Origin of the sequence: Nocardia vaccinii NBRC 15922, assembly GCF_001613305.1 — a bacterium.
In the GTDB taxonomy this organism is placed as follows: domain Bacteria; phylum Actinomycetota; class Actinomycetes; order Mycobacteriales; family Mycobacteriaceae; genus Nocardia; species Nocardia vaccinii.
Genome location: NZ_BDCC01000084.1, coordinates 1 through 42,639, shown reverse-complemented (window position 1 = coordinate 42,639; position 42,639 = coordinate 1). Strand labels below are relative to the sequence as shown.

Here is a 42,639-nt window from a genome sequence, read left to right as displayed (position 1 = left end):
CCGCGGCCGCGGCTCGGGCAATTCGGCGATCTTTCGCGGATCCAATTTGAACGACAACTGCGGCCGCGGCCGGCCGTCCGCATCCCGGCGGAAGTAGTTGGTGCGCAAGGTCGACGTGATCAGGCCGAGGATCGCTCGCAGAATGCGGTCGGTGTCCAGGCTGACGACGGCATCGATGGCATCGCGCAGATGCGCCGACACCGCCTCCGCGCGGGCCGAGGTCGTCTCGGGCACGCCGTCGGGATCGAAACGGGCGTAGAACAATTCGGTGAACCATCCGGCCGCGGCCGGATGACTCAGCAGCACGCGGGTGATGTTCGCGAAGGTGTATGCGAATCCGGCCTGCTGCAGATATTTCGCGTAGGCCCGCAGAACGGCGACCCGACGCCAGTCCAGCCCCGCGCGCAGGACGAGTTCGTTGAGCCGATCGACCTCCGCACGACCGAGCCACATAGCCGCGACGGCATCGCAGAAACGTTGGCGCACAGTGCCTTCGGCAGATTCCTCGGAGAGGCCCGACCGGGTGAGCTCGAGTTCGAGATCCGGATCGGTGGCCGCGCGCAGCAGCGTCGCCGGAGCCCGGAGCCCGAAATCGTAGATCCACCGGCTCGTGTGGCCGGGCAGTTCGATCCGGTACGGGCGTTCGTCGAGAACCTCCATGCCGAGACTGTGCAGCAGCGGCAGGACCCGGCTCAGCGATACCTCCGAACCCGCGACGTACAGCGTGAAACGCCAATCGCCCGAGGGGGATTCGGGGTCGCGATACAGATGCGACGCGACGGAGCCGTCCGCGAGCGAGGTCAGCCTCCGCAGATCTCGCAACGCCCGGGCCGGTTCGTATTCCTGCTGATAGCTCGGCGGAAAGGCATCCGCACAGCGCTGCGCCACGGCCACGTCCAGCTCCGGCGAACTCGCCGCCTCGGCGGCCAGCCGGTCGGCCCAGGTTCGGGTGGTCGCGACCAGCAGCTCCTGGATCCGATCGCGGTTGGTCTCGGACAGATCGACCGCCGGGGCTGGATGATCCCGATGCACCGTGAAATAGATTGCGGCGACGTCCGATTCGGTGACGCGCGCGGAATGGGCGAGGTGCTCGCCGCCGAATTCGGCCGCCAGCACCTCCTGCATGCGCAGCCGAACATCGGTGGAGTACCGGTCGCGCGGCAGATAGACCAGGCAGTGCACGGCACTGCTGCGGTCGTCGCGGCGCAGGAACAAGCGCACCTGACGCCGCAACCCGACATTCATGACGGCCGAGACAGTTTCGAACAACCGGCGGGCATCGGTGGCGAACAGTTCGACGCGCGGAAAGGTCTGCAACATCTCGAGCATCGCCCGGCCGGAGAACGAGGTCAGGTCCAGCCCCGCCCATTCGATGACCTGATGTACCCGCCGCGAGATCACCGGGATGTCGAGGATGTCCTCGTGTGATCCGGTGACGGTGAACGTTCCGGCGAATACATGGGTACCCGCAACGCTCGAACCCGGTTCCGCACCCGAATCTTCCACACTGACGAAACACAGATCCGAGGCGCCGGGCACCGCCGAGGCGACCGAACCAGCGGTCAGCTGCAGCGCCGGACCAGCTGCCCGCACACCGGGAACCCCGACCCCGTCTCGCAGCACACCGAGACCGGTGCCGGTGAGCTGGACCGGTTCGGCATCGGACCCGGTCCGCGTGAGCGGGTAGTAGCCGTATCCGAGGACACTGAAGTGGCCGTCGGCGAGCCAGCGCAGCAGCCGAGTGTACTCGCCGGGCACGGCGTCCCCAACCGAGCGCGCCGCCCGGTCGAGGCGATCGGCCACCGTGGTCATGCGGTCCAGCATCGCCGACGAGTCCTCGTTCACCCGGCGCAGTTCGTCGAGTTGCGGGAGCAGTACCCGTTCGAGGCCGTCCAGCGACCGGTTGTCCGTCGCCGGACTCAACTGCACGTGGATCCAGGACTCGGCGGTGGTTCGGCCGCGCACATCCGGCCATCCTTCCGCCTCGCGCGGCCACACTCCCTGCAACCGGCCCGCGCTGTCGCGAGCGACGTCGAATACCGGATGTACGATTTCGGCGATGACGACACCCAGACGACGCAGCGCCGAGGTGACCGTATCGACCAGCATCGGCATATCGTCATTGACGATCTGGATCGCCGGACCGAGCTCACTACCATCCGCGAATCGATAGAGGCGGGCCAGCGCGACACCGGGCCGGCGCAGTGCGGCGAGTTCGAGGTGGTGGCGGAAAATCCGTTCGGCGCGGTCGGTGATCGCGGGTGCGGCGGCGCCCGGCTGGATCCACCTGAAGTACACCGCCTCGAGATCGGTCGGGTCGTCCCGGAATCGGCTCACACGGACCGTCCGCTGGGTGGTTGCCATCATCACTCCGCGCCTCCTGGAGATGGAACGTGCCGCCGGTAGTTATGTACCACTGTTTAACGGCACATTATTTATTGTGCCATCAGAACAGAAGTTGGCTATTCCCACGTGCTGGAAGACATCACCCGGACGACGTCAGAGAATCAGGCCCGCGCGCACCAGGAAGCTGCGCGCTGCGGCCCGATCGGTGAATCCGCCTGTCTCTATACGCAATCCGGTGCGGGTATCGGCGTACCACGCGGCGTACGAGGGTCCGATCGCCACGAAGACGTTCCCGTCGGCCAGGACCGCCGGACCGGCGGCACGCCACTCGGCGATGGTCTGCGCGATCTGCCCCGGCTGCTGGATCCGCACCGAGAACTTCAGCGGCGCACCGCCGGTGATACTGCCCATCAACAGCGGATTGCTCGCCTGAACCACACAGTCGTCACCCGGCTGCGGACCCCCGGCCTGCTGACAGCTCGCGGCCGACCGCAGCAGGGCGGGCAACGCGTCGATCGCGTCGAGCTGGCCCAACGCCGGCACGCTGCTCGCACACGAGCGAATGATCAACGTGCCCAATACGATCAGCAGTACGATGCCGACCAGGGCCACGCGCCACGACGTCCGGGAAAGCCACTGCTGGACCAGCACCATCAGCTCGGCCACGAAGCCCTTCTCCGCCGCGGCGACCGCGGGGCCGGCCGCGGCCACCATATGCTCGGCGTCCACCGCCATCCGCGCGGTACCGGCCATCGCCTTCGCGGCGTCGCCCACGATCGAATGCGGGCCGGGCGCGGGCGCGGCCGGCGCGGGCAGCGGCGCACCGCAGTGCCCGCAGCGGGGATCCGCACCGGTGTTGTGGTGCGCGCAGTACTCGCAGATCAGACTCGGCGTGGTCAATGTCCCGTGATCACAATCGATGAGATGGCAACGGTGTTCGTCGACGCGTCGCCCTTGGAGGCCAGCACGGTCAGCGTGATCTTCGACGCGCTCACCGGCGGGTCGATCTTCGTGACCACCAGACTGCGCTGATCCATGGTCTGCTGGGTGTAGGTCGTGGTGTTGCTGTCGTTGAACTGGTACGAGAGCCGGCTGACCGTGCGGTATTTACTCCACTGGTCCGCGCCGTCCGCGCCCGCCGAATCCCAGCCCGGGACGATGCCGATCGAATCGACCTGATAGGTCTTGCCCAGATCGATGGTCAGCACCTGCCCGTCCACCTTGTACGCCCGCACACACGACCACGCCTTGCCCGGTTGGCCGGAGAAGGCGTCCATCCCCTCGGTGCTACCCGAGGGACAGTGCGCCACAGCCGATTTCACCTGGATGGTGGCGGAGGTTCCGGCGGCGTCGGTCTTGGCCGGGGAGGCCGGTCCGGCGGCGACCGGGGTCGCCACCACGACCTGGTTCGGCGAGGAATTGCGCCCACCCGTGGTCACCAGGATCAGCACCAGCACGATGGCGAGCACGCCCACGACCGCCAGCGCCACCTTGGGGCGGCGCAGCAGCTCGACCACCTTCGTCGCCGATGCCGCGGCACCGGTGGCCGGAGGGGCGGCGGAAGCCGAGGCCGATTCGGGTTCCGGATCCGGCGGCGGCGCGGCAGACGTCGCGGAGGTGTTCCGCAACCGGCCCGCGGCCATCTCGCTGAATTCGGAGGAGAACTCCATACCCGGCGACTCGTCGGGCGACTCGCCGTTGAGCAGGGCCATGATCCGGTCGCTGGCCTTCGGCGTGCCGTTGGCGCGACGCCGGTCGCCGGTCGGCATCGAATCCGGCTCGATCAGCGGTTCGCCGGGCACCGGGTCCGGCGCGCTGATCACACCCGCCCTGGTCGAGAACTCCCCGGCGATCGGTTCGGCGAACGGTTCGGCGATCGGCGCGGCGGCCGTGGCCTGCGCGGATTGCCCGAACGACGGATGCGCGAGCAGGGCGTCGAGCACCGCGCCGCGATGGCGGACGAAGACGTCTCCCGGATCCTCGGCGGACATATCCCGGATCGTATCGGCATTTGCCGAATTACCGTCCCGGCACTGTTCCCGGCACCGGGAATACCCGGATCAGCGCTCGCTCTCCGCGGTGACGAAATATTCCGGCGGCACGTCGAATACCCGCGCGAGCGCGATGATCAAATCGAGCCGGGGAATCGCCTCACCATGAATGAGGCGATAAAGCCCCGACTGCGAAACCGGCACATCCGGATATGCCAGTTCCAGATGCTGTGCCAGCGAGTACAGCGTTAGCGACCGGGTCGATCCGTCCTCGGTCGAGACCACTGATTCGGCGATCAGATCGGACAATCGCCGGGAGAATATCGCGGCCGCCGACTGTCGCGGAGTGAGCGCCTCCTTGTTTTCCGATTCCTGAAACACGCCGCCATCCGACTGCGATTCCGTTACCACACCCGCCAACATCAGCGTCCCACCTCAGATTCCATCGAACGACTTTCGAATATTGCGCTTGTTCCCCCTGATTCATTGCCCGCCGCGGCGAGCGCTCCGTGTTCGGCGACCGGATCAGGGTAATCGAGATATCGCATCTCCCCTCGGGGTTCGATCAGCTCCACCCGCACCGTGCGCATCGGAATGCTCACGTCCAGTGCCGTCGCACCGACCTGATCGATGGCCAGATCCGCTGCCGACCGACGCGGCTCGCCGCGCTCGTCGATCGTCACCGTGGTGTGCGCGGACGAGGCGCGCAGCGGAACCCGATCGAACACCGCGACCGTCGCCACGGGACCGGGCGCGGCGTCCGGCTCGGCCGCACCGACCGGATCGTCGGGCACCAGCCGCAGCGACGTGGGATCACCGACCTCCGAAACCAGCTGCGACCAGCGTTGCGGGCGGGAGGAATGCACTTCGACGTCCGCGCCGACCACCATCGCCCGCAGGACGAGCTGCTGCGCTACCGGCAGATCCGCCCGAACGTCGATGGTCCGGCGCTGCGGGTTGTAGCGCGACGGGTCGAACAGCGGCAAGGCCAGGGTGTGCCGCGGCTGGCCACTGATCGCACCGAGGATCTGCCCGTTCGGGCCGATGGCCACGGTCAGCCCGGACAGCGCCGCGTCCTCCGCGATGTCGACGCCGGACTCCGTGGCCGCGATATCGCGCGTCGAGGTTCCCGTCGGCAATGAGGCGAGTAGCGCGGCGGACTGCCGTCCGCCCAGCGGAAGCAGGTAGTCCACCGGCGCGGACGGCACCGCCGAGCCGACGTAACGGACCAGACCGCGCGCGCCGACCGCGCCGCCGGCCAGGCTCACCACCACCGTGGTCCGGCCGCGATTCCAGGCCCAGCAGTCATCCAGGCCGACGCCGCCGAGCCGGGTCCAATCGATCAGGAAGCTGGTGACGCTGCGTCCGGGAACCGAGGATTCCAGATGACTCCACTTCTCCCGCAGATCGGACAGCTCCACCCCGGCGTGCAGCAGCCGGTTCGCCTCCCACAGTGCGTCGGCCGGGAGCGGATGCGCATTGACGCCGTGCTCCCGCAACCGCATCGCGATCCGGTGCGCCGCGCTGGCCAGCGCCCGCGGCGCGGCGACCGCACACGGTCCGCGACGCGCGAGCGCCGCCAGGTTCCGTTCCTGATCCAAGCGCACCACCAGCCACGACATCCGATTGCCGACCACCGGATGTGAGCCGATCAACTGGTCATACAGCATGCTGTAACTGCCGCCCGGACGCACCCGCTGGCCGGTGGTCACGAGATCGATGTCCACGGTGATGCCGTACTGATCACGCATCGGCAGCAGCGCGTCGACCGGGATCGTGTCCTCGGTGTAGATCGTCTGCTCGGCGATGACGGTGGGCAGATCCAGATTCGGCGCGAGCTGGATCATCGCGACCAGCGTCGTGCCCTGCTCGTGCACACCGCACACACCCGCGGCGACCTGGACATCCCAGGCGTCGAGCGGGCAGACCCGGTGCGCGGCGCGGGCCTGGTAGCCGATCCGGAAAGCGGCCCAGTCCAGCAACCAACGGACCGGGGTGCGGTGGTCGATCCGCACCGTCACCGAGATCAGCAGCACGACCACGACCACCGCGCCGACCCAGATCGGGGTCTGCGCGAACAACCCCACCAGCAGCGGCCCACCCGCGATGACCAGCACCGCGAACGGTCCACGCTCGACACCTCCGACCCCCATGCTCGGTACGCTCACCGACGCCTCCGCAGCATGCCGTCCACCCCGACCACGCCCACGCCCAGAACCACGACCCCGAGCATGACCACCGTGGCCACGATGATCGGTCGATGATCGACCGGACGCGGCGGCGGCACCCGCAGGGTGGCGGCCCGATAGAGCTGCGAAGGCGGTTTCGGCGCGGTCGAATAACCCAGTGCCGCAACCGGATCGATCATTCCGGCCCCGACCGAATCATCCACCCCGCGGGCGGGCTGGTGCGCGCCGGCCTCCAGCCGCGCGGAGATCTGCGCCGGAGATTCGGCCGGAAAACGAGATCGCAGCAGCGCCGCGGCACCGCTGACGTACGCGGCGGCGAACGACGCGCCGCCGACCGCCTCGAGTTTGCCGGGCGCACCTATCCCGTTCACCAGAGTGCTGCCGCCCGGACCGAGCGATTCGATCCCGGTACCGGGTCCGGCGACCGAGATCCACGGCCCCATCAGCGAACCCGACATCTGCGCACCGGCCGCCGTGGTGAATCCCACGGTCAGCACGTCGGGGCTGAACCAGCCCGGTGTGGAGATCGTCTTCACGCCGGTCCAGTCCATCAGATCGCGCGGATTGCCCGGGGTGATGCCGGGATTCTGTTCACAGTTCGGCGAACCGGTGCTGCCCGCGCCCGCCACGATCAGCGCGCCCCGCACATGTACCGCGTAGCCGATCGCCGCCGACAGCATCGACTGGTCGACACCGGCGTCGGCGGCCAGACAGACCGGCAGCGCCACCGTGATGACGCCCGCACCCAGATTCGCCGCATGCGTGATCGCCCGCGCGAGGTTGCGCACCTCGCGGTTGGTCTCCTCGTTCGGGTCGAACTGGGCGGGGTGTTCGGGACTGAACGCCGCCGAGTGGTATCGGATGGACAGGATCCGCGCCGCCGGTGCGACGCCGAGGAATTGATCGCCGGGATCGGCCGCGGCCGCGATGATGCCCGCGACCAGCGTGCCGTGCGCATCGCAATCGGACAAGCCGTTCCCGCCGGCCTGGACGTAATCGCCGCCGCCAACCAGATTCGGCAACCGGGCGTCCGGGGCGACACCGGTGTCGACGACCGCGACGGTGACGCCGTCGCCGCGGCTCAGGGCTCGCGCCCGCGGCAGATTCAGCGCCGTCTCGGGTGGCGGCGGCTGCGAGACGTCGCTGTGCGGCAGCAGACCGGCCGTGAGACAACCCTTGTCCTGCTTCATCGGCGTCTCCGGTCCGGGTGGACCGTCCGGCGGCGGTGCGCCGATCACCACCTGCGGCGGCTGCACCGCCGCGGCCGGGGACGCCGCGGCCAGCAGTACGGCCAGTGCGGCGACCACGAGGCCCGCACCCCTCATCAGATCCTCCGCGCGGCGGTGTAGATGCCCATGATCCAGAAGGCGAGCACCGGCACGACGAGGATGAGAGCGTACTCCACGATATCGATGATGCGGCGCGAGACCGGGGACAGCCGTCGACCCGGAAGTTGTGCCGCCGCAACACATCCCGCGACCATCGCCGCCGCGACGACGAGCGCCACCAGCAGCCGCGCCGGAGCCGTGCCGTACGCGTTCACCAGTACGAATCCGACACCGATCACGGTCACCGCCGCCGCGATGACGAGCGCGACCGCCTGCACCCGATCCGGATGCCAGCGCGACCGCATCACCAACATGCCGGTGACAGCGCAGCCGAGCACGATCTCACGCACCCCGCCCGGACTCGCCGCGGCCGAGACCACCGTGGCGACCGACAGCAGCCCGGCGCCCGCGACGACGAGTCCGCGCAATGTGGTCACCGCCAAGCGCGCCCGCGCCTCGATGCCGACGCGAGTCTGCGCGGGCTCGTCCGTCTCGGCCGATTCCTGTTCGGGCCCCTCGGCGCGTGCGGTCTCGGCGTCGAATATGTCGGTCAGGGTGGTCGGGGCGACCTCGTTACCGGGGTCCGGCAGATCGGGCGGCCGGATGCGCGCGGCCACGACCGCCAGTCGCGGCGCGCCGGTCAGCAGCAGCACACCGACGAAGGCGGCGCCCGCCGCGACCTGCCGCACCGAGACGTCCAGATAGGCGGCGGGCAGAATGCTCGCGGTCACCGCGACGCCGAGGATCAGCACCGCGGTCAACGTCGCCGCACCGATCCTGGTCAGCCGCAACATGACCGCCGCGGCGGCGACCACCACGACCGCACCCGCTGCCAGATTCGCCGCGGCGAACGGCCCGGGCCGCCCGAAGGCAGGCGGAACCAGCATCGCCCCGCCCGCGAACAGCAGCGGCAGCGAGGACATCGCCAGGCCGAACCCGATCCGCGGCGAGGACGCACGCCGCCGCACCGCCACCGCACCACACCAGCACAGCAGCCCGAGCAGGAGCGCCGGGACGCCGCACCACCCGATCGAACCGGTGCGCATCCACGACCAGGACAGCATCGCCGAGACGGCCACCGCGCCGACACCCAGCGCGACCAGGCCCACGACCGCGGCGACATCGGCGTCGAATTCGGCGAATTCGCGCTCGTTGATCAGGGCCAGCGCGTCGGTGATGTCCTCGACGACCGGGGTGAACACCTCGGCGGAGTCGACCGGTGCGAGCATCAGCACCGTGCCGTCGACCACATCGTGGTCGGCCAGGCTCCGCCAGCGGGGAATCGGATGGTCGCCCGGCCGGGCCAGACTCCACTGCCCGCTGGGCGGGGTGAAGTCGACCTCCGCGTCGTCGATCGCCGTGGCCAGCACGCCGAGCAGGTCGTCGATGAAGGTTTCGATGGTGAACTTCGTCGGCACGACCACGTCGACCTGATAGGTGGCCACCATCACCGCGATGCGGGCGCGGGCCACCTCGGCCGGAGCCGCGGCGGACGGTGCGGGTGCCGCGGCGACCGCCGAGCTCATCGCCATCCTCCGTGATCTCGCGACCCGCCGCCGACCTGGCTCGGGAATCCGTCCGCGAGCGCCGCCGCGAGCTCCTCGAACGACAGCGCGGTCTCACTCTCCAGCAGACGCAGATCGATCTCGCCGCCCTCGGCGAGATGCTCGTCGTAGGGCATGACGAAGGTGGGCCGCTGCGCGGTGGCGAAGAGTTTCTCGATATGCCCGACGTCCACCGTCGGCTTGGCCGGCTGGTGATGCACGATCGACACGATCGAACTCGCGATCAGGTGTTGCAGCCCGTGTGAGGCGAGCCAGTTCAACGTGGCGACCGCGCCCTTGACCCCGCCGACGGTGGCCGGGGTGACCACCAGGACCGCATCGCTGGTCTGCAGCACGCTCGTGGTCACCGAGTCCAGAACCCCTGTGCCGCAATCGACCAGGACCAGGTTGTAGTGCCGGCGCAGCACCTCGATGGCGGCGGTGTACTCCTGGCCCGACAGCGCCTCGGTGGCCTCGGTGTTCCACGGCGAGGCGAGTACGGACAGATCCGCGTTGTTGATGGAGGTGAACGAGTGCACGGCCGAGAAGGATTCCAGGCGCGATGTGCGGACCATATCGCGCAGGGTCAGGCCGTACGCGTGCCGGCTGGTGCGGGCGGGCAGATCACCGAAGTCGGGGTTGGCGTCGACGGCGATCACCCGGTCGGGCCGCAGACTCGCGAAGGTCGAGCCCAGCGCCGCGGTGACAGTGGTGCGGCCGACGCCACCCTTCACACTCAGCACCGCGATCTGATACGGCACGGTCAGCTGACGGCGGATCCGGCCGCGGCGATCCTCGGTGCGCTGTTCGGCGGGTGAGAGCCCGAGGTTGAAGCCGACCTTGTTCAGCGCGCCGCGCATACCGCTGCTCGAGCGCAGCTGCGCCCGCCGGGTCGCGGCGATCTCGGCCAGCAGATCCATCGAGGTCAGCGTCGGCCGCGGCACCTCCGGCAGGGCGTCGTAGTGCGCGCGATCGGCGTGCGAGCGGTCGATCCGGTCCGGAACGCGGCTCACGGCCGGAGATTGCGTGGTCGGAGATTGCGCCGCCGCGGGCGGCTGTGCGGGCGACGCCGCGGGCTGCGCCGACGGGGCGGACGAGGCGTTCGCCGCCGGACCGGCCTGAGCCGACGGCTGTGCCGCGGCGGCCGGACGCTCGTACGACGCCGGTCTGTCGTAGCCGGCCGAGGCGGCCGGTTCACCGATCACGGGGCCCTCGGCCTGCGGCCTGGGCGGCGTATTCGGTTCCGCGGCAATCGATTCGGGCTGGGACCAGGACACCGCCCCCGGCGCGCCGACGGTCGGCGCGGCCGCGTGTGGCGGAGGTCCGGGTGTGTACGTGGTATTCGAGCGATCATCCGACTGCGGCGTTTCGGCGACGGCCACCTCCCCGGTTCCGGGCGGCGGCGTGAAATAGGCGTCGTACCCACCCCGGGCGCGCACGGATCCAGCCGTGTGCCCGTTGTTGTTCGGTGCTCGGTCCATTTCCGTCATCCTTTCCAAAACTCGCGCGGGATCACTCGGTCCGGCTGGTGCCGAACCAGCTGTGGCCCGGCAGCAGTTCGGCCAGGGCCGCGACGCCCGCTCGCAGTGCCGCGTCGTCGCCCGGGGCGTATGTGGAGTAGATCCGGCCGTCCAGGGCGAGCCGGGGCGTCACCACGATCCGGCCGGAGAGGGTGTCCAGCACGCTCAGACAAACCTCGGGCCACTGGCGCTCACCGTCGTGATGTTCGATCATCAGCACCTCGGCCCGGCGGACCACCTCGTCGAGCACCCGGCTCAGCACGCCCGCGGTATGCGGCGCCGCACCCAGTTCGGCGAACGCCCGCCGCCGCTCGACCGAGTCGGCCGGCAGGTCGTCGACCTGCTCGCGGGTCGCGGTCACCGGCTCGAACCGCAACGCCGCGCCGGGACCGAGCGCCGCGGACAGCACCGCTGCCACGGTGTCCAGATGTTCTCCCTCCTGGAAGACCGACTGGATCACGATGTGGTCGTCGCTGCGGACCGCCAGGACGTGCGAATCACCCGAACGCACCAGCGACAGCCGCAGCATTCCGCGTGACTCGCCGTCCAGACCGGTGTCGATGATCCGGACGACGAGTTCCACATCCGGCCGGTACAGGCACTGCAACCAGTGCTCCACCACGGGGTGCACGACCCCGTCCACGAGCACGCCGACCTCGGTGAGCTCCGCGGAAACCACGGCGCGCACCCGGTCGCGATCCGCGATCCGGTAGATGTTCGGCAGCAGGGCCAGCACCGGCGGATAGTGTTCGATGCCGACCAGATCCTTCAGCAACAACGCGGCGTCGACGTTGAGGTCGACCGAGACCGGATCCGGCTCCTCGACCTCATCGTCATGCAAGACGTCGTCCACGACGTCCGTCGCGGGCCCCGGCACAGAGATCGGAGCGGACGGCGTATGCATCGGTCTCAGTGCTGGAACGAGTGTCCGATATTGATATCCAAATCGGTGATGTTGTTGTGGGCCATGCCGACGGCTGCGTTCAGTCTTGTCAGGCTGCTGCCGTACGCGTCCAGCTTGCTCTTCAGCTGCCCCGCGATTTCCTGGTAGCCGGTACCGCCGGCACCCTCGAATGCGTCCATGAGGCTCTGTGAGGTGTCGTGCAGGTTCTTGGTGTTATTGTCCATGTTGGCAATAATCTTCTTCACCTGAGCGACGGTGTCGGCCACCTGACCGTGGTTGATCGCTATCCGTGAAGCGCTCATTATCTTCCACCTTTTATCTATTGCGAGAAAAATTTTCGGGCGAGAACGGCGATTATTTCGTATCTCGGATCAAATGGAGCTGAGGTCGACCTTCGAGGCGGTGGGCAGGCCACCGCTCACTTCGCTGGAAAGCCCATCCTCGCCCGCGCCGGCGACCAAACCCTTCTGTTCCAGATCGTGCTCCGCGAATTTGACGTGCGCGGCCTTCAAGTTGTCCAAAAACCACTGAAGAAATCCGGCAAGATCCTTACCGGTGGCCAATGTGGATGTGTACTGTTGCTGAATCGCGATTCCGGTCTGGCCCTGGTAGGCGCTCTCGAAGGCCGACTGGCATCCGGCCAGGCCGTTGAGGTGGGCTTGGAGTTCACCGAGCCCGGAAGCAGTCTTGGTGGCGGCCGCCTCCATTGCCGGAGTATCCGCTACGGTAAATGCTGATCCTGCCATTTTCAAATCCTTTCAGGAGGTTCGAATCAGTCGGAACGAACGTAATGTTCCGGAGAGTTACCGGATGCCTGATTCCGGCATTCCGGTAATCGACATTCATGGGCGTCCATATCGCGACACCCACCCGAACCTCCTTCCTCGATCGAGTTCACGTTCATCTCGCCGGCGTCTGCACGGCCAGGTCTTCGGAGGCCGATTCGCGGTGAGCGAGCCCGAGTACGCCGAGGGTTGCCGAATCCTTACCACTGTGTTCCTCGGACCGTTCGTCGTCGGCCTCGATGACACCGATGACAGGCGGCAATTCGAGCACAGGGACGTCGAGCAGTTCGCCAGGCACGAAAACCTTTTCGGACTTGTTCTTCTCATCCTTCCTCCGGCGACGACGCATCTGCTCCCGGGGAGCGGACACGCCCCTGCGCGGGGCCGGCCGACGTCCCGCGGTGGCGGGCTCCGGTTCGGCCTGACTGGCGCCGAAGGCACGCGCGGCGCTCATCCGCCAGTTGGCGGGCATCTTGAATCCGGTGGCGGTGCCCGGCATATCGCCGATACCGCCGCGCATCATCGAGAACGCCACCACGCTGCCCGCGCCGCCATTGAGTCCCGCCAGCGTCGTGGAGTACGGCGAGGTGCCGTAGAAACCGTGCTGTTGCAGGTAGTCACCGGTGGACCCATCCGGGTTCAGCGCGTCGGTCATCGAACTCGCGGCCTGATTCACATCCGAGACCGCTTGATCCGCGCCAGTGCCCGCATCGGTCGGATTCACCGCCTGGGTCGGATCGGTCGGGGTGGTATTCCCGCCGCCACCGGAATCGCCCGGACCGTTACCGCCTCCGTTCGGCCCGCCCGAGGAACCTCCGCCGCCGCCGGACCCGCCCGATCCGCCGGTCGAGTATCCAGTGCCCAGGGGACCGCTGAACGGGTCCGGGCCGGATCCGGCTCCGGTGGTGATGGTGGGTGGCGGTAGCGGCGGCGGCAGGCTCGACAAGGTCGCGAGCACCTCGCCGTGATACGCGTACATCGTGACGGACGCGTCGATCCACATGCCGAGGTAGATCATTTCGTTGATCATGATGGCCGGGGTGTTGCCGCCGTGGGCGTTGGTGGCTATCAGCGTCGCGGTGGTCAGCCGATTGGCCAGGATCGCCGGTAGCGGTGGCATCGTGGCGTACGCCGCGGTATACGCACCCGCGACAGCGGCCGCATGTGCGGCCGCCTCCTCGGCGACCGCAGCCTGGCCGCGCAGCCAGTTCGCGTGATTGCGGAACGCGGCCTGCGCGCTGTCCGAACCGACCCCACGCCAGGACACCGACATCGCGGTGGTCGAGCCGTCGGAGGCGGCCGCCGCGGCATTGAGCGCTTCGGCCATACCGGTGTACGCACCCGCGGTGTCGATCATCGGCGCTGAACCGGGCCCGAAGGTCAGCCGAGCCGAATTCACCTCCGGCGGCCAAGCGCCGAAATCCCATGACTCGACGAAGTCGGCGAGTGCGGACAGTCCACCGGCGAATGCCTCTACGAGATCGACCGCCTGCCCTAAACTGACCAGGTCGGACGTTGGCGATGACATCGGAGCCTCGCCGGTCAGATACCGCCGGGTCGCTCGGCGGCGACCGCGGCGGACCCGCTGGTATCGGACATCGCATACTGCATGCTCACCGGTCCCAGGTGCTCACCACCCAGGCCCAGGTTGTTCGAACCCTGCTGAGTCGGGGCGAAGAACACGTTCTGATACAGCTTCATGACGGTGGACGCCAGCTTGCTCACCGGATCCGACGCGGCCGACGTGGGCCGAGCCGCGGCCGCGGCAGTTTTCATGACGCCGTTCAGTGTCGTGCTGGTAGCCACCTTCTGTGCGCTGAGGACAGGGAATTCCTCGAGAAATGCTTCGATTGATTCAACAGCCATGGACCCTCTCCTGACTACTGCTCCGGGCGGCTCGTAACAAGCCATCCAGCAAGAACGCTAAGCCATTCCCAACCTTGGGAATCGTCTGAATCGGCCCACTACCTGCGAATCAGCCCTGCGGCGCGGTCCAGGCCGCCTGCACCAGATCCCGGCGCGAGTGCATGGGTTCGACGAAGATGCCACGACCCACCGGCTGTTTGGCGGCCTTCACATCGCCGATGAGCGCACCGTCCATCTTCGAACCGTCCATGATGAAACCCGACGAATTCAGATTCTTCATCTGACCGAGCACATTGTCATAGAGCGCCATATCCGCCTGCGCGATATTTCGCGCGACCACCACGTGCAAACCGGTGTCCCGGCCGTCGATGATGATGTCCTTCAACGGCTCGAGCGGATTCATCGCACCGCGCTGCGCGACCATGTGATAGTCGTCGATCACCACGAAGATCTCCGGGCCGCTCCACCAGGAGCGATCCTTCAGCTGTTGCGAGGTCACATCGTCGGGTGCGCGACGCTGGCGCATCCGGGCGGCGAATGCGGGCAAGTTCTCCGTCAGATCGCGTTCGCTGGTCAGATAACCGAGCAGCTGCTCATCCGGAATCGCGTCCATGTGGATGCGACGGTAGTCGACGAGCAGCACCCGAGCCTGATCCTTGGTGAACCGGGTGCGGATGGATTCCAGCAGCGCGGCCAGCACTGTCGATTTCCCGCAGCCCGGCGATCCGAGCACGATCAGGTGGGTGGAGACGCCGAAGTCGGCGCTGGCCGGACTGAGATCGGATTCGCGAATTCCGAAGGGCAGCACCAGTTGCTGCGCCAGCGTGGTCGGCGGCGGCATCGCCGCAAGCAGCTCGTCCATGCCGATCCGCGAGGGCAGCAGCTTCACCGCCGGTGCCCGACGCCCGGCGTAGGTCTGCCCGAGTTGTTCTGCCGTGGCGGCCAATCCGGCGGCGGCGGACTCGGACTCGCCGACGCCATCGGTGCGCGGTAGCGCGGTGAGCATGTGCAGGGCGTCATTGGAGAGGCAGCGCCCCGGACGATCGGGCGGTATCGAGGCCACGACGGCGCGGTGCGCGGGGAACACCGTGTCGGTGAGGTCGCCCAGACGGAATTCCAGCCGGGTCTGCAGCTGATCTTTGATCGCGGACCGGATAGCCGCCCACCGCGAACTCGAGAGCACCAGGTGCACACCGTAATTCAGGCCCTGCACCGCGATGGATTCCATCAGCGGCATATATTCGTCGAAGTAGCCGCTGTTCACCGCGAACCCGATGTCCCAGCCGTCCACCACGACGAATACGTCTCCGTGGTCGTCACCGTGCGCGGACAGATTCGCCGATTCGGCCGGTGAGTCACGGCGGCGGCGGAATTCGCGCATGGAGTCGATACCGAGCTCGCTGAAGATCGTCTGGCGATGCGCGAGCAGATTGCTGATCAGCGCGAAGGTGCGGCGGATCCGGTCCGCGTCCCGCGCGCCCGCGACCGAGCCCACGTGCGGCACGTTCCGCATGCCCGACAGACCGCCGGAGAAGTCCAGGCAGTAGAACTGCACGCGCTCGGGAGTATGCGTCAGCGCGGCGGACAGGATGAGGGTCTGCAGAGCGGTCGACTTACCGGACTGCGGTCCGCCGACCACCGCGACGTGCCCGCCCGCACTGGACAGATCGATCGACCAGACGTCCTGTCGCTGCTGGCGCGGTTTGTCCACGATGGCGACCGGCAGCTGCAACTGCCCCGGCTGCACCGCCGAGATCAGGCGTTCCAGCGTGGGCGGCACGGCCAGCGGGGGCAGCCACATCTTGTGCGCGGCGCGACCGTGTCCGGCCAGCTGCTGCAAGACCGTCTCCATGACGGTCACCGGCTCGGCCTCGGGAACCTGCGGCGCCTCGACCGTCGCCTGCTCGACGAGCGGGGCCGGTCGAGCATCCGCGATGTGCCCGGCGGTGAACCGTTGCGGCGGACGGTATCCGCCACCGGCGCGGCGGGCGCGCTGCGCCGACGCGGCCGAGGTCTGCGCGGGCGCGACGTACGGCCCGCCCACGTAGGCGGCCTGGAAGCGCTGCAGATCGCCCGCCCCGACCCGTAGATAACCCGAACCCGGTTTCTTCGGCAGGTGGTAGGCATCGGCGGTACCGATCGCATCGCGTGAATCGCTGGTCTGGTTGGTGCGCAACGCGATTCGATAGGACAGATGCGCCTCGAGCTCGCCCATCCGGTTGGCGGGCACCTTCTGCGAGGCCAGCAGCAGGTGGATCCGCAGCGATCGGCCCAACCGGCCGATGGCCACGAACAGTTTCGCGAAATTCGCGTGCTGCTCCAGCAATTCGGCGAATTCGTCCAGAACGATGAGCAGCGTCGGCAGCGGCGCCAGGCGCGCCCCCTGTTCCCGGGCCCGCTCGTAGTCGGCGACACTGGCGAAATTGCCCGCGTCACGCAGGATTCGCTGCCGGCGGGCCATCTCGCCGTTGATGACGTCCTCCATGCGGGTGACCAGATCGGCCTCCTCCTCCATGTTGGTCACCACGGCCGTCACATGGGACAACCGGTCGAAACCGAGGAAGGTCGCACCACCCTTGAAGTCGACCAGCAGCAGGTTCAGCACATCGGAGGAATGTGTCGCGACCGCCGAAAGCACAAGTGTCCGAAGAAATTCCGACTTTCCCGAACCGGTGGCGCCGATGCACATGCCGTGCGGGCCCATCCCCTCCTCGGCAGATTCCTTGATATCCAGATGAACCACGCCGCCGGTGGGATCGTGCCCGAACGGGATGTTCAGCCGGGACCGATCGGCATCGCGCCGCCGGACCCATTGCTGGTCCACCCGGATCGCGCCCGGATCGGTGATGCCGATCATCTCCTCCCAGGAGGTGCCGCCGCTGGACTGTTCGGCGACCACCGCCTCGACCACCGAGGACAGCCGGAACGAGGAGATGCTGCGGGCCACCGCCGTCATCGCCGGAATCGACATGCCGTCCGCGCGCCCGACCCGCCGGGTTCCGCGCGAATTCACCTCGTACAGTGCGTGATCCGGCTGCACGGTGAATTTCAGCGCGCGCGGCAGAGCGGGTTCGGCCGAGCCCAGGCGCAACCAGGTGCAGCCGTCGATACCGGAGATGTCCCGCTCGTTCGCCGCCCCGCCCAGATCGACGATCAACAGGAACTGCTTGCGGTCCAGGCTCGGCTCGCTGCTGGCGGAGAACGGTCCTCGGTTCAGGCCGACCAGCACCTTGGCCCGCAGTTCGGCGACGCTGCGGTAAATCATCCGACCCGACCCGATCGCATCGGTATCGCTCTGATGCTGCGTATGCGGCAACCATTTGAGCCAGGACCACTTCGGCGAATCCGGATCGGTCACCACCGCGGCGATACCGACCTGATCCGGACCGTGCAGCACGACCACCTCCGCCAGCGCCGCCCGCACCAGACCGGCCACCGCATCCGGATCGCCGTCGAAGCTGACCAGCGGCGCGGACAGCAAATTGATAGCCACCGGCATACCGCCGACGGTCGAGTACGCCTTGGCGAACCGAGTCAGCTCGACCACGCCCACGGGATCCAGATCCGAGGTGGGCGCGGCCTCGGGCACGATCACCCGGACCTGATTGGCGATGCGCCCCTGGCCGACTCGCACGCGCAGGAAGTGCGGACTCGAGACCTGCACCTCCCACATCCGCTTACTGCCGATCAACCGGGCCAGTTCGGCCGGTCCGGGATGGGTGTAGCGCAGGAAGGCGTACAGATCGGTTTCGGCCGCATGCACGGACCTGCGATTGTCGGCGAGACTGCGCAGATAGTCCTTGCGCTCCTCGTTGAGACTGCCCGCGCCGCCGAAATTCCCGCCGAGCATGCCGAAGACCGAGACCAGCATCATCATCGGAAACATCATCGAGGTCGGCGACATCGTGCCGCCGCCGCGGAACATCATGACCATCATCCCGGCCATACCCGCCATCATGACCACCGGCATGAGCAGGCGCAGGCGCGAGGCGGGCACCGGTTTCGGCAGCTCGGTGGGCGGTTGCAGGCGCAGCTCGGTCACCGCGGGCGCCTTGGGACCGCGCACGATTCGGGCCGGACGGACGAATCGACGGGTACTGGTCACGAGGTGCCACCACTCATTCCGATCGCGGCCTTGTCGGGCGCGACCCCATCGTGCTGAATACGCGCGTCCTGTTGGGACAGCGTCGGCCCGACCGCGAACAGCGACACGATGTTCCACGGCGCCACTATCGGATCGTGCAGTGCGAGCGCGGCCAGGTTCGGGTCGGTCCTTCCGGGCGTGCTGTCGGTATCGGTCTGAATTCCGTAACGGATACCGCTGTCTGAGATCCAGAACAGCGATTCGCGGCGCGGTGATGCCGGATCCATACCGGTCACCTGGACGAACCGTCCGGTGTCGAGCGGCATATAGGCCAGATCGGCGGTGCGCCCCTGCGAGGTCGGTGCGGTCACCAGCGGCGTGGCCGATTTCTGTTCGTCGGTGCGCAGCGGAAGTCTGCGTCCCACAACGAGTTTCGTGACCGCGTTGGCATCGCTGCCGGTGCGGGACCAGCCGTAGCAGGTCACCCCGAACTGGCCGGTGTCCACCAGCCGCAACGGCCGGGCCGGATACCCCTGGGTGCCGGGCAACGAGCCCGGACGCAGATTGGCCGCGATGACGTCGGGCCCGACGGTGGTGGTCGTGACCGCGCCGTGCGAATCGGCGTTGCGCAGCATCGCGGCCAGTACCTGCGTGATCCGCACGACGCCCGCCGAGGTGACCACGTAGTACGACACCGTGCGATCCGGCGCGGTCATCGTGAGCACCGACCCGATCGGCACGGTGAGCCCGTTGGACAGCGTCGTGCTCGCGCCCGCCTGCGCCAGCTTCGGCACCCGCAGCGCGGGCACCTCCGGAATCGCGTTGATCAGGCCGTGCGAGGCGGGCAGCGGCTCCGCCGAGGCATCGATGCCGACCGCGAGCATCACCGCGGAATCGGCGAGATCGATCGAGGCGCGCACGATTCCCTGGTCGGGGCTGTCGTAGACGAGCCAGTTGGCATCGCCGTTGCGCAACAGCCGCGCCTCGCCGTCGGCCAGCGGACGCGTGGCGTCGCCGTCGATCGTCAGCGGCGTGCCGATCACGGTGGTCAGCACGTCGGAGGCGGCGAGAGTCGGCAGTCCGGTGCGCTGATCGACCGGCGCCGAAGCTCCGGTCTGCGCGGCATCGCATACCGCCCAGGTGGAATCGCGTTGACTGCCCTCGGCGATCGTCCCCGGCGCACCGACGATGCCGACGATCGGCCCGCGCGGATATTTGCCCAGCTCGTCCGCCGTGACCGGCACCGGCGCGTCCGGTACACCGGCGATCAGCCGGGCCGAGGTCAGGTTCAGCGCCGGATACAGCCGCCCGCCGAGGTGCACGTACACCGCGCCGGAATCCTTGTCCGACACGATCTTCGCGTTGCCGACGGCCTTGTCCGGTTTGAAGTAGGACAGTACCGCCGAGCCCGCGACCGCCACGCACGCCAGGGCGATGCCGATCGCCAATGCCGTGGAACGCCCGCGCTGGGGATCGTCGATCATCGACGCGTCACGTCGCACCAGGGCATGTTCGATCCGGCGAAACAGGAACCGCCATCCCGAGACCTGGTGCTTGGTCACCACCCGGAAGCGCGCCACAGGATCAGCCTGTCGCCGACGGCGCCAAACCAGCCAGGGCAGCGGCGATGTCGAAGGCGTCGATGGTCATCAACTCCTCGTTGGTCATCGCGGCGATATCGGCGTTCTCGCGGGTGAAGCGGTAGTCCCGTTCGGCCTCCGCGGCCTCGACCACATTGCGGATGAACCGGCCGTTGCCGGCCAGATCGATCAGCCGGCGGCCGTTGCGCGTCTCCTGGGCCAGCGATTCGCAGCGTTCTTTCAGGATCTCCCGGGCCTGTTCGGACAGCAGCGAATCCTTGCGCCGGGCAATGTGATCCGCGATCTGCACCAATTCGGCGGCGCCGTAACTGGAGAAGCGGATCCGTTTGGTGAACCGGGACGCCAGGCCCTCGTTGGAGGTCAGGAACCGGTCGATCTGATCCTCGTATCCGGCGATGATCACGACCAGTTTGTCCCGGTCGTTCTCCATCCGCGCCAACAGCGTGTCGACCGCCTCGGAGCCGAACGCGTCACCGCCGGCCAGACCCTCCTGGATCAGCGTGTACGCCTCGTCGATGAACAGCACGCCGCCCAGCGCCGAGTCGATCAGCGCGTTGGTCTTCGGCGCGGTGTGGCCCAGATGGGTGCCGACCATGTCGTTGCGTGAGACCTCGACCACCTCGGGGTTCTCCACCACTCCGAGACCGGCGAAGATCTTGGCGATGACGCGCGCGACGGTGGTCTTGCCGGTGCCCGGCGGACCCGAGAAGATCAGGTGCTGGGATCGCGAGTCGACCGCCAGGCCGCGGCGGGCGCGCACCTGGTCCATCAGCACACCGGATTTGAGGCGGTCGACCTGTTCCTTGACCGAATCCATCCCGATCTGCTGGGCGAGCAGATCCGACGCCTCGGTCAGCAGCGTCTCGCGTTCCGCGCGTGCGGCCGTCGCGGCGGCCTCGGCCGGATCGTCGCCGGTGGTGGGATCCCACTTGTCGCTGCGCGAGGCCAGCAACGTCGCGTTGGTGACCTCGAGACGATAGGTCTTCTCCTTGACCGCGCGCTGCCATTCCTCCCGGTCGCTCCACAGTGCCGAGCCCTGCAGACCTTTGAGGAGTTGGTCGGCCTTCTCGTGTTCGCCGGTGTGCCGCAGCACCATTCCGAGCAGGAAGTGCGCATCGGCCCAGATGTACGACAGGCTGCCCGAGGAGCTGTCGTCGACGATTCGCTGCGCGCGCGGCAGGGCCTCGCCGAACCGGCCCAGATGCGCGAGCGAGCGCGCGGTCATCAGTTCGGCCGCGATATCGAGCAGCCCGTCCTCGAGGATCGGCTTGGCCGATCGGGCATCGAGGACGTCGGTCCAGCGCTTCGTACGGAAATACAGCGACATCCGGACGAAATCGGCCACGTCGTCGCGCGGCACCTCGGACAGGATCGCCTCCGCCTCCTGCCACTCCCCGCCCTCGGCGTACGAGCACGCCTGGGCGATGGAGATCTGATCGCGGTCGGCCATGGCCACCCGCAACCCGTACATGCCGACCTCGACCTGGCACCACAGCGAGCGATCGACGAGACCGGCGCGCTGCTGATCGCGGTAGAGATTGTGCACCGAGCGGTAGGCGCCGTAGATCACCTCCGAGGTGACCTCGCCGGCCATGGCGCGGCCCAGCCAGGCGTCGCACATGTCCGGATCCAAGTCGGTGGCCGCACGGAACGCCGCCGATGCATGTGTTTCGTTTCGCACGCCCCCGGCGACCAACCCCAAAGATTGAACACCCGTGTAGAACGCGTCCTCGGCCGCTGACACCTGGACATCCCTTTCGCCGCTCTCGCCTGCAGGAACGATAAAGACTTCGGGGCCGGACGCGATGACGCACTCTTCCCGCGGATGGGAAGAGCGGACTTCAGCGGCGTTCCGCGGCGATCGTGGCGAGCTCGCGCCGACCGAAAAGCCGCCGACCTGCACCGACCAGGTGACTTCAAATTTTTGTCGGCTCGATATTGAATGAGCCGCTATTTAGCGGTACATTCTTCATGGGTCGACAGTCCCTCATCCTGAAGGCCCGCAACCGAGGCGGCGGCTTCGAGAGCCGAGATCCGGTCATCATGCCGCCGCGCAGGTTATTTCCCAACCCGTGGGGTCGCCAGTCCCCCTCATGCTGGCGACCCCACCACGGGCGCGGCCGGTGGTCCGGGCAACCACGGCCGCGATACAGCCCTCATCCGCCGAGGGGCCGCGGACCCCCTCTCCCCGCGACCCCTCGGCGTCGGCGTTCCACACGCCGCGCTCCAATTCGGGCTTCGGGCCGGGAACCTTTACTCCGACGCGTCCGGAATGACGTCCGTCTGCGGGGCGACGACGGTCGGCGGCGGCCGAGGCCGTTCCGCTGCCGGCGCCCTGTCCACCGGCTCCATCGTCCCGGACCTGCCCGGAATCTCCGAATCACCACGCCATGGCGAAGTCTGCGAGCCCGACCGGTCCTCCGACGGCCGGTGCGTCGCCGCATCGGGCTTCGGGGCGAATACTTTCGGCGGCTCGGCGCCGGCGTCAGCGCCGGTACCGGTACCGGTCCACGGCGTCTGCGGATGTTGCTCGGCGGTGGGCGGCGGGGCGACGCGGGCGCGAGTCGTCTTGCGCGGGGTCTTTTTCCACGGTGTGCCGCGGCCGGCGGAATTCTTGCGCGCCGCCCGGCCCCAGGGCGCACCCGCATCGCCCGATCGCCCGGATTTCGACGGCGATCGCCTTCGGGTCGGACGCTGCTGTGCCGCAGGAGATTCCGGGTTCCGGGGCGCGCCGTTGTCGCCGGAGTCGCCGGAGTCGGCGGATGTCTGCGCGGCGGCCCCGTGATCGGGGGCCGAGCCGTTATCCGGCCCTGTCGTCCCCGCCCCGGGAGCGTCCGGAGCGTCGAAGCGACCCGCATCATGACCCAGATCGCCCGGTCCGGCCGCCCCGGAAACATGCGAGCCCGCCCCGGGAACGTGCTGGTTCACACCCGAATCCGTGGCATCGGGCATCGACCGTTCGCCGCCGGGATGCCGCTGCGCTCCCCCGGGATCCTGTGCGGTGACCTGCGGACGGTCATCAGTAGCTTGTGGGCGATCGCCCGCCGCGGAAGGCCGGTCGCTGGTCGCCTGCGGCTGGGAGGAACTCGTGCGCGGCTGTTCCGTGGCACCGGACCGAGCGGCATCGTTCGGAGCCTTCGACTCGTGCTGAGCCTGGCCGGGGTGATGCCGCGCCGCGGGATCCTGACCCGCCGCATCGTTCGTCCCGTGTGCCGGCGTGCGTTCGGGCCCGGCACCGTGCGCGTACTGTTGTGTTGCCGGAAGCTCACTCGAACGACGCGACGCGTCCCACGGACCGACCTGCGTACGCGGCGAGGGCGGCGCCTGTGAGACATGCGAAGGGCTCGGCGTATCGGCCACGGGAGATCGGTGCGGCGCCGTGGACGCAGGCGGCGTGCTCACCTCGTCCGGGACCGCCGGACGCGAGCCACCCTCGGTCGTGAAGTCCAGCGCCGCAACCTTGTTCGCGAAATCGCGGGCATGCCGCAGGATATCGTCGGCATGCTGATCGAGGACGTCGGCGTAGTGCGTGATCTCGTCGGGCTCGAGATACAGCGTGTTCGGATTCGGCACACCCAGCAGATCGGCGGTCGTGTCGTACAGGAAGCCGTGCACCATCCGGTCGATCACCGGTTCGAGCGGCGCGATCGCCTTCTCCATCACCTCCGTGAGCAGATATCCGATCAGCATCTGCTCCATGGCCTGGCACAGTTTCCGGGCCGCCGCCGCGATCATCTGCTCGAGCACAGCCGCCGCCCCACCGGTGGCGAACGTCGCGGCCAAGGTCGCGGAGTAGGTCGCGGCCAATGCCGCCAATTCGGCCAGGACCGCGATCTTGACGCCCCTGATCACCTCGGCGGCGATATCCAGCGCCGTACCGATCACCTTGCAGGCCGCGTCCAGCTCGGACATGTGCGACTTGCTCGTCCGCGCCCAGGTGCGGACCAGGGTCTCGTAGGAGTACCCGGAATAAACCGAGCCCATATCGTTGATCGTGCCGGTCGCGGACTCGTGGGTGTCGGCCAGATTCTTCGCGAATGTCCGCACGTGCCCGGCCAATTGGTGCACATGGTCCTCGTTGATGTCCGGATACGGGACACCCACGAGGTTCAGGAACAGCGCGACATCGTGCGGAATCTCTATCGCCAGCGCGCATCACCCTCGCCGCGATTCACAGCACGCGCACGACCACGGCGTGACTGGGCATCCGCGACCACTGCACCGTCGAACCCGCATGCGGGGCCTCGATGACCATGCCGTTCCCGGCGGCGAGCTGAACATGTTCGGGCCCCCGCGAGGAGAACGAACTGGCGGGGAACACCAGATCACCCGGCCGCACATCGTGCGCCGGGATCCGGACTCCGCTATAGATCTGCTCATATGTGGTGCGCGGCAACACGACCCGTCCGTGCGTCGCCTGCGCGATGGCGTACTGGGTGAGCCCCGAACAGTCGAATCCGCCGCCGCTGGGACCGTTGGCGCCGCCGCCGCCCCATTGATAAGGCGCTCCGACCCAACTGTTGGCCGCGCCGACGGCCCGGCCGCCGGCACTCGCGTCCGAGGGCAGCCGGTGCCGGGTGACCCGGCCCGCCCGCGCGGACGGACGGGTGCGTCGACGGCGGCGACCGGATGAACTCGCGCGAGCGGCGACCGGCTGTACCGCCAGCGGCGGACTGATCCTCGCCGCCTGCCGCCGTGCGGCCGCGACGTCGGCGCCGACCTGCTGGGCCGCGCTGGTGATCGTCTGGTGTGCCGCGTCCAGCAGCGCCGGACCGCTGAATCGGGTGCTGCCGACCGCCGCGATCGCCTGCACCCGAGCCTGGAAATCAGCGATCTGGTTGGTGAGGTGATTGCGGCCGGTGACAGTGCCGTCACGGGCCACGCCGACCGCCTTGAAAACCAGATCGTCCTTTTCCGCATGCGAATCCGCGATCGTCGCCTGCATGGCGCGGAAATTCGAATAACCGTCGGCGGCATTGCCACGATGTCCGTCGGCGACCGCGGCAACCGTATGCGCGCCGGACGTCGCGGCGGACACCTCGGGCCGGCCCGCGCCGTAGAGGTCCAGCAGAGATTGCAGCACCGTGCCCATATCCTCGGTCAGTACCGGTGCCATGCGCCTTCACTCATCGCCGATTGCCTCTCAGGTCGAGCCCAGCCATGGGACACACACCGATACGGATTTTCTCCGCCGGTACAGAAGTCGTCCTCGACTATGCGCCACCGGCCCGCGTACCGAAAGAGATCTGCATTCCCAAATGTGGGAAGGCCTGACAATGGGAGCAGTTTCCCGGGAGGCAGATCTATGACGGCGAGCACGACCGATTCCGGCCTGAACGGTTTCCTCACGCTGCCGTCCGCCTCGACCTCGCTCACCGCTACGAGCGCCTCCCCGCTGTCCGTCACGACTCCGCTCACCGCTACGAGCGCGACCCCGCTGTCCGCCACAACCCCGCTCACCGCTACAAGCGCCACCCCGCTGTCCGCCACGACCCCGCTCACCGCTACGAGCGCGACCCTGCTGTCCGGAGGTTCGAGCAGCGATGGCAACGGAATCGGCCACCATTACTGGACGGTCGAACTCGATTGCCCGCCGGGCGCGTCCGCGGCATTGAAGAGTTACGTCGGCCTGGCCCAGACCGCCATCCAGACCGCGGTCGATCTACTCGGCCGGGGTACGCCGATCACCCCTCCGAATGTCAGCGACCTCATGCAGCCGGTCATCTACCAGGATCTCGGTCAGAGCGAATCCAGCGTGGGGTACCACCACGCACTGGCTCAGATCCAGCAGCGCCAGAGCGCACTGCTCACCCTGGACAGCGAGGTATTGCAGACCTCGGTCGTCGTCGCCGCGAGCCAGGACCAGACGCTGGGGGCCATCGAACAGATCGTCGCGGATCTGAACGACGTACTCGACTCGGTCGGCAGCGCCAAACTCAAAGCCGCTCAGGAACAGTCGCTGATGTGGCAGATCGCGAACGCCGTGGACGAGGTGTACAAGGCCGTCGACTCGGTCGCACAGCAGAATCAGCAGATCGCTGGTTCCGCTTCCGACAGCGCGTCCAGCAGTGCTTCGGGCACCGCCGGCGCCGGCTCGGGCTCGGGCAGCGGCGGCCTGTCCGGGCTGATGCAACTGGCGATGATCCCGATGGCACTGGCCTCCTCGATCGCCCCGACGGTCATGCAGGTGCTGCAGAAACAGTTCGGCCCGCACAAGGACAACGGTACCGATCCGAACGGCGCCGGCCAGACGCCACCCGGGGCTCCCGCCGGCCCCGCGGTCGGACCAGCCGCGAACGCCGCCCAGCCCGCGGCCGCACCGGGTACGCCGGCGAGCGCGGCGCCCGTCGCGGCGAGCGGCCCCACCCCGGGCACGCCGACCGTGACACCGGCCATGGCTCGCAAGCAACGGCGCGAACGCCCCCGGGTATCCGCTCCCGCCAACGGTGATGCCCCGGCCGACGGCACCGACGAGGAGACAACCGGCGAGGACGGCACCGACACCGCGACGGCCACGTAATACGCCCTGCCTCACGTGATTTGGAGAAGACGTTTCGATGGATCGTTCCAGTTGTGTCGTCCTGGTGCCGGTGGCGACGTACATCGAACCGGAGTGCGCCCAGGGATTGATGGATCTGGAACGTCTGGGCTATCCGGTCTGGCGGGTGTACGGCTGTTCGGCGATCGATCAGGCCCGGAGCCAGCTCGCGACCGATGCGCTGGCCAAGGGCTACGAGGAACTGATGTGGATCGATTCCGACATCCGTTTCCCGGTCGCGGCGGTGGACACGCTGCGGTCGCACGACCTGCCCATGGTGTGCGGGATATATCCCAAGAAGGGCGCCCGCGAAATCGTCTGCAATCTGAACGAGGGCACCGATCGCCTGGTATTCGGCGCCGAGGGCGGTCTGCTGGAAATCCATTACGCGGCAACCGGATTCCTGCTCACCAAGCGCTACGTCTACGAGAAGATCGCGGTGCAGGAGAACCTTCCGGTGTGCAACGAGAGGTTCGGCAAGCCGGTGGTGCCGTACTTCCTGCCGATGGTCGTGCCGGACGGCGACAAGCAGTGGTATCTCGGCGAGGACTTCGCGTTCAGCGAGCGCGCCCGCCGCTCCGGCATCCCGATCCACGCCGACACACGAATCCGCCTCGGCCACACCGGTAGATACGACTACAGCTGGGAGGATGCGGGTAGCGAGCGGGAACGGTACAGCACCTACCGATTCAGCATCCAGCATTGAGCCGCGCCGCCGCGCGGTCCGCCGGGTGCGGGGCGGTTCGGTCCGGCTCGACCGGATATCCGGGAAAGAACGTCCGGACCATGAATTCCGGCATGACGTACTGCGGGAAGATGCGCGCACTGCTGTCCGGGTGAACGATGTGCAGCACGATGCCCTCGTTGTCGGGTACGGCCACGGTTTTGAATCCGGCCCGCTGTAGCCGCCGGGTGAAATCCAGATCGGTATGAAAGCACTCGGTCGGCGCGTCGGGAATCTCCACCTCGGGGTACACCGATTTTCGCCAGACGTAGGAGAACCCGAAACCCCAGAGGTTCCCCTCGACCGCGGCGCGATCCCAGCTACGGGTGGACACCGGCTCCACCGGCTCGCGCGGCGAGAGCATGAAATGCACCGGCGAGTTCGCGTCGGTGGACCAGTAGCCGAACACCTTACGGCCGGGGTCGTAACAGAACCATCTGCTGAGCGTGACGAAGTCGGCGTCACCGAGGAATTCGAGCATGCGGGCCACATACTGCGGTGCGTAGTGATCGTCGTCGTCGAATTCCATGATGATCTCGCCGCGCGCCATCTGCATCATCAGATTCAGCTTGGCGCCGAGGGTAAGGCGTTGCCCGGGAATGTGGTGATAGCGGATTCCCCGTTCCTGGCACCACGGCGCGTCGAGGCCGTCGCTGGGCTCCGGACTGTCGTCGAGAATGATCATCTCCAGTCCGCCCTCGAACGTCTGCGCGAGGTAATCGCGCACGACCCGGCGCAGGAAGGACGCACGCCGGTAGGTCGGGCAGATGATCGACACCCGAGGCCGAATGGTCACCTCCAACATGTGCGGCAGATCGGGCAGCACCTCCGCCAGCCGCGATACCGCGCCTGGAGTCGGTGCCGCATTCTCGGCACGCTCGCTATCCGAGCGGCTCGCCACCTCCACGCCCGACCGGCCCGCGGCCGCGATCTCCCGGAGCTCGGGTGTCTCCGGTGCGACCCCGTACGCCTTCGCCCGCAACAGCGCATTCCATTCGGGAATCCGATCGTATTGGTGCACAATCGAGTACAGTTTCCCGCCCGCGGTCCGCACCCCCTCGGCATCGAGCGTCGGAGGGGGTTCCAGCGAAATGGGCCGCAACCATGCCGAACCGAGTGCTGCTGCCTGACAGGCGAACCCGTCCTCCGAGACCGCGACCTGCACCGTGGAACGGTACGGTTCCATATCCAGCAGCAGGTTGTACGCGGCTTGGTCACCCTGATACACCGGTGTGGAACGCGCGACCAAGGAGATGGCCAGGCACAGATCCGCGACCGCCGTAACCTCGCCCGCCAGCACCCCGGCATTGCAAACCGTCTTCGACATCAGCCGAGCGGCCTGCGCAGGCAACGCGGCATTCAAGTTGTCCCGATTCCACTCCTCGTCCGCATATCGGATCGCCTCGCTCACCGCGAGAATCGGTTTGGTCAGATGTGATTCCAGCCAGAGACTCGGATCGGACTGGAAATACACGTCACGAATATCGGTGACGATGGCAAAGCGCAATTCCGGCAGAAGTTCGCACAGGACATAGGAGATATCCTCGAACCGAACCTCGTACACGCTGCCGCGCGCGGGCATCCGAACCACCTGCATATCGAGGTTCCGCAGATTACGGACCACGATCTCCGTCGCCTCGCCGCCACCATAGACGATCACGACCCCCACCCCGGTGAAACCGGAATTCACCAGGCTGCGCGCCCATACCGCGACGTCGTCCCAGCCGTAGTCGCGGACCACACCGATGACGATATCGATCTTCTCCGACAATGAACTGCCGCCCTACGCTTGCGGGGGCACGGGCGAACTCGGGTCTCGCCTGGACGCCACTGGTGGCGGTGCGGAGGCGAGAACGGCACTCGCCGAGGGATTGAGTGCGCTCGGGTCCCCGGTCGACTCGGCAGGCGCGTCGAGACCGCTGGGATGGAAAAACCCTTGGAACGCACCGTGATTGCCCTGCGGATTGCTGGTATCCAGCGGCACCAACGTGTGATTGTCGACGTAGTAGACGTTCCCACCCGACTTGACCACGATGGAATCCGAGCCATCAGCCCACTTGACGACATCGCCGGTGCCGAGCTTGGACACATCGGTGACGGTCGTCCAACGATGATCGGCCGTCGAGGCTCCGGGCGTACCCGAGTAAGCAGCATCCGCGGTAGCGGCCGAACCGTGCAGTTCGCGATTCAGCGCATCAGCGACAGTCGAAGATACGTGCACTGTGGTGCCGTCGGGCAGTGGGTAGTCGGTCGTCGTGCCGGTCGACACCGAGGGAGGTGTTCCGTTTGCGGTCGGCGCGGAGACCGCGGGCGGGGTGCCGGCGTTCTGCGCGTTGTTGCCGTAGTCGTAGGACGCCTGATCGGCATACGCACCCCGATCCTGATAGCCGTACCGGTCGTCCAGGCTGCCGCTGGCACTCGTGTGATCGGACGTGGTCGCCTGGGGCTGTTTGAACGCGTTCATCATGGTGGACAGCTCCATCGCCTGCATGATCCCGGCTGTCGGATCCGAATTGCCGGTATTCGCGTTCACCGGGGTGCCGGTGGTCGTGCCGGAACCGGAGCCGACCGATCCGGTGTTCGCGACCTGCTGCCCCGCCGTCGAGCCCAGATCGACACCGCTCGCGCCGATACCCGAACCATCGAAGCTCAGCGAACTACTGGTACCGGTCAGATCACCGAACAGGTTGCTGAAATCGGTCGAGGTACCGGTCGAATTCGTGGTGCTCGCAGTGTCGGTCGCGCCGACCGCGCCGGCGTTACCGGCGTTACCGGCGTTTGAAGGCACGTAGACGATCTGCGGGGACGACCCGGTCGATCCGGACGCTCCCGTGGCCGGGCCGGACGCGCCCTTACTCGGACCAGACGCACCCTGCGCAGGACCCGACGCACCATCGGCTGGCCCGGACGCACCATCGGCGGGTCCGGACGCGGCGGGCTCCTTTCCGGCGAGTTGCTTACTGTAATCAGCGTAATCGTTCACATCCTGCGCGACCGCGCCCACAGCGCTGCCGACCTGGGGATAGAATGTCGCCTCGACCGAGACCTGGATATTGCCGGACGAGACGGCGATGCTGTTCAGCTTCTCATTCATCACCGTGATCGTCTTCTCGATATTGGTGAAGGCACTACCGCGTGCGGTCCGCAGCTTGTCTATCTTCCCGGCCATCTCCTGATCGTCCTTGGCCGCATCGCCCGAATGCTTCGAAATATATGTGAGGGCGCTGTTGTAGGCGTCCGAACTCACTCCGTCGCCGGCGTTGTACGAGGCGACGACGTTGTAGGCGTTATTCAGGGCGGTTTCATCAGGATATGCCCATTTGGGCAATTTGGGATCACCGGTTCCCAACGTATTGATGAGCGTCGCGAGATGCGAGTTGGACCCGTTTATCAGGTCGGTGAAAGCACTGGTGGCACCGTCGGGGGTACGCAACACCCTGTTGGGGGCAGAGTATTCACTCTGCCATACGATGTGGTCCGCAGTCCGATTCTTGCCGTCGGTGTCTGTCGTATCGTAGGCAATGAGGTTGCCGTCGTTGCCGAGAACGAACTGCTGGGCATCATTCTTCTTTGCGGCGGCACCTGTTTTGCCCGGAAGTTTGTCAGTGCCATCCGGGTTCGGCCAGACCTGATTTCCGTCTTTATCTTTGACTATAAGCCGGTTGGAATAATGGCCGTTGTATCCGGCACTTTCGAACGCGAGGTGAGTTCCGCCGGGCGCTTTCTGCTGCCAGACGATCTCGTTGTCCGGCCCACGTTCGACCAGATTCCCCTGTTCGACGGAGATGCGGAACATACCGTTATCGGAGACCAGTGCGTCATTGTCGCCGAGCTTGTCGTTGACATTGATGTATTTCTTATCGGCCATCAGCATCCACCTACTCGACCGGCACCGTACAACCGATGCTGCACACGATCAGACAGCGGTATCGTCTCCCCGCGTAGCGGCTCCACCCGCCGCGTCGGTCTGCTCGAGTTCATTCGCGCCCCGGTGACTCTTATGCCCCAGATCATCGTGGAAATCGCCGATACCTTCCCACCGCGCCTGCCGTTCGTCGGAATATCGGACCAGCCGTGCTTTCATCGCGGACGCGGCCAGACCGTAGGACGCCTCGAACGAGTCGTGGAACTCGTGATCCGGAGTTCCCTGCGAACGATAGACCGGGGCCACCGCATTATTGGCATTGCCCTGCCCATGCCACTCGTCCGTATCGATGTTGAGATTTGGTTTGTCCATGGTTACGACCCCTGTTCTCCGACACGGCCATTCTCGTCCATTCCCAGAGATGGGAGCAGCGGCCGACCCGCCCGACGCGACCCATCGGCTCAGAACTGGTCACCGAATTCGGCGTTCTCCATGGCCAGGTATTGCGCCTGCGTCGGCATGTCCAGGGCGTCGAGAACATGCGGCAGCACCCCGTTGCGGGCCATCTCCGTACGCCGCCCGGCCAGCGATTTCAGATATGCCAACCGCGCGACCCGGACGATCTCGGCGGACAGCCAGCTCTCGCTGTTGTCCCGAATCTCGTCGCCGAGGTGCAGCCCGACGATCGCACCGGTCAGATCACAGGCGACCCCGACGGAATGGTCGGGATTGAAGACCTCGTAGCGCTGCGTCGACCGGGCCTGGTTCCTCTCCTCCGCCTCACCCTCGGGCGCGTACAGATCGGTCACGCTATTTCCCGGAAACCGTGTCTGTGCCCCGGGATCGCAGCTCGGCGAAGGTCCCGTCGATAACCATCAGGTGTTGCCGCTCGGCATCGGCGGTGCTCTCCCGGATCGCGGCCATGATCTCCGCTGCCAGTTGGTCGTTGTCGAACTCGTCGATCGTGCCGGGTGCGATGTACAGGTCGGTGAGCCTGCCCAGGCCGTCCACCTCGGGTATGACCAGGCCGTGCGGGGACGGGCGGCGGGCATGGGTCTGCTCGATTCGATCGAACATGTCGAACATCGTCTGGCGGAACTCGAAGGCCGCATCCAATGCGGCCTGTACCACGGGATGGGTCATTCGACGCCCTTCCTATCGGTCGACCGCACCCGGCGGAATCTCGCCCGGGGTCACCGTCGCACCCGAAGGCGGTCCGGCCACAACACCTGGCGGCGGTCCGGCGGCCGCACCCGGCGGCGGTCCGGCGACCGCACCTGAAGGAGGTCCGGCGACCGCACCGGACGGCGGCCCTGCCGCGACGTTCGGCGCTGAGGTCCGCGTCGTCTCCGCGCGCACCGCCTGCTCGGGCCCAGCGACCGCGACCGGAGCCGGGACGAATCGCGGATGCCGCAGGATCTGCTCATGGGCGTACACCGCGTCACGCAGGTGCTGACGGCCCGGTTCGGCTCCGGCGAGCAGCAGAACCAGTTCGTTGCAGCGACGTTCGAAGACCAGGGTGCGCAGCACCGCGACCTCCTCGTCGACCCGCAGCTCGCCCGGCTCGACCCGGCCCACGTCCACCCGGCGCGGCATCAGGGACGCGGCCAGCAGATCGTCGGCGTCACGCAGTTGCTGCCACAGACCCTCGGGAACCTCGTGCCCGGCCCCGATCGCTTCGAGTATGCGGCGGCGCACCCCGCGTGCCTGCCCGGCCTCGGGGCGGGCGGCGGCGTTCAGGCCGACCTGCAGGTCGGCCTCCACCGCGAGCTCCACACAGCGACTCCGGATCTGCGAATCCGGCACGGCCGCAGCACGTTCGGCCCCCTCGACAGATCCGGCGATGGCGAGCCGGTCGGCGGTGTCCGAGGTGGGCACCCGCAGATCGAGGTCGCCGGAGGGGCCGACGAATCCGGCCATCGAGACGTCGCCGAACCGCGTCTGCAGACCCGCGTCGATCGCCCCGGAGGACACCAGCGCGGTCATCGCCGCACCGGCCTTCGGCCCCCACGCCAATCCGAATTCCACCAGTACCCGAGCCGGATCCGAGACGCCCTCCCAGGGCGATCCCGCACCGTCGTCGGCGGCGAGCACCTCGTCCCACAACCAGGGCGTGGATACCTGCCGGGGCAGATACATCCCGGCCGGAAGCCAGCCGCGGCCCTCGTTGGAGGTGACGAATACGCCGATTCCGGCCGGCCCGCGCAGTACCGCCACCGCCCACTGCAGGCCCGCCACAGGCGAGTCCACGGCGGCCAGCACGCCACCGAGCAAGGTCTTGGCCAGGACCAGATCCCCGTCCACCTGATCGCCGACGACGTAGGCCGGTTCGGCCTCCTTGTCCTTGGCGGCGGCCACCGCTTCCTCGAACGGCACGGGCACCGGCGGGAGATCGCCGCGCGCGGTGGCGCTGGTGGGCGCATGCTCGGTGTCGGACCGACTGTCCGGTCCCGGGCCCGAGGGACCGCCACCGGGTCCACCACCCGGGCCACCCCCGGGTCCACCACCTGGGCCACCCCCGGGCCCACCACCTGGGCCACCCCCGGGCCCACCACCGGGGCCTTGGAAGTTCGGCGTATTGCCGTTGGCGGAGGGCTGCACCCCGGTCAGCGGCAGCGAACTCGGCTGCACCGCAGTGGGGTCGGTCCCGTCCGGTCCCGACCCGGAAGGCCCGCCGCCGGGTCCACCGCCAGGCCCACCCCCCGGACCGCCACCGGGTCCACCGCCAGGCCCACCACTCGTCACCGACGGGCCGTGCGTACCGAACGGGAACTGGTGCGAGCCCGGGTCCGCTCCCGGCCCGTGCACGTTCAGCGCGCCCTCCTGATCAGCCTGCTCGTAGGCCGCCGCGGCCTCCCGCAACATCCTCGCGGTGTTTTCGTGCTCATCGGCCAGGGCATTGGCCGCACCCTCGCGAGCCGCGTAATACCGCAGCAGGGCCTGATGAACAGGATGGGCGATCTTTCCGTAGGTATTGGGAAACTCATTGAGCCAATCGGTCGGCTGCTCACCCCATTGACGAGTTTGACCGCCGATCGCCTCGTGCTGATCGGCGAGATGGCGGTATACATCGGGATCGAGATTCAATCTATCCGGCATGCCGCATCAAGTCCTTCCACCCGCCGATTCGACCATTGTCATGCCTTCCCACCCGTGGGACGCCCGATCAGCTGCCCGTCCGCCGAATCTCACCGCGTCGGCGGCGCGGTGATGGTGGGCCGTCGCACCGCTGCCGCGCGCGCTGCCGCCGCAGCCAGTTGCGCGAAACGCGGATGATCCACGAGCTGTCCGTGCGCGTAGACCGCATCACGCAGAACCTGTCGCGCCGGTTCCGCGGCCAACAGCAGTACCAGTTCGTCGGCCCGGCGTTCGAACACCATCGCCCGCAACGCGGAAGCGGCTCGGGCATCGGCGGTTTCGGCGCGCAACTGGCCCAGCGCGACGCGGGAGACATCCGTGCGCAACGCCGCCATAGAGGCCGCGATCAGATCGTCGGCGTCGCGCAGTTCCTCCCACCACTCCGGCGGCACCGGCCGCAACTGCCGCACGGTGTCCAGGATCCGCTCCCGCAGCACGGGCGCGCCCAGCGACCGCGAGGTGTCCGAACCTATCTGCGCCACACGGGTATTCGCGTCGAAGGCCAGATCCACACAGCGATCGCGGATCGCGTCCGAGTCGATCGCCTCGACCCGCTCCTGGAGCTTGCGCGCACCGACCAGACCGAGCCGGTCGGTCAAACCGGTTGCCGGAGCGGAGAAATTCATCGTCGGCTCGGCGGATACCGAACCGGCCGCGGGCAGATCACCGAGTTGGCGCAGCATATCGGCGTCGATCGGTGCGGACGAGGCCAGCGCGGACAACCGGGCCCCGGACTGCGCGCCCCAGGCCAGGGCGAACTCCACCAGGATTCGCGCCGGGTCGGCCAGCCCCTCCCACGCCGCCCCCTCCGACACCGACCACACCCACGGGATGGACATCTCGCGGGGCAGGTACGTCCCGGCCGGAATCCAGCCCCGGCCCTCGTCGGAGGTCACGAACGCGCTGACCCCGCCCGCATGCCGCATGATCGATACCGCCCATGCCGGACTCATCCGCTGCGGATCGGCCGCCGCGAGAATGCTGCTCAACAGTGAACGGGCCAGCACCAGATCCGCGTCCAGCCGCTCGCCGAGCAGGAAGGCCGGCGCCGACCCGGCCACCAACGCCGCACCGACCGCATCCCGGATCAGCTCATCGCTGCCGCCGGCCGCGGGCGAACCGGCCTCGTGCTCGCCGGTCTCGCCGGTGGGCCCGGTCGCCGCATCGTCCGCCCGGTTCCGGGCGGGCGGTTTGCTCTGCCCCGCCGGGGCCGAGACGTGCGGCGCCGCCGACGCGGGACCGGCGACGGCGCCTTTCGGTGGCCCCGAAACTCTGCCATCCGCTTGTGCCGCAGCCGAATCCGCAATCTGCGGAGAGCGGAACCGGTCCCCGGTGGCGGGCGGGATCGCGGTACCGGATGGCGGAGCCACCGATGAACCGAGGACCGCGGACGGAGGCTCGACCATCGCCATGATGACACCGGGCAAGACCAGATCCGCGGCCGGTTCCTCGGTCGCGGGCGAACTGGCCCGGGTGCCGATCGTCCCGGGGTCCGATGTCGCGGTATGCGGAGTCGACGTGGGATCCGCTGTGCTGCTGTGTGTTTTAGCATCGTTCGGCGAATAGTCCTGGGGTGCCGACGAATCCGGGGGCACCGAGGTGGACGATTCGTCGTCTCCGACACTGCCATCGGTATCGGCGCCCTGATCGGCGGCCTGCGATCCGGACGGCACGACACCGGGTGAGGGGGGCACTGCGGCGGGCCCCGCCACCAACGGCCCCGACATGACCGGCGGTGTATCTCCTTGCGGTGCAGGGGTTTCCGGCCCGGAAGTCGTTTCTTCCCGCGGCGCGGCCGAACCCGGCGCCTGGTCCGGAACGTCGGTCGTCGTCCCGGGCAGATCCAGCGGCCCCCACCCCGGCGGCGGGCGCAGGCCGTCCCAGCCGATATCGAATCCGATGGGGCCGTGCTCCCCCGGTCCGTAATGCCACCGCGGACCCGGCCGTTGGTGCTGCGGATATCCCGAATGTCCTGTGGGATGCGAATTTCCGGTAGCCCACGGGCCCGGCTCGCCCAACGCGTCGGAGATGCCGGACAGTTCCGGCAGACCCTGCGGCCCGATCTCGGCCAACGCCCGGTTCACCACATCGTCGACAGCCCGTCTCGCCTGCTCGATGATGCCCGCGACCCGCTGCCGCTCCTGTTTGTCGTCGCTGTGCGAGCCCGGCGGTATCCGCGCGATCCGGCGGTCCGCATCGCCGACGATATCCAGGATGCTGTTCCGGGTCCGATGCACCAGGCCGCCGATCCGGCCGTAGGTGTCCGCGGCGGCGACGAGCGCGTCGACGAACGCCTGCGGAGTGCCCTGCTGGGCGAGCATATCGTCCTTGATCGGCTGCAAGCCCGCACTGGCGCGCACGCGTTCCTCGAAGACGTGCCGGGCGCGCGCGGCCTCCTGGGGATCGATCGCCGCCGCGCCGTCGCGGGCGGCGGACTCGAGCCGACGCCAGTCACGCGGTGATATCGCCGGCCAGTTGTGGCCGACGATCTCGTTCCAGTGCGGGCTGTCGTACTCGGAGTACATCCGGCGTTCAGATCGATTCGGTCCCGGATACTTCCGTCGCACCCGCGGCATCCGCGCCGGCGATCGCCACCGTGCGGTCGCGAGCCTGCTGATGCGTCGTCACGGCGTGGCCGGAAAACCGGGTCCCCGCATCGCTCAGATGCGCGCCGATCCAATCATTCACAGCACCGCATCGCTGATCGAGCGGCGAATCCCGATTCGCGGGCAGCACCAGATCATCCACGACGACGCCGACCCGATCGGTGACCGAGGTGATGGCCCCGGCGAAACGACTCGAGGCCGCGATGACCTCCTGCGGCTCATCCATGTTCAGCATGTCGGGCATGTCGTGGTCCTGTTCGGTGCGGCGGCGGACATCGGTGGGCGGCGTTGCGGAGCCGGGGTCAGCCGGACTGGCCGAACTCGGCGTCCTCGATGGCTCGATACGTGGCCTCGGATGGCAGGTCCAGCGCGTCGATGGTGTAGGGGCGAGCGCCGTTGTGTTCCATCTCGGCCCGCAGACCGACCCGCGACTTCAGGTGGGCCAGCCTGGCCAGTCGCACGATCTCGGCGCTCAGCCAGGTGTCGCCGTTGTCCTTGGCGTCCTCGGTCAGGTGCAGGCCGATCACCTCGCCGTCGCGGTCACAGGCCACCCCGACGGTGTGGTCCGGATTGAACACCTCGTACACGGCTGTCCGTTGGGATGTTCGATCGTCCTGGTCGACATCGTCGAGATCCTGCATATCGGTCATGACAACTCCTATCGGCGAGTGTCTGCGCCGGTCGCGAGCGCATGTTCGGCGGGTGTGGACACGGAGGGGCCGAAGGCGCTCTCGGCCGGCGCGGACAGCCTCCCGGAAAGTTCCTTCCAGGCGCTGTCGTCCATGGTCAGCACCTGGCGCAGCGGCCAGCGACGCGCGCCCAGGTACATCTCACCGCTGTCGTCCGGATCGACCTCGAGATGATCGGTACCCTCGGCGGCGGAGTTGAGGGTGATCACGGTGACCGGCGGATGCCGATCATCGACGTTGATGAGCCTGCGGCCACCGGGAATGAAGCTGTGCCGCAACCGCGGCGAATCGGCGATCGTCACCTCGGCACTGTTGGTCGTCAGGGTGATCTCCGGATTCAGCAGCAACTGCAGCACCCACGATCGGGCCGCGGCCTCCGGGCGATCGGCGTCGATCGAGATGTCCCGGCTCGCAGCGAGATCCACGATCAGCACGGTCTCCGACGTGGTGACCCCGACGATGACCAGACGTTTCGGCGGACCGTTCGGTGCGGGCAGATCGTCGGCGGCCAGCGTCACCACGTCCGCGCCCAGGCCCGCCCCGGTGGCCGGGAAGACCGTGACCGTTCCCGTGGCGACGTCGACGGTGTACGCGCACACCGGATTCGGGATGCGGTCGGCTACACTCGCCAACCGCATCAGACCCTCTTCGTGCAGCCAGCGAACGGTATCGGCGACGGTGACCGCGTCCGGCTCGGTCACGACTGTGCCTGCGCCGCAGCCGATATCGGCTCGGCGTCATCCGTCGCGGCCGACTCCGGCCAAGGCTCGTCGTCCATCACCGTCCGGTATCGGCGGGCAGCGTCGAGGGTGCTTTCCCGGATCGCGGCCATGATCTCGGTATTGAGCTCATCGCAGGTGAACCGGTCACAGGTGCCCGGGGCGAAGTACAGGCCGGTGAGCCGCCCCATCGCGTCCACCTCGGGAATCACCGCGCCCGTCGGTGACGGGCGCCGGGCGCGGATCCCGTCGATCCGCTCGCGTAGATCCGCGATCCGGTGTCGTAGCTCGCGGGCGGCATCCAGGGCCGCCTGGACGTCGGGATGAATCTCGTTCACGCGGAACCTCCGGCTGGGCTCGAATTCGGATTGGCGGGTGTCGGCGGCGTCACGCTCGGCGCGATCGTCGGCTTCTCCCCGATGACCGGCTCGGTGTGCGGGGTGTCGTCGACGTACATCAGCCGGTCGGGATGCCATGCCACGACGCGGTTGCGCTCGTTGTTCGAACCGCCCGCCCCGCCCATACCGGGTGACATGGGCATATACGGCATCATCGGGCTCCCGCCCGCACCGCCGGCTCTGGCCGCGGCGGCCGCGCCCGCGGACCCCAGCGATTCGGCCACCGGCGCGCTGGCCAGACCGGAGGCCGCCGCCGCGGCACTGGTGGCCAGCGGCATCGGGCCCACGATCATCGCGTTCTGCGTGGCGGACACGTCGTCGGCCGTGGGCACGCTCGCGCCGAAGTCCGTACTGTCGCCCCCGCCCCCGCCGCCGCCGTAGCCGCTGTAACCGCCCAGCCCGCCGAGGGTGTCGTTCAGGCTGCCGAGATCCGACGCGGAATCCGTGCTGTCCTGATTTGACGGATTCAGGCCGTTCGCGCCGGACATCATGCTGGTCAGCAGGGGCAGCATCGAGGTGAGCGCACTCGAGTCCCCGGAGCCGCCGGAATTGCCGCTGCTGGTGGACGACGTACCGTTGCCGGAATTGACTTTGGCGGAGTATCCGGCGATGGTCTCCGCCGAACGGGCGTTCTGCTCCTGGAATTTGGCGAGTGCGTCGTCGACCCCGAGCTGATTCTTGGAGCGGATCGCGGCCAGCAACTCCTTGCGGGCGGCGATGATCTCCTCGGGGGTGGGGTGCTGTGCTTTCGCCGTACTGAAGGCGTTGCCGTAATTGTCCGCGCCATCGGCCAGATCCGACAGCAACGTGCCCAATTCGTCGAGCACGCCTCGATGCCGATCCAGTTCGGCCGCCGCATCGGTACCCACTGGCGTCCAGTGCTGCATCGTGCGAGCGGCCTGGTCCAGGCCGCCCAGCGCCACCTGATGGGATCCGGCCAGATAGTCACGCACATTCGAGGCGAATGCCGCGGCCGGTCCCGGTCCGGGCCCGGCACGCAGTTGCTCGGCGAAGATCAGCGGATCGACGGCGGGTGCGTCCGGCAGGGAGAACACCGGCGGCTGCCGCGCTCCGGGAGGCTGCGGAAGGTCAACCGGATTGCTCAGCACCTCACCGCCGCTACCGCCGACCGTGCGGCCGCCCTCACCGTCGGTCCGCGTGTAGTCGGCCGCCGCGGCGCCGATCTTGTGGGCGGTGGTGTGGATGTCGTGCAACAGCCCGGCAGTGCGATCGAACAGATTCGCGGCCTGCCCGTTGAGTTGCGGAACATGTTCGGCCGAGATCTGTTCCGCCCCCGCGGGTATCACCCAGGACTGCGGCAGCGACGCGTGCGTCGACTGCGCCAATGCGGCGAGTTGCGTTGCGGCCGCGGCGAGTTCGCCCGGGTCGACGTTCAATGCCACAACACCCTCCTGTCACCTCGTCGCCATCGATCAGGACGCCGGACCCGCGACCGCCGGTGCGGCCGCGGCGGACGGATCGGTCCCCGCGGACGGATCGGCCGCCGCCGGGACTCCTGCGGATGTGGTCGGATCGGTATGGGTGCCGCTCGCGTCGACGTTGTTCGGGTGGGCGAATCCGGCGAAATTCCCGAACGCGCCGGCCTTGCCCGAGAGCTGCTCGTCGAATGGCACCAACTGACCGTCGACGATGACCTGCAGGCTGCCCGAAGCGGCATCGGCGCCGGAGGCACTGCCCGCCCCCGCACTGGGATCGGCCCCCGCGCTCGCACTCGGATCGCCCGAACCCCAGACCACCAGGATCGCGGTCTTGCTACCGTCCCAGGTCGCCACGTCACCGGTCTTGAGCTGCGACGGATCGATGCGAGTGCCGATCTGCTTGTTGTCCGTCCACTTCGCCGGAGTCTTCGAATACGCCGCCTGGGCGTCGGTCCCGGCGTTGTTGGAGAACGCGGCGTCCAGTGCCTGCGCGACAGTGGGCGACACTTTCTGGGTGCGGCCGTCGGGGAAGGTGTAGGTGACCAGACCGTCCGCGCCGGGGGTGCGCGGGGCGGGTGCACCGGGGTGCGCCGGTCCCGTCGCACCCTGCGGCGGCCCCGACTGCGATTGGGACTGCGACTGTGAGGGCTGTGCCGCCTGGGCGGGCGGAGTGGTCGACGGGCCGGCCGAGGGTGGCGCCATGGCGGCCGGGTAGTCCCGTGCGCGGTCCGGCTCGAGGCGATCCCCGTTGCCCTGATCGCCGAGCCCGTCGCCCAGCCCGCGCTGTTGCTGCATCATCATCATCATCGGCAGCATCGAGCTCATCAGATCGCTCATACCCGATCCCGCGGAACCGGAACCGGAATCGACCGCCGCCGGGACCGTGGATCCCGTATTGCCCAGCCCGCCGGTCGTTCCGGCTGTGCCGTTACCGAGCGACGAATCACCCAGCGAAGAGCCGCCCAGCGAACCGAGCGAGCCGGAGGCACCAGTATCCGCGCCCAGATTCAGCGGCGACCAGCTGGTGCCGGCGCTCGTACCGGTGCTGTACGGATCGAGACCGGCAGGGTTGTAGGACGCGGCCGGACCGCTCGCACCGCCGCCGTCCAACTGCTGCTGCAGTTTCGCGTTCTGCGCCTGCAGATCCTTGACCTGCTGTTGGAGGTCCTGGATCTGCTTGGTCTGACCGTCGACCGACCCAGCGGTCTTGTCGTAGTCGGCAATGGCCTTGTCGACAGCCTTCTTCGCCGCCGCAAGGGCCTTGTCGAGATAGCTGATGATGTAATCGTCCTCCGTGATTCCGCCGGGCGGAACGGTCGGAGCGGAATCACTGATGGAGTCGATGGCCGAATTGAGGGCGGTTTGCCCGTCCGTGGAAGTCGTCGCCGCTTGTTGCGCGAGTGGCGCGAGAGTAGTGTCCGAATTCGAAAGATCCGAGAACGCCTGGTTGAGTTTCAGCGCCACCACCGCATAATTGGTGAAACTGCCGACCTGATTCTGCGCACTGCTGAACGATGCGGGAAGTTGTGGTATGTCCGCCTTTTTCGGCGGTTCGGTTTTACTGCCCTTGCCGAAGCTACTGAATGTCTTCTGGAAAAAGTCGGGCATCGAATGATACAATTTCGCGGTCGTCAGCGAAAATTGATAGTCTTTCGGGTATTGCGGATCGGATGTGTACTGGGAATTCATACTCGCGTCCGGCGCCGCGGATCCCGGCGGCTCCCAGAACGGCATGAGCATCTTATGCATATCTTCGGTCATGCGCGTGACCCCGACATCCTCCGAACCGATGCGCCGCCATCACAACCGGCACGCGGTGTACCGGCCGTCGAGGCCAGGTGAATCACCACAGGCAGCATCAGTCTCCCATCGCGTGAGGCCTCCGCGCCCGGTGCCGCGACCATTCGTTCGACCGATTGCGGCGCATGGGCGGAGACCTCCATTTCCGACAGGCTCATTGTCGGGGATTCCCACCGATGGGAACCGTCGTCCTGGCGTCGGCGGTGAGGATGGTGAGCGGGTGAGGTACACAGGAGGCCGGATCGTGACGAGCCCTGCGGGTGTGGAGCCGGAGATCGACTCCGGCGGGAACGGGCCGGTCCCCGGTACGCCGTGGTCGATCCGGGAGGATCGCTCGCAAAGGTCGCGTCCGGGGCGTGGCGATCCGCATCCGAGTATTGCGGCGTCAGCGACGAGTACCTCCGGTGCTTCCAATTCCGGTGTGACGCAGTCCAATCCCGTAACTCCTGTAGCGAATAACGCTGCGGTGCAATCGAACACTCCCGGAACGACCGCGCCGGGAGTCAATACCCCAGGCACAACCGCGCCCGGTACCACCGTCACGGGTGGTGCCGGCACGGGGGCG

33 protein-coding genes are annotated in these 42,639 nt (G+C 67.7%); 2 read left to right on the top strand and 31 right to left on the bottom strand.

The genetic code is table 11. The features are described 5' to 3' along the window. The 18 genes from NV1_RS39150 to NV1_RS39065 form a co-directional block, all read right to left on the bottom strand. Positions 1 to 2,364: NAD-glutamate dehydrogenase domain-containing protein (locus NV1_RS39150; protein ID WP_174557529.1), on the bottom strand; the 2,364-nt coding region annotated here is incomplete at its 3' end. A 135-nt stretch (positions 2,365 to 2,499) separates the two neighbouring features. Beyond that, positions 2,500 to 3,246 carry a hypothetical protein gene (locus tag NV1_RS39145; RefSeq protein ID WP_067903840.1) on the bottom strand — a complete coding sequence of 249 codons (747 nt, stop codon included), beginning with the start codon at positions 3,244 to 3,246 and terminating at the stop codon, positions 2,500 to 2,502. Next, positions 3,243 to 4,337: a discoidin domain-containing protein gene (locus NV1_RS39140; RefSeq protein ID WP_067903837.1), complete on the bottom strand. Its 1,095-nt coding sequence runs from the start codon at positions 4,335 to 4,337 to the stop codon at positions 3,243 to 3,245. The genes NV1_RS39145 and NV1_RS39140 overlap by 4 nt, the downstream gene beginning before the upstream one ends. Positions 4,338 to 4,406: 69 nt before the next feature. After that, positions 4,407 to 4,718, bottom strand: a complete 312-nt coding sequence (locus NV1_RS39135; RefSeq protein ID WP_245714160.1) for a helix-turn-helix domain-containing protein — start codon at positions 4,716 to 4,718, stop codon at positions 4,407 to 4,409. A gap of 41 nt (positions 4,719 to 4,759) precedes the next feature. Then, positions 4,760 to 6,505, bottom strand: coding sequence for a type VII secretion protein EccE (eccE, locus tag NV1_RS39130; protein WP_245714159.1), 1,746 nt, complete (start codon positions 6,503 to 6,505; stop codon positions 4,760 to 4,762). Further along, a complete protein-coding gene (gene mycP, locus NV1_RS39125; protein ID WP_067903828.1) occupies positions 6,502 to 7,851 on the bottom strand; it encodes a type VII secretion-associated serine protease mycosin in 1,350 nt (449 codons plus the stop codon). The genes eccE and mycP overlap by 4 nt, the downstream gene beginning before the upstream one ends. Next, entirely contained in the window at positions 7,851 to 9,380 is a 1,530-nt protein-coding gene (eccD, locus tag NV1_RS39120; protein WP_067903846.1) for a type VII secretion integral membrane protein EccD, read from the bottom strand. The genes mycP and eccD overlap by 1 nt, the downstream gene beginning before the upstream one ends. Continuing rightward, entirely contained in the window at positions 9,377 to 10,879 is a 1,503-nt protein-coding gene (locus NV1_RS45340) for a MinD/ParA family ATP-binding protein (protein ID WP_218027354.1), read from the bottom strand. The genes eccD and NV1_RS45340 overlap by 4 nt, the downstream gene beginning before the upstream one ends. A gap of 31 nt (positions 10,880 to 10,910) precedes the next feature. Beyond that, the gene (locus NV1_RS39110) at positions 10,911 to 11,759 is read right to left on the bottom strand and encodes an ESX secretion-associated protein EspG (protein ID WP_067903843.1); all 849 of its coding nucleotides are present in this window, start codon (positions 11,757 to 11,759) and stop codon (positions 10,911 to 10,913) included. 68 nt (positions 11,760 to 11,827) lie between these two features. Beyond that, positions 11,828 to 12,124: a WXG100 family type VII secretion target gene (locus NV1_RS39105; protein WP_067903825.1), complete on the bottom strand. Its 297-nt coding sequence runs from the start codon at positions 12,122 to 12,124 to the stop codon at positions 11,828 to 11,830. Positions 12,125 to 12,193: 69 nt separating this feature from the next. Then, a complete protein-coding gene (locus NV1_RS39100) occupies positions 12,194 to 12,568 on the bottom strand; it encodes a WXG100 family type VII secretion target (RefSeq protein WP_169813530.1) in 375 nt (124 codons plus the stop codon). A gap of 154 nt (positions 12,569 to 12,722) precedes the next feature. Continuing rightward, the gene (locus NV1_RS39095) at positions 12,723 to 14,135 is read right to left on the bottom strand and encodes a PPE family protein (RefSeq protein WP_067903818.1); all 1,413 of its coding nucleotides are present in this window, start codon (positions 14,133 to 14,135) and stop codon (positions 12,723 to 12,725) included. A 14-nt stretch (positions 14,136 to 14,149) separates the two neighbouring features. Next, the gene (locus NV1_RS39090) at positions 14,150 to 14,473 is read right to left on the bottom strand and encodes a hypothetical protein (protein WP_067903815.1); all 324 of its coding nucleotides are present in this window, start codon (positions 14,471 to 14,473) and stop codon (positions 14,150 to 14,152) included. Positions 14,474 to 14,582: 109 nt separating this feature from the next. Next, positions 14,583 to 18,578, bottom strand: coding sequence for a type VII secretion protein EccCa (eccCa, locus tag NV1_RS39085; RefSeq protein ID WP_067903812.1), 3,996 nt, complete (start codon positions 18,576 to 18,578; stop codon positions 14,583 to 14,585). Next, positions 18,575 to 20,137, bottom strand: coding sequence for a type VII secretion protein EccB (gene eccB, locus NV1_RS39080; RefSeq protein ID WP_067903809.1), 1,563 nt, complete (start codon positions 20,135 to 20,137; stop codon positions 18,575 to 18,577). Before eccB ends, eccCa begins: the two co-directional genes overlap by 4 nt. A gap of 4 nt (positions 20,138 to 20,141) precedes the next feature. Further along, positions 20,142 to 21,902, bottom strand: a complete 1,761-nt coding sequence (gene eccA, locus NV1_RS39075) for a type VII secretion AAA-ATPase EccA (protein WP_067903806.1) — start codon at positions 21,900 to 21,902, stop codon at positions 20,142 to 20,144. Between the two features lie 509 nt (positions 21,903 to 22,411). Further along, positions 22,412 to 24,262 carry a WXG100-like domain-containing protein gene (locus tag NV1_RS39070; protein WP_067903803.1) on the bottom strand — a complete coding sequence of 617 codons (1,851 nt, stop codon included), beginning with the start codon at positions 24,260 to 24,262 and terminating at the stop codon, positions 22,412 to 22,414. 67 nt (positions 24,263 to 24,329) lie between these two features. Continuing rightward, positions 24,330 to 25,274 carry a C40 family peptidase gene (locus NV1_RS39065; RefSeq protein WP_067903800.1) on the bottom strand — a complete coding sequence of 315 codons (945 nt, stop codon included), beginning with the start codon at positions 25,272 to 25,274 and terminating at the stop codon, positions 24,330 to 24,332. A 189-nt stretch (positions 25,275 to 25,463) separates the two neighbouring features. On the opposite strand from NV1_RS39065, the gene NV1_RS39060 reads away from it, so the two are divergent. Then, entirely contained in the window at positions 25,464 to 26,678 is a 1,215-nt protein-coding gene (locus NV1_RS39060; RefSeq protein ID WP_067903797.1) for a hypothetical protein, read from the top strand. Between the two features lie 37 nt (positions 26,679 to 26,715). Next, a complete protein-coding gene (locus tag NV1_RS39055; protein WP_067903794.1) occupies positions 26,716 to 27,402 on the top strand; it encodes a hypothetical protein in 687 nt (228 codons plus the stop codon). Here the strand turns inward: NV1_RS39055 and NV1_RS39050 are convergent. The 13 genes from NV1_RS39050 to NV1_RS38990 form a co-directional block, all read right to left on the bottom strand. Further along, positions 27,386 to 29,191, bottom strand: coding sequence for a glycosyltransferase family 2 protein (locus tag NV1_RS39050; protein WP_067903791.1), 1,806 nt, complete (start codon positions 29,189 to 29,191; stop codon positions 27,386 to 27,388). The two genes, NV1_RS39055 and NV1_RS39050, sit on opposite strands and share 17 nt — an antisense overlap. A 12-nt stretch (positions 29,192 to 29,203) precedes the next feature. Then, entirely contained in the window at positions 29,204 to 31,288 is a 2,085-nt protein-coding gene (locus NV1_RS39045) for a hypothetical protein (protein WP_157117677.1), read from the bottom strand. Positions 31,289 to 31,336: 48 nt separating this feature from the next. Further along, entirely contained in the window at positions 31,337 to 31,657 is a 321-nt protein-coding gene (locus NV1_RS39040) for a hypothetical protein (RefSeq protein ID WP_067903785.1), read from the bottom strand. An 89-nt stretch (positions 31,658 to 31,746) separates the two neighbouring features. Next, a complete protein-coding gene (locus NV1_RS39035) occupies positions 31,747 to 32,094 on the bottom strand; it encodes a hypothetical protein (RefSeq protein WP_067903783.1) in 348 nt (115 codons plus the stop codon). Position 32,095: 1 nt separating this feature from the next. Then, the gene (locus tag NV1_RS39030; RefSeq protein WP_067903780.1) at positions 32,096 to 32,428 is read right to left on the bottom strand and encodes a YbaB/EbfC family nucleoid-associated protein; all 333 of its coding nucleotides are present in this window, start codon (positions 32,426 to 32,428) and stop codon (positions 32,096 to 32,098) included. A 12-nt stretch (positions 32,429 to 32,440) separates the two neighbouring features. Continuing rightward, positions 32,441 to 34,384, bottom strand: coding sequence for a type VII secretion target (locus NV1_RS44980; RefSeq protein ID WP_067903776.1), 1,944 nt, complete (start codon positions 34,382 to 34,384; stop codon positions 32,441 to 32,443). Positions 34,385 to 34,473: 89 nt separating this feature from the next. Continuing rightward, positions 34,474 to 36,948, bottom strand: a complete 2,475-nt coding sequence (locus NV1_RS39020) for a hypothetical protein (protein WP_067903773.1) — start codon at positions 36,946 to 36,948, stop codon at positions 34,474 to 34,476. A gap of 7 nt (positions 36,949 to 36,955) precedes the next feature. After that, a complete protein-coding gene (locus NV1_RS39015; protein WP_067903769.1) occupies positions 36,956 to 37,273 on the bottom strand; it encodes a hypothetical protein in 318 nt (105 codons plus the stop codon). 58 nt (positions 37,274 to 37,331) lie between these two features. Next, positions 37,332 to 37,679, bottom strand: coding sequence for a hypothetical protein (locus NV1_RS39010; RefSeq protein WP_067903766.1), 348 nt, complete (start codon positions 37,677 to 37,679; stop codon positions 37,332 to 37,334). A gap of 8 nt (positions 37,680 to 37,687) precedes the next feature. After that, on the bottom strand, positions 37,688 to 38,419 hold the full coding sequence (locus NV1_RS39005) for a hypothetical protein (RefSeq protein ID WP_067903763.1): 732 nt from the start codon (positions 38,417 to 38,419) through the stop codon (positions 37,688 to 37,690). Continuing rightward, the gene (locus NV1_RS39000; RefSeq protein ID WP_067903760.1) at positions 38,416 to 38,775 is read right to left on the bottom strand and encodes a hypothetical protein; all 360 of its coding nucleotides are present in this window, start codon (positions 38,773 to 38,775) and stop codon (positions 38,416 to 38,418) included. The genes NV1_RS39005 and NV1_RS39000 overlap by 4 nt, the downstream gene beginning before the upstream one ends. Beyond that, complete coding sequence (locus NV1_RS38995) at positions 38,772 to 40,238, bottom strand: PPE domain-containing protein (protein ID WP_067903757.1); 1,467 nt, start codon at positions 40,236 to 40,238, stop codon at positions 38,772 to 38,774. The genes NV1_RS39000 and NV1_RS38995 overlap by 4 nt, the downstream gene beginning before the upstream one ends. 30 nt (positions 40,239 to 40,268) lie before the next feature. Beyond that, positions 40,269 to 41,882: a hypothetical protein gene (locus tag NV1_RS38990; protein ID WP_157117676.1), complete on the bottom strand. Its 1,614-nt coding sequence runs from the start codon at positions 41,880 to 41,882 to the stop codon at positions 40,269 to 40,271. Between the last annotated feature and the right edge of the window lie 757 nt (positions 41,883 to 42,639).

What these genes read in the sequence shown, in the direction of transcription:
- NV1_RS39140 (WP_067903837.1), bottom strand. Translation starts at nt 4,337, where the DNA reads ATGTCCGCCGAGGATCCGGGAGACGTCTTCGTCCGCCATCGCGGCGCG.
- mycP (WP_067903828.1), bottom strand. Translation starts at nt 7,851, where the DNA reads ATGAGGGGTGCGGGCCTCGTGGTCGCCGCACTGGCCGTACTGCTGGCC.
- eccD (WP_067903846.1), bottom strand. Translation starts at nt 9,380, where the DNA reads ATGAGCTCGGCGGTCGCCGCGGCACCCGCACCGTCCGCCGCGGCTCCG.
- NV1_RS45340 (WP_218027354.1), bottom strand. Translation starts at nt 10,879, where the DNA reads ATGGACCGAGCACCGAACAACAACGGGCACACGGCTGGATCCGTGCGC.
- NV1_RS39105 (WP_067903825.1), bottom strand. Translation starts at nt 12,124, where the DNA reads ATGAGCGCTTCACGGATAGCGATCAACCACGGTCAGGTGGCCGACACC.
- NV1_RS39100 (WP_169813530.1), bottom strand. Translation starts at nt 12,568, where the DNA reads ATGGCAGGATCAGCATTTACCGTAGCGGATACTCCGGCAATGGAGGCG.
- NV1_RS39095 (WP_067903818.1), bottom strand. Translation starts at nt 14,135, where the DNA reads ATGTCATCGCCAACGTCCGACCTGGTCAGTTTAGGGCAGGCGGTCGAT.
- NV1_RS39090 (WP_067903815.1), bottom strand. Translation starts at nt 14,473, where the DNA reads ATGGCTGTTGAATCAATCGAAGCATTTCTCGAGGAATTCCCTGTCCTC.
- NV1_RS39065 (WP_067903800.1), bottom strand. Translation starts at nt 25,274, where the DNA reads ATGGCACCGGTACTGACCGAGGATATGGGCACGGTGCTGCAATCTCTG.
- NV1_RS39060 (WP_067903797.1), top strand. Translation starts at nt 25,464, where the DNA reads ATGACGGCGAGCACGACCGATTCCGGCCTGAACGGTTTCCTCACGCTG.
- NV1_RS39055 (WP_067903794.1), top strand. Translation starts at nt 26,716, where the DNA reads ATGGATCGTTCCAGTTGTGTCGTCCTGGTGCCGGTGGCGACGTACATC.
- NV1_RS39045 (WP_157117677.1), bottom strand. Translation starts at nt 31,288, where the DNA reads ATGGCCGATAAGAAATACATCAATGTCAACGACAAGCTCGGCGACAAT.
- NV1_RS39040 (WP_067903785.1), bottom strand. Translation starts at nt 31,657, where the DNA reads ATGGACAAACCAAATCTCAACATCGATACGGACGAGTGGCATGGGCAG.
- NV1_RS39030 (WP_067903780.1), bottom strand. Translation starts at nt 32,428, where the DNA reads ATGACCCATCCCGTGGTACAGGCCGCATTGGATGCGGCCTTCGAGTTC.
- NV1_RS44980 (WP_067903776.1), bottom strand. Translation starts at nt 34,384, where the DNA reads ATGCCGGATAGATTGAATCTCGATCCCGATGTATACCGCCATCTCGCC.
- NV1_RS39020 (WP_067903773.1), bottom strand. Translation starts at nt 36,948, where the DNA reads ATGTACTCCGAGTACGACAGCCCGCACTGGAACGAGATCGTCGGCCAC.
- NV1_RS39015 (WP_067903769.1), bottom strand. Translation starts at nt 37,273, where the DNA reads ATGCCCGACATGCTGAACATGGATGAGCCGCAGGAGGTCATCGCGGCC.
- NV1_RS39010 (WP_067903766.1), bottom strand. Translation starts at nt 37,679, where the DNA reads ATGACCGATATGCAGGATCTCGACGATGTCGACCAGGACGATCGAACA.
- NV1_RS38990 (WP_157117676.1), bottom strand. Translation starts at nt 41,882, where the DNA reads ATGCCCGACTTTTTCCAGAAGACATTCAGTAGCTTCGGCAAGGGCAGT.